Below are 57671 nucleotides of genomic sequence, written 5' to 3' on the forward strand. Positions count from 1 at the left end.
TGCGCCAAACAGCACAAGCGGGTTTGTTTGGAACTAGGGGGAAAAAATGCCCAAGTCGTGATGGAGGATGCGGATTTAGAATTAGCCCTAGAAGGCGCAGTCTGGGGCGCTTTTGGCACGAGTGGGCAACGGTGCACCGCCACCAGCCGTCTCCTGCTGCATCGGGATATTAAAGATAAATTTACCGCAATGCTGCTCGATCGCACTCGGAAACTCCGTTTGGGTCCCGGAACAGACCCGAATACTGACATTGGGCCAATTGTCAATGCCACGCAATTGAATACCATTGAGGAGTATATGGAAATCGCCCATCAAGAGGGGGCAAAGATTTTAATCGGCGGCAATCGCACAACGGAGGGCACCCTCACAGGAGGATTCTTTTTTGAACCCACTATCCTGGATGGGGTGATGCCGAATATGCGGGTGGCGCGGGAAGAGATTTTTGGTCCGGTGGTGGCATTGATAGAAATTTCTTCCTTTGAAGAAGCGATCGCCATTCTCAATGATACCCCCTACGGGTTATCTTCTTCCGTTTATACTCGTGATGTGAATCGGGCATTTCAAGCCATGCGCGATATTGAAGCCGGAATCACCTATATTAACGGTCCCACCATTGGCGCTGAGGTACATTTACCCTTTGGGGGTGTCAAACAAACCGGCAACGGACATCGCGAGGCGGGAACAGCGGCGCTGGATGTGTTTACGGAATGGAAAACAGTCTATGTAGACTTTTCGGGACGCTTACAACGGGCGCAAATCGACAATCGCGAGTAATTGGAGTCGGGAGTACCTCGGGGTGAATCTCAGAGGGCGATCGGCTCAGAATCATGCAATCCCCGCCCGATTTGGCCCACAAATGGGCTATGATGAGTTCTGGGATAAGTCCCTTTTGAATCATCTGTTTTGAACCCACAAACCATAGGAGTCACGATGTCTACCGCCCCCAAAATTCTCGCCTTTGCCGGAAGCGCTCGCGAAGCGTCCTTTAACAAAAAACTCGTTCAAATTGCGGCCAATGGCGCTAGAAAAGCCGGTGCAGAGGTCACTTATATTGACCTGAGAGATTTCCCAATCCCCCTGTTTGACCAAGACTTAGAAGCCGCAGAAGGAATGCCAAGGTATGCTCAGGAGTTGAAATCGCTCTTCTTTGCTCACCAAGGTGTGTTGATTGCCTCTCCGGAGTATAATAGTACCATCAGTCCCCTGCTCAAAAATGCGATCGACTGGGTATCTCGTCCCGCGCCAGGTGAACCGATGCTGGCCGCTTTTTCCGGTAAAGTTGTGGGAATTATGAGTACCTCTCCCGGTGGTTTAGGAGGATTACGGGGTTTAGCTCAACTCCGGGAAATGCTGGCGAATATTAGTATGATTGTGGTACCGAATCAAATAGCGATTCCCCAAGCCTTTGAAGCCTTTACAGAATCGGGAACGTTAAATGACCCCAAAAAGCAAGAAACGGTGGAAAATATCGGTGTCACAGTAGCACAAATGTTAACCAAGTTGAATGCTTAATTTAAGCAGAATGGTTAGCGTAATTCCGATTAATTTATCTTTCTGAATTATTTCAAAGGGTAAGAAACCGGGTTTCGGCGTTAACTTTGGCTGACTCTGCTAAGAGTTAGGTAAAGAAACCCGGTTTTTGAGTTATTTCAAAGGGCAAGAAACTGGATTTTTGAAAATCTATTCTTCAATTTTTGTGCGAATAAGCGTTAATAAATCGCGCGTTTTATAAGGTTTAGATAAATAGGTCGGGCCGCTCTTTTCCGTTGATGCGGATACGGGAAGATTGCTCATCAATCCACTAACGGCAATAATTTTAATGGCGGGATTAATTTTTTGAAGTGCTTTTAGGGTGAGTTTTCCATCCATTAATGGCATCATCATATCCAGAATCACCACGGCAATTTCTGAGGACCGTTGACTGTAGAGGGAAATAGCCTCCATGCCATCAGCAGCCGTTAATACATTATAGCCAAATTTTTGGAGGAGGGCTTGAGCAATTTCACAGATGGCAACTTCATCATCTACGACTAAAATTAACTCCCCGGATCCGAAAGGGAGTTCGGTTGGTTCTGCAGTTAGCACTTCCGTTCCCTGCATGGCAGGCAAGTAGACAGTAAAAGCACTTCCTTTGCCAATTTGACTAGAAACGGATAAAAATCCGCCATGATTTTTAACGATACCTCGAACCGTGGGTAACCCGAGTCCCGTGCCTTTTCCTAATCCTTTGGTCGTAAAAAAAGGTTCAAATAAGCGGTCTAAAATTTCCGGGGGAATCCCGGTTCCTGTATCGCAAATTGTGAGTTTAATATAAGAACCCAGTTGAGCCTCGGGGTCGAGGGTTAAATCGGATTTGGTGAGGGTGAAGTTTTCAGCCTGAATCGATAAAGTTCCCCCGTTTGGCATCGCATCCCGAGCGTTGACGCACAGATTCATCAAGATTTGATGGAGGTGAGTAGGGTCGCCGGAAATCAACCAAAGTTTGGGGTTAATTGTGGTAGAAATTTGAATAGATTTGGGAAAGGTTTCTCGGGCGATCGCGACGATTTCATCAATCAGGTGTTTGATTTGAACCAGGGTTCGATTCCCATCCAACCCTTTGGCAAAAGATAGCACTTGTTTGAGCAGGTCCGCGCCGCGCAAGGTGTTAATTTCTAACATGGAAATTAAGCGCATTTGCTGGGCATTTAAGGGGAACATTTCCAACAGTTGCACCGCCCCCAAAATGGGGGTGAGAATGTTGTTCAAATCATGGGCAATGCCACTGGCTAAAGTGCCAATACTTTCGAGGCGTTGGGCGCGCAAAAACTGGGCTTCAAGCTGTTTTTTCTCCGTAATATCTGTATTCACTGACAGGATGGAAAAGGGCCGATCGCGCTCGTCTCGGACTAGGGTCTGACGACTGGCAACGGTGATGGATTTACCCCCTTTGGTGACTTGTTCTAACTCTCCATGCCATTCGCCGGTTGTGAGGACCGTTTGCTCGATCTGGTTGAGTTCTTGGGCGCTTTTCACATCAAAAAGATGACTGCTGCTTTGGGCGATCGCTTCGCTGCGGGTCCATCCATATAATTTTTCCGCACCTTTATTCCAAAATACAATATTCTGCTGAAGGTCTTTGACCCAAATTGCATCGGTGGCAACATCTAAAAGCGCTGCCTGCTGGCGGACCTGTTCTTCAGCGCGTTTGCGCTCAGTGATATCGTATAATGCCCCAACAATTTCTTCACTTTGTTTCTCCCCTTTACAAATCAGCTTCATTTCATCCCGCACCCAGCGATAACTCCCGTCTGTATTCTGGAACCGATACTCACTGAGGGAATGACCGATTTGGTACAACTGCTTGATACTGGAAAATAGCGCCGGTGCATCATCGGGATGAATGCGATCGCGCCAAAATGAGGAGTCCCCTAAAATTTCTTCCGGTCGATATCCCAAATGTTCGAGAATATTCTCACTCACAAAGGTCGGGCAGTAAGGGTGGTCAGAAGGGCAGGTATAAATCACGGCTGGACTGGAGGACAACAAGTATTGAAGCTGACTTTGCGTGGCGATGAGTGCCGATTCCGTCCGTTTTAATTCCTTAATTTGATGTTGGAGTTCCGACTCCCGTAAAACCCGTTCCGTGACATCTTCAATGGTGGCGATCGTGCCAATCACTTGAGATGCTTCCATAAGGGGAGCAATCTTAGCACTTTGTAGCATATAAGGCACGCTTTTATAGACATCGGTTGGGAGCATGGGTAACAAAAACCCATGTAACCGCTGAGATAGGAGGGTAACTTGTCCGGCTAGGGCTTGGTAAAAAAATCGATCTAATCGCCGCTGCTTTAATTCGGGATAAATTTCTAGTAAATTTCTCCCCACCACCCGATTCACACTCAACCCACTATAGAGTTCCAGCCAACGATTCCAACTTTGGATATTCAAATCTACATCGGTCGTAAATATCCCTCGGTCAGCTAAGTCATTGACCCAATGAAGGAGATCTTGATTAGAGTTGAGCGGATCGGTAATATTGCTCATTTTACTAAGCCTTTGTTGATAGCTAACTATTATTCCATTATGAAGACATGGAAATGTTAGGGGGGTCTATCTCTCCCCGGGCCCAGTTATCAATCTCTTCGAGTAATTTTTCTAAAGAGACCACACTCAATACCATGACTAAATACCCCTGAATGGAATTTTCCTTCATCCGAAACCCAGTATAAACGACCATTGCATACCGCATTTCCGCTTTACCAATACTCAGAGAATGGAGTAACCCATCTAAGGCTTCTAAATGTAACCGAGGAACTGAAAAAGAAATTTGCATTTGTAACAAATTTCCAAAAACGCTTAGACAGGCGTTGAGTAAAATATTGCCTATTTCCGTGAGCACTTCGGCTGCCGAGGCATCCAGGCGATCGCGATGCATATCTTGTTCTGGCGTGACCAACTCAGTCAGTTGCAAGGCTCCGTCATAGTTCAACAATAACAGGGCATTTCCCGAAACCCGTCCTGTAAAAATTTGCTGAACCGTGGCAATTTCTCCCGTAACAAAGGTCCCGAGTTTGGCGCTGAGTTCTTCGATGGGGTGAATGGAAACCTGGGGAACCTCTAGTAACACTCGATGACCCGTGAGTTCCGAGAGCGCCGTCGCTGTGCGGGCGAAACCCATGTTCAGTAATTCGCTTAAGGCATCCTGTTGGATTTCTGTCAGCTTCATTCTACCCCTCCCGGGATTCCTTGGAGAACCTGATTTACGGTGTCCAGAACCGCATCGGGATTATAGGGCTTAGTCACATACCCCAGTGCTCCGGCTGCCATGACGGCAGCGCGGGTCATTTCTTGAAGATCAGCCGTCGCCATGACGATGCGGGCGTGATGGTCGAAGGCGCGTAATTTTTCCAGCACTTCGGTTCCCTGCATATCTGGCATGGCGATATCCAGTAAAACCAGATCTGGTTTTTCTATATAGTAACTCTCAATGCCCGTTAATCCATCCTTGGCCTCAATAATCAAGTGGCCTTCAGTCTGGAGGATGCGTCGCAGTATTCCCCGAGAAAGGGTAGAGTCATCAACAATCAAAATTTTTGCCATTGCCTTGCGTCTTTGTATCGGATTGGCAGTCAAGCTCTAACCCTGAGATTGAAGGATCCAACTTTCCAGCCGGTCCGCTTCATTTCCGCCCCCATTTGTTCATGCCCTTATCTTAACTCTGAACGGGAGTGCTGCATAGGGATATCTTCTCATTACTGCTTTTATAGCGTCCAGGTCAATTGAGCGAGGACTTGAGCTAATTGGGCCGGTTCTACGGGTTTAGTAAGGTGTTTTTCAAAGCCTGCGAGGAGGGATTGGGCGCGGTCCTCGTCCGAGGCAAACGCAGTCAGGGCGATCGCCGGAATATGACTGTGGTTTTCAGCTTCATGCTGGCGGATTTGGTGAATTAAATGATATCCGTCTTCTCCGGGCATTCCAATATCGCTGACTAAGATATCAAATTTGAATTGGCCCAACAAGGCGATCGCCTCGGCAACGGAAGTGACTACCCGAACCCGGACCCCATAATCGGTGAGCATCGCTTCCATTAAATCCCCGGTATCGGGGTCGTCATCCACGACTAACACCTGCAACCCATCTAATGCCCACAGTTGACTCGACAATCCTTCCTCTGGAGAACAGGAAGTCTGGACGGCTTGCTCTTGCTCTTGTGGCGGTTTGGGCAGAATCGGTAACTGGACCCGCAACGTGGCCCCTTGGTCTTCACCCTCGCTCAAGGCTTGGACCTGGCCCCCGTGGAGTTCGACTAAGTGCCGGACGATGGTCAACCCTAACCCTAATCCACCATAGGCGCGAGTCGTAGAACTATCCGCTTGACGGAATCCCTCAAAAATATAGGGGAGAAAGTCGGGATGGATGCCAATTCCCGTATCCTGAACCTGGAGGGTAATATAAGAATCCATTTGGGCGATCGCTACAGAAATTTGACCTCCGGCTGGGGTAAATTTCACCGCATTGGATAACAAATTCCAAGCCACTTGTTGCAAGCGATCGCTATCCCCCGAAACCAAGGGAATCGCCGGATCAAAGTTAAAATCAATCTGAATTCCCTTAGATTCAGCCGTGGGAGTTACCGTATCCAGGGCGGCTTCAACAATAGGAATTAAATTCACCGGACGCAGTTGTAAGCGAATTTTACCGCGAATAATCCGGGAAACATCTAAGATATCATCAATTAGAGTCACCTGTAATTTAGCATTACGCTCAATGGTTTCTAATGCTTTCGTCTTTGTCGCTTCATTCAGCTTGCGGGTGCGCAGCAACTGGGTCCAGCCCAGAATTGAATTGAGGGGGGTGCGCAGTTCATGGGAAACAATGGATAAAAACTCATCCTTGATTTGATTGGCCTTGATTAATTCTTCTGACTGTTGCTGTTGGAAAATGAGCGCTGTTTCCAGTTCTCGCTTATGTAAAGTTAGTTCCGAGGCGAGGGCTTCTACATCGGAGCTTTGAGAGGCCAACTCCTGCTGTAACACATCCCGCACCCGTTTAATGGCGATCGCATTGCCCACCCGCGCCCGCAATTCTTCCACGGAAAAGGGTTTCATCAGATAATCTTGCACCCCTTCCCGCAATAACTGGACCCGCAAATCATCATCATCTTTCGCCGTCAACATGATAATGGAAACATTGGCAAAATCGGGATTACTGCGTAATAAAGACACCAGGCGATCGCCCCCAATTTCGGGCATCATCACATCACTCAAGATTAAATCCGGATGCAGGGCGAGTGCCTGTTCCCACCCTTGCTCCCCATTAAACGCCGTCGCAATTTGATAGTCCCGTCCCAGGATATCGCTGATAAAGCGATTCATTTCCCGGTTGTCTTCCACAATTAAAATCAGGGGTCGAGAGTCATTGGGAACGAGCATCGGGGGAGGTGTTTCCCCTCCCACCTTCAGTTCAGCGATCGCTGATTCGGCCAGATCCTCCCAGATAGAAGCCTCTGAAGCCGTTTTAGTGAGGTCTGGAGAAACCGCCAAAGGCAGTTGAACCGTAAACATTGCCCCGCCTAGGGGTGCATCAGCGACGGTTATGCTTCCTTGATGAAGTTCTACAAATTCTTTAACAATTGCCAACCCCAACCCCGTCCCGCCAAAACGACGGGTGCTCCCGCCTTCAATTTGGCTAAAGCGCTCAAAGATGCTTTCACGCCGTTCCAAGGGAATCCCTGGACCACTATCTTGGATGGCGATCGTCACCGGGTTATTCTCCCCGGGCCCATCGTTCAGAGACAGGGAACAGTCAATTTTGCCTCCCGGGGGTGTGAACTTAAAGGCATTAGAGAGTAAGTTTAAAACCACCCGTTCGATTTTTGGGCGGTCCAATCGGGTTGACAAGGATTCCGGGGCCTTGAGGGTTAATTCAATCTCCCGTTCCAGGGCTAAGGCGTCAAAGTTCGCCGCCACTTGGCGAATCAGACTCGCTAGATCCAGGGGAACGGCGGCGAGTTCCATTTTGCCCGCTTCTAGCTTAGAGATATCCAGGAGATCATTAACCTGTTTGAGGAGCATTCGGGAATTACGCTCAATTACCAGTAAGTCCCGGTGTTGTTCCCCCGAGAGTTGGGTATCGGCGAGCAACTTCTGAGTTGGACCTAAAATCAAAGCCAGGGGGGTTCGCAATTCATGGCTAACGTTGGCAAAAAATTGGCTTTTGAGTTCATCCAGTTGCTTCAGTTGACCATAAAGGGCTTGCAGTTCTTGATTTGCCCGTTCCAGATTCAAGCGGCGCTCTTCAGAAACCTGAGCCGAGTCCAATAATTTCAAGGCTTTGGGGATTAAGGGGGGTAAAGAAAGTGCGGTAGTGACTGAGGCGATCGCCGTGAGTAATTTAACATTTCCCGATAACCAGTAAGTCGGATTCCACAAGGTCCAGACTGATAGAAAATGGGTCATGCCACAAGCGATGATAAACGCACCAAAGGCTAAAAATATCCAATCAAAGGGGATATTTTTCCGCGCTTTATAAACGAAATAAGCAAGGCTGCTCGAAATGGCAACATAGGCGACGCCAATCAGGGTGTCGGATGTCACATGAAGCCAAACTAATGAGGGCTTCCAGAGATAACAATGACCGTGGGGGATAAACCCGTCTTTGGCTAATAAATTTCCCAGGATGTCGGGCCAGAGCAGCAGGGTGAAGAGGCAGAGCAACCCCAATAATCCGCTAATCAAGAGGATATTGGGGGGCGGGTTACTATCGGTTTGAGTAGAGTTTTTTAACCCTTGTCCCTCAGCATCTGAACTGAGAGTGGCTAGATTAAAATTAAATGGTTTCATAACGGTTTAATTCATTAAAATCATGAATTTTTCAGGGTCAGTCGGGGAATTGAGCTGGGTTGAATTGATGGAGTCGGATAAAAAATAAAGCTCAAGAGTCTTCAGAACCCAAAGGGGTTAGATAGGTTTGAATTCTGAGAAAATCGCGAGAGTCTGACGGTGAAAAAATCGCCCGACGAGAAATTCTACTGCACTAATTTCAATTTTAGCGCTGAAACGGTCAGAACTTCAGGGAGCAAGAGAGGCCGGGAGCAGAAAGGGGAAATTTGGGATTAGATTAAGCCCGTTTGTTGAGCAATTTCCGCGAGGGCCGTTGCTAATTTCAAGGGTTCAACAGGTTTAGCAACATGAAGATGAAATCCGGCTAACAGGGCTTGTTGACGATCCTCTTCCCGAGCAAAAGCAGTCAAGGCGATCGCGGGAATGGGCTTGCCGTATCCTGCCTCACGCTGGCGAATTTTGCGGATCAAAACATAGCCGTCTTCTTCTGGCATTCCAATATCAGAAATTAAGATATCATGACGCGATCGCTCGGTGACGGCTAAGGCTTCAGCAGCGGATACAACCACCGTCGTCTGTACCCCATATTCCGCTAAGACTTGAGCAATTAACTCTCCCGTATCGCGATCGTCATCGACAACCAGTACCTGTAAACCTGCGATGTTTAAGGCATACTTTGCCATTGTTTTCTCGTCCAACATTACAGTATCGGGTTCGGGGAGAGGACTCTGGGAGACCCGGATGGGGAGGGCTACGGTAAAGGTGGTGCCCGTTCCTTCTCCCTGACTGAAGGCTTGGACGGTCCCCCCATGCAGTTCTACGAGGTAGCGCACAATGGTTAAGCCTAGACCGAGACCCCCGTGGGTGCGGGTGGAGGAACTGTTGGCTTGGCGGAAGCCTTCAAAGACGTGAGGGAGGAAGTCGGGGCTGATGCCAATCCCCGTATCCTGGACCCGAAACTCGATGCGATCGCCTACCCGGTCGATTCCTACGGTCACCTGTCCCCCATGAGGGGTAAACTTGACCGCATTGGAGAGTAGATTCCAAACAATTTGATGGAGGCGGCTACTATCCCCTAAAATGATCTGTCCGCTTGCATTGAACTGGGTCAGCAGTTGAATCGACTTCGCTTCCGCTGCGGGAGTCAGGGTGGAAATCGCCTGTTCCACCAAAGTTTCCAGATACAAAGGAACTCGATTTAGGCGAATTTTCCCGCGAACAATTCGCGAGACATCGAGGATATCGTCAATCAGGGTCACCTGGTGCTTGGCATTGCGTTCGATAGTTTCTAGGGCTTTTTGTCGCGTCTCTTCTTTGAGGGTGCGAGCACGGAGTAATTGCGCCCAGCCGAGAATCGAGTTGAGGGGAGTCCGCAATTCATGAGAGACGATCGCCAAAAATTCATCCTTGAGTCGGTTGGCTTTTTCGGCGCGATCGCGGGCTTGTTGCTGGGCCTCATAAAGGTTGGCCCGGTCAATGGCAAGGGCTACGCGATCGGCCACCAGTTGCAGCAAATAGACATCTTCGGCCATAAATTCTCGCGGCGACTCCGTACTCACATGGAGCACCCCAAGCACTTGGTCGTCTAAGATCATCGGTGCGCCCATCATGGACTCAATTTTTTTATGTCGGAACAGAGGACTAATCACTTGGGTATGAGCATCGCGCTCAATCCGCATCGGTTGCCGAGTCTGGGCAATTTTTCCCGCAAACCCCAGCCCCAGGGGAATCGGGATAGAGGCGGAAATCGGTTGCTCTAAATCTAAGCCTTTAGTCGCCGTCACAATCAAGGCAGTTTGCTCAGGATTCATCAGTAAAATCACCACCGCATCCACTTCTAACACCACGGTGACGCGATCGAGCAACTCTTGGAGTAAATCATGGAGAGACAACGGGGCGATCGCCACATCCACAATCGCTTGTAACCGATGTACCATTGTCGTTGCCCGTTCAGACAAAATTCGCGCCGCTTTCTCCCGTTCCAACAACTCCATGCGCTCTTCTTGCGCTTCCTTACGTTCGTGAATGTCTGTATTCGTCCCAAACCACTTGACAATCTCTCCCTGATGATCGCGCATGGGTACCGCTAATCCCAGATGCCAGCGGTAAGCGCCATCAGAACCCCGACGCATTCTGGCTTCAATTTCATAAGGGTGTCCGTGTTCCACACAAGCCATCCACTTATCGCGACATTCGCACAAGTCGTCAGGATGCACGATGGGCTCCCATCCCCAGCCTAGCAGTTCGGCCTCACTCAAGCCGGTGTACTCACTCCAGCGGTGACTCAGGTAATCCAGGGTCCCATCGGGTAGGGCGGTCCAGACCATTTGGGGAATGGCCTCGCTCAGGAATCGATAATACTGCTCACTGGCTTCAGCTTGAGTTCGGGCTGATTGTTCCAGTTGTAACAGTTCAATCCGTTCTGCCTCCGCTTCTTTGAGGGGAGTAATATCGATCGCCGATCCAATGAACCCGACTAAATTGCCCTCGGGATTCCACCGGGGCACCCCAGTTTCTAGCATCCACCGATAGGCTCCATCCGATCGTTTTAGGCGGTATTCCTGAGTAAAAGGTTGGCCGACTTTTACCGCTTGTTGGTAACTCAAAACGCACTGGAGTTGATCCTCGTAATGGATCCGGTCCCGAGGGTTGAGCTCCGGGTCTGCTTCCAATAAGACGCCGATGAAGTTTAAGCCCCATTTATTTAAAAAAGTCCACTGTCCCTGACAATTGGCTACCCACAACAGCACCGGGGCGGTATCTGCCATATCCCGAAACCGTTTTTCACTGTCGCGCAGGGCTTCTTCCGTCTGTTTGCGTTGGGTAATATCGTAGCGGATGGCTAAATATTGAAAGGGTTTTCCCTGACTATCTAAAAAAGGAACAATGACTGTATCGACCCAATAATAAGTACCATCTTTGGCCCGATTCTTAATTTCCCCGCGCCATACTTCTCCCCGGGCAATAGTCGCCCATAGATTGATAAAAAATTCTTTAGGATGATAACCGGAATTAATTAAGCGATGGTCTTGTCCAATTAATTCAGACTGGGAATATTTAGAAATTTGAATAAATTTTTCGTTGACATATTGAATCGTTCCTTTCGCATCAGTCGTAGCAACGATCGCTGATTTATCTAAAGCGAATTGGAAATCCGATAATTCTTTTAAGGTTTGTTGAAGTTCCGCCTCTGCCCGTTTGCGATCGCTGATGTCCCGTACCGATGCCATCCAAACTGAGCGACCCAAATAGACCGTCGGTTGAATAACTGCTTCTAGGACTACCGTTGTCCCATCTTTTTTAATCCCGACTGCTTCTGATGCTCCCTCCTGTGTCCATTGCCAGTCGGCCAACATTAACCCAACGGTCTCTTCCGTTAAAATATAGCCTAAAGGCCGTCCAATCAGTTCATCGGCATCATATCCAAAGATTTTTTCCAAGGATTGATTCACCGCAATCAGGCGATCGCTCTCATAAAAGAAAATCCCTTCCACTGTCGATTCAGCGAGGGTTTTAAACCGTTGTTCATTAGCTCGGAGTGTTCCCTCTGCCTGCTTGCTTTCGGTGATATCTCGGCTAATTTTAGAGAATCCGTAAAGATTCCCCTCAGTATCATATAAAGGGGTAATCACTTCATGCACCCAAAAGCGGGTTCCGTCCTTTCGCAATCGTTCTGCTTCTTGTTCCAATCGTCCCTGTTCTACCGCCTGTTTCAAATCTCGTTCCGGTTGACTTTCGGCTACCGCTTCAGGGGGATAAAAGCAGGAAAAATGTTGGCCGATAATCTCCTCGGCTGCATACCCTTTGAGGCGTTTTGCTCCCGGATTCCAACTATTGACCCGTCCATCCGGTGCCAGCATATACAGTCCATAATCTTGAATGCCATCTACCAATAACTGAAAGTTTTGTTCACTTTGCAGAAACGAGTCAAGATGTAATTGAGCCGTTTTGGAACTTTGGGCATACCGTTCTTTCGTTTGTTGCAATGAGCCGATCGCGATCGCAATTGCCGATCCTTCAATTAAAAATAAAATTAACCGAAATATTTGGCCCCGACTGTTGTCTACAACCCCATAAAGGGGAGATGAAAAGAAGTAACCGCTGGCTAATCCGGCCCCTAGGGTCGCCATCAGTCCCCCTATCTTCCCCCCAAACCAAGCACTGACCATAATCGCCGCAAAATATACCAAAAATGGGCTTTCGGGTAAAATTAAGGGTGCGATGGTATTTTTAATCCCCGTGGCAAGGCTGACACTCAGGAGGGCAATTGCCACAGGATGCAGGAGTTGTCGCCATCGGGTTAAAGGCTGATTTCTGGGATCGCACAACTGAGGCAGTTTGCTAAATAGACGCAGGAGGAGCGAGGGGCTGATTTTCATCATGATTCAAAGGGGTCGGGAGCTTGGGGATGGCACTTTCAAAATGTGAACAGGAGAACGTTAAGAAACCGTTTCATCATAGAGAGAGGTGCTTTTTTTCCTTTTTTGTGCTAACCCCAGGTTCCAGTTTAACCTCAGCCTCTTTTTCGTTCTATTCCTCCCATTTTAGAATTTGGACATGATTTCTGGTGAAAAAATGGACAAAACTCAGTTAACCCGAATTTATCAAGTAAATATACCTAGCTTAACTGATTTTATTTTCTCCTCAAATCGCGCTAAGGACAACTCCAATTACTCCCAGGGTCAGTTTAATTACATTAGAATCGCATGGAGTAGGCATTAGTATATCGGAACATGAGGAATGGCGATGGATGAAATGTTAACGGCCCAATCCTTACCTCGCAGGCCCCATCTGGTCACCCCCTTACCGGGACCCCGCGCCCAAGAACTGGTCCAGCGCGATCGCTCAGTGACCTCTCCCTCTTATACCCGAGGATACCCCTTAGTCGTAGCCCGGGGAGAAGGTTGCTCGATCCAGGATGTGGATGGCAATGTCTTCCTCGACTTTACCGCAGGCATTGCCGTCACCGCCACGGGACACGCTCATCCCCAGGTAGTGCAAGCGATTCAAGCTCAGGCGGCCCAGTTGATCCATATGTCCGGGACCGATTTTTACTATGAACCAATGGTGCAACTGGCGGAACAGTTGGCAAAACTCGCCCCGTTTCCCCAAGGTGCGAAGGTCTTTTTCAGCAATTCCGGGGCGGAATCCAACGAAGGGGCGCTCAAATTAGCCCGCTATGCGACGGGAAGGACTCAGATTGTGGCCTTTCTGGGGGCATTCCACGGGCGCACCTTTGGGGCCATGTCCCTCACAGGTTCCAAAGCAGTCCAACGGCAAGGATTTGGACCCTTGTTACCGGGAATTACTCATATTCCCTACGGTACTCATGCCAGTTTAGATTATCTGGAGTTTCAACTGTTTAAAACCGTGTTACCCCCGGAGGAATTGGCGGCGATCGTTGTCGAACCGATTCAAGGGGAAGGAGGATATCTGGTGCCAGAAGATGGATTCCTCGCCCGAATTCGCGAGATTTGCAGTCGTCATCACAGTTTGATGGTGGTGGATGAAGTACAATCGGGCATGGGTCGCACGGGCAAGTTGTTCGCGGTGGAACATTGGAATGTGATGCCCGATATCATTACTCTGGCGAAAGGGATTGCCAGTGGATTACCCCTCGGGGCCATTCTCGCGCGTCCAGAATTGATGACATGGCCGCCCGGTTCTCACGCTACCACCTTTGGCGGCAATCCGGTTGCTTGTGCCGCCGCCAATGCAACGTTACAGATTCTCACTCAAGGAGCGATCGCCAATGCTGCCCAAATGGGGGAGTTGTTACAGGAAGGGTTAAGGAAATTAGCCCATCGCTATCCCCAACTCTCACAACCGAGAGGAAAAGGGTTAATGGTGGCGGTGGATTTACTGGATGAATCCGGTGGTTTTGACCCATCCTTACGCGATCGCGCGATCGATGAGGCATTCTACCACGGACTATTACTGATTGGCTGTGGTAAATCCGCTATCCGCTTTTGTCCCCCATTGGTGGTTGACGCTGAACAAATTCAGGTGGCGTTAGAGATTCTGGACGCCTGTTTTGCCAAACTATTGACCACAGGGTAACGCTTTAGGGTTTCTGCATTCGGTCAATGGGACAAGAAATGGGGTTTTTTGTCCTACATTCTCGACTCCTGTACCAATTCCCTTGGCCGATCGCCTCTTGATGTTTCTCTCACAATTCCCGGAGATATTCCGATGAAACAAGCATTAGTCGCCCAAGCGCTATGGCATCAACTCTGGCTAGACTACAGTCACCGGGTTCCCTATGCCCGAATTTACGAGGGGGTCATTGCTGAAGCGGGGGGAACCGTTGCCAATGATCATATCGCCTTTCGTTCCCTGGCCCTCTCCATTGAAACGGCGATCGGAAGGGTGAATCTAGGTATCCCTCATCTGGAACAGGTTCTGGATGGGTTGGGGTATGTGCCAATGGGCGAGTTATCTTTCCCCTCCCAAAACCTTTATGCGCGGCACTATTGCCATCCCCAACAGGACGAGTTTGATTTGCCGAAACTGTTTATCAGTGAGTTAAGGGTGGATCATCTGCCCCCCGAGGTGCGATCGCATTTGGAAAAAACGGTACAGTCAGGTTTAGATTTAGAGGGGTTATTAGAGTGTCAGTCTGCTATTCAAGACTTAAAGGCGATGGACACTTCCTCCCCAGACCCTCACATCCTAGCCCAGCGACTCAAATGCCTGTTTGTTCGTCCCTGGATGCCTCCGGTGCGATCGCACCTGGAAACAGTGAATGCGGTCAGTCAGTATGGGGCCTGGGTCTTGCTACATGGCTATGCCGTCAACCATTTTACCGGCTATATCAACCGCCAAAATACTCCCGCCTACCCGGATATCGAAACCACCGCCCAAGCACTTCGGAAGAGAGGTGTCCCGATGAAAGCTGAAATTGAAGGGACTGCCGAAGTTGGATTACGTCAAACCGCAACCCAGGCGGTACAGGAATCCGTCATCGTCCGCAGTCAGCCCGAGGGTCCTTTTCAGGAAATTCCCTGGACCTACGCCTATTATGAAATCGCCCAACGATTTGCGATCGAACCCACCCCAGGACATCCTGAACTCTTTCAAGGGTTCCTAGGCCCCAACGCGGCCCAACTCTTTGAAATGACCCGTTCCCCAGGAAGCATCGCCCCTCCCGGGTAATTTTGTAAAATTTGTCGGTAAATTTAGTTAATGGTAGCTTTCACTACAGTTTTGCCCTCCAGCTTTTGCTAAAAGTTATTAAATAGAAAGCATTGCAGAACTAAAAACTGTTGCTAACGGTAAAGCAGAGAACTTAATCCTTAATAGAATTCTGATTTGAATTGACGAATTTAAACTGGATTCAAAAGAATTGAGTCAACCTCGGAGTGGTTCTGTTTCTAAGTTTTACGTTCAACGCTTAGAAACAGTTGTTGGTTACACGGCGGGATAAAAGCCCGAAAGATAATAGCAGGTTTCCTGTTACTATCTTTCGGGCTATTTGTTTCTCTATTCTACGGGTTTAAAGTAACTATTTTCTACGGAATTCGGTTGTTAAAACTCGAATTCCGTATTATAACTATTGCAAAATTCAGGAGAGATCCCCCCAACCCCCCTTACTAAGGGGGGCTTAAGAGATTTATGCCACAGGTTTAGTGTGAAACCCCACGCTAAATAATCTGCATAAATCCTACCCTGAGTTTAAAATAGAAAATACCGCTGGGCTAAGGGCAAGACTTGCGCGGGTTCACAGGTGAGTAATTGACCATCGGCCCAAACTTGATAGGTTTCTGGATCAACTTCGATATAAGGCAGGGTTTCATTTAATTTCATATCCCGTTTACCCACTTTTCGCGTGTCGGAAACGGCGATCGCCTGTTTTCGCAATCCTAACCGAGTTGGTACTTCTAATTCCAATGCCGCTTGGGAGACAAAGGTAAAAGATGTGGCAGTCCGAGACCCTCCAAAACTGGCAAACATCGGCTGAGAATGGACGGGTTGGGGCGTGGGAATACTGGCATTCGCATCACCCATTTGGGCGTAGGCGATCGCCCCGCCTTTGATGACTAATTCCGGTTTCACCCCAAAAAATGCCGGACGCCACAAACATAAATCTGCCAGTTTGCCTTCTTCAATCGACCCCACATAGTTAGAAATACCGTGGGTAATTGCGGGATTAATGGTATATTTGGCAATATAACGTCGCGCCCGGAAATTATCATGTTCTGTGGTACTGGGAATTGCATCTTTGCGGTCATCTGGGGACAAAAACCCCCGTTGTACCTTCATTTTATGCGCCGTTTGCCAAGTGCGAATGATGGTTTCTCCCACCCGTCCCATTGCCTGAGAATCGGAGGAAATCATACTAAACGCCCCGAGGTCATGTAAAATATCCTCGGCAGCAATGGTTTCGCGACGGATGCGGGATTCAGCAAAGGCGACATCTTCGGGGATACTGCGATCGAGGTGATGGCACACCATCAGCATATCCAGATGTTCTTCTAAGGTATTAACTGTATAAGGCCGCGTCGGATTAGTGGAAGAGGGGAGGACATTTTTTTGTCCGCAAACCTTGATAATATCCGGGGCGTGTCCTCCGCCAGCCCCTTCTGTATGGTAAGTATGAATAGTGCGGTCTTTAAAGGCGGCGATGGTTTCTTCCACAAATCCCGCTTCATTCAGGGTATCGGTATGGATGGCAACTTGTACATCATACTCATCGGCAACGGTGAGACAAGTATCGATCGCCGCTGGAGTCGTTCCCCAGTCTTCGTGTAACTTTAATCCCATTGCACCAGCGAGGACCTGTTCCACTAAAGCGCGGGGTCTGCTGCTGTTGCCTTTTCCCATAAACCCGAGATTCACCGGGAAGGCATCGGCAGCTTGTAACATCCGGTGAATGTTCCAAGGTCCTGGAGTACAGGTGGTAGCATTTGTGCCTGTAGCGGGTCCAGTCCCCCCGCCTAACATAGTGGTAATTCCCGAGGCGATCGCCACCTCAATCTGTTGGGGACAAATAAAGTGTATATGGGCATCGATTCCCCCGGCGGTGAGAATCATCCCCTCCCCGGCGATCGCCTCGGTTCCTGGACCAATAATAATATCAACCTGGTCTTGAATATAAGGATTTCCTGCTTTACCAATTTTAAATATTTTGCCATCCCTGATGCCCACATCGGCTTTCACCACTCCCCACCAATCCAGAATCAGCGCATTGGTAATCACCAGATCCACCGCCCCGCTATCATTGGCAATGGGGGACTGTCCCATCCCATCGCGGATGACTTTCCCCCCGCCAAATTTCACTTCATCGCCGTAGGTGGTTAAGTCTTGTTCAACTTCAATAAATAATTCTGTATCAGCTAACCGAATGCGATCGCCCACCGTTGGGCCATAGGTTTCCGCATAAGCGCGGCGATCCATTTTATAACTCATTGATGTTCCCTCACTCCATTCTCGCCCCTCATTTTAGGGTTCCAATTAGTTTATCCCATTTTAGGGAGAATTAAACCTTTGGGAAACCGTGGCAATTAAACAAAATAAAGAATCTACATGAATGCATCGAAATAGATGACGTCATACCAAATCTGATTACAAAAAGTCGGTTTTCTTTCTTAGCCCGCGCCCGCTGGCTTCGTCTGTATAGCCCCAGGCTTGACGCTGCGGGGTTTTATAGCCCGACTACAACCGGATTCCGTATCAATAAGGCGATCGCAACGCAAGTTTCAAAGTAAACACCCCACACCCTTGCGAGTGGGGGTGTTTCTCAACCTCCAAAAATCGGATTTGGTTTCAATCCTAATCGGGTTAATTCCAATTCCCAATCATGGTAAACGCCGACCAAAAATAAGGATGAGATAGGTTCATCGTTTTTTCTATCCCCAATTCCGGGGGTAAAGGGACAGTTGTACCATTCGAGAGAACTAACATTCCATTTTCTATGCGCACCTCTCCCCTTAACAGTGCCAGTTGAGTTTGCCGTAAAGCTTCGGCTTTAAGGGGCTTTTCTCCCAGTTGGGAATAAAATTCACTCATTAATCCTAAAGTTCCCGCATCGCTGACATACCAGAAACTCGCTAACGATGCTTTCGCCCCAGAAAGTACCGCTAACCCGGCAAATCCCAACTCAGCTTGGGTATCTCCTACTGCCGTCCGACAAGCACTTAAGGTTAATAGTTCAATGGGAGGATTCTGCGAGGTATTCCACCCCAGTTCCGTGGCTAAGTCTCGAATTTGGTTCAGCCCGACCCGACTATCGTAAAACGTGATAAAAGAGTTATCCAAATTTCCCCCTTGAAATTCGGCGTGGGTTGCCAAATGGATAATTCCATATTGTTTTTCCAGGTTAATTTTTCGGAAATTAGCGGCAGTAAACTCTTCATTCAGGAAGACATTTCCCTTCCACGGATCGCTGACAATATTTTGTAACTCAGTCGGCACTCCAGGCAAAGGATTAAGATCTTCAAAAATAGCCGAACCCATCCCTAAAACTTCTCGGTTGCGGATATCGGAATAGGTGACATCGGTTAAGCCAAAACTGGGGACTAAAGCAACGGCATATTTTTCCACTAAAAACTGTTCCCCATCATGTAATGCCCCCAGGGGAAGGGTTCTCAACCCAGAATCCATCGAAAAAACTAAGGTTTCAATCCCATTGGCTTCTAGTTGTGCTTCCATTGGAGCAATCAGGGACTGATAGAGTTGTTGGGAACTGGGCAAGTAACTCCGAGTGTTGATCTTTCGGGAATTAGTCAGTTCCGATCGCAAGTTCTGCACCTGTTCAAAAAGCTGTGTCTGAGAGACATTGGGCACGGTTTCGCGAACGGCTATATCTGTTGTCCTCTCAATCAATCCTTGGGCTAAATCCGTGGAAGCCACTAAGTCAGAACTGCCCCCCGACACTCGAAAATTGTGCGGGAAAATCATCACCAGTTCTAATTGTTCCGCTAACGCAGAGACATAAATAAATGCACTCTTGTTACCCGTCGCTTGCCACAAATCATACAAAGTTTGGGCAATATCATCGGGAGTCGCGGTTTCCCCAAATAACTGCACTTCTAAATAATTGCCAAACTCCATTGCCTGATATTCTTCCAACATTTGAACCGCCACCCCAACATCAGCAACAGCTAACTGACTTTCATAACCCGGGCGATCGACTTCTTGATCAGAAAGTGGACTCATGGGCTGTGCCTCTCCCGTTGTGCTGGGGGCATCTTCAAGAATCTGACCCTGTATAGGATTGGTACTTTCGGTTGTAGGGTCCGGTTCGGGATTATTCTCACTCACCGGAGGCGGAATTTCCTCCCCACTGGGTATCTCTGGATTCTCGGGGATGACAATCGGGGCACTAGGTTCAGGCGAATCAGTATTAATTGGTTCAAGGGTTTGAATGGGAATCGGTGTCAGCACTTCCCCTGGGCTGTCAACAGGGATGACAGGGGTATCCCCAGGTGGGATGTCTGCGGGAGTTTCCGTAGGAGTTTCCGTAGGAGTCTCTGTGGGAGTGTTTGTAGGAGTCTCTGTGGGAGTGTCTGTAGGAGTCTCTGTGGGAGTTTCCGTAGGAGTCTCTGTGGGAGTGTCTGTAGGAGTAGGTAAAGGAGTGATAACTCCTGTGGGTATGATCGGTGGTGGTTCATCGGGTACCGGATCTACGGGTACTGGATCTACGGGTACTGGATCTACGGGTACTGGATCTACGGGTACTGGATCTACGGGTACTGGATCTATGGGTACGGTGGGTCCCGTGACATCCGACTGATTTTGCGTCTGGGTGATGGCAGGAGCAGGAGCGATCGCCACCAATACCACAGGCAGAACCCATTTCATGCCTAACTTCAATAGTTTCATTGTGAGATTCCTTTTATAAAAAAGCCTGTCTTAGAACCGATCAAAGGTAAACCCATAACCAATCCCCAAAATAAACCTTGTACCATCTCCAGCATTTCCAGTTATGTCTGTAATCGCCGGAGAAATCACCAAGGGAATATTTCGGAACGGCACAACAGAGACTCCCAAAGTGAGGTCTTGACCCGTCCATTCGGCGATCGCACTCACAGGAGGAGCAACCCGTACTGCTACCGATCCAAACAGTCCAAGAGTCCCCTCTTCCGCCTCGATATCCGACTCCGATCGGTACTGTCCCCCTCCAACCCCCAGGGTCAAATACAATTGACTCCAAAGCTTCTCTGGCTCATCTAAAACAAACCGTTTCGTTACCACGCCATACCCAGAGGTTCCTCCATCGGTTTCTCCCCAAGTGAGCGCTCCTTGTACCCCAGCGGCAATGCCAAAATCGTTCGGCAATTGCCGATGTAATTTTAAGCTCATACTGCCATCCTCAAAGGTATCGCCCCATAAATCGGTTACCGTCACACCAACGGTTAAACCAATATTTTCCCGAGGATTTCCAAAGCCAATACCGAATCCGGCAACCCCATCGCTGCTATCTGTAAACCGAGTTCGTTCCTGTAAACCCACCCCAAATCCTGCACTTCCCCAACCGGCACCATAACCGGAAGGAATCATCACTGTAATCCCTGGAGAAGCGAGATAGGGTTTGCTTTGAGTGGTAACATCCGTGCGCGGGCGAAACGGGATTCTTTCAGGAATGAACGGTTGTTCCCCGGGAATCCCTCGATGTAAGGGAACCCCTTGGCGGGGGGCTGTTCCTTCCGGTGGGGTGGCGGGTTCCCCTTGGGCAATCTCACTTTGGGGGTGAACGGCATCCGGTTCAGGAAAAAGCACTTCGGTGCGATCGCCCTGAATGGGTTGGAACAATAAAGGCTCCAGATTGGCAGCATCCGCAGAGAATTCCAGCTTATCCCCGAACCCCTCTGCTTGCCAGGGTTCTACCTCACCCGCTTGGGCGACATCAACGGGAAACAAAATCCCAAGGAGAAGTAACTCAACGATCATACATTTCATTAGTGGCGAGGCTAAACAATAAATACCCCTTTGAGGATTGTACCCATTCTGATCCACAAAATCACATTTTCCTTTACCGAACTTAAGACAGAGATGTTTCCCCTTCATCCCAGGGGGAAGAATCTAGTCAAAAATACTTACCTTTGTTCTCTCACCTGGGTGCAAAGTGTGACAGCGATTGTAGCAATTCTGACTCAAGCGATCGCTGTCACGCATCGGGTGTATTTTATCCGGGATAGCGAGTTGCTGATCCAGATCACCCCATCCCTAAAATCCTTGTTTATAGTAAAGCTATCCTATAAACTATTCTCTGCCTGGAGGATATTTAAAACATGACTAAAGCCGATAAACTCTTCGAGAATCCTACCCTAGACTCAGATTTAGCGAGTGGTGTCATTCGTCTCAAACCCCAGGAATTTATTCATGTTTTAGATAATAATACGGGAATTACTCGCCTAGAAGTTGGACCCCAAACTATCACCTTGCGAGATGGGGAACGACTCATTTTAAAACCGCAGCCTTCCATTGTTGTCCCCCCGCGCCATTATTGTATCGTTGCCAATCCCGTCATGCGGGATGAAAATGGCGCACCTCTCACCGACCCTCGGGGACAAATCAAACTACGCTATGGCGATCGGGAAATTCGTTTATCTCAGGAACCCTTTCCCTTGTATCCGGGGGAAGAACTTGCTGAAAGCGTCACTCAATTGCAAGTCGTCGAAACCAATCAAGCCTTGCGATTGCGTGCTTTAAGGGATTTTAGCGATACTGTGACTATCCCCGGCGAGACCCCGCCAACCCAAATCATTGAGCGGGTTGCGGGGGATGAATGGCTATTTGAAGGACCCGGAACCTACATCCCTCGGGTGGAAGTGGCGATCGTTAAAACGGTGCAAGCCACTATTATTAAAACCAATCAAGCCCTCCGATTATTCGCCCGTCAAAACTGCATCGATCGCCAAGGAATTAACCGCCGCGCTGGAGAAGAATGGTTAGTCCGAGAAGAAGGTGCTTATTTACCCGGGATAGATGAAGAAATCCTCGGTTTAATTGATGCTTATGTATTAACTGAACGTAAAGCTTTACATCTCAAAGCAAAACGGAGTTTTACTGATATTTTTGGACGACAACGAAAAGCTGGAGATGAATGGTTAGTCACCTTAGATGATGCAGAAATTCATATTCCCGACGTCTATGAACAAGTCGTCGGAGAAGTCCAAATCACCACCCTGAATGACCGAGAATGGTGTATCGTCGTAGACCCCATCGATCGCCAAGGTAAACCCCAATTGGGCATGAAGGAAGTCCGTCAAGGGCGACTTACCTTCTTTTTACATCCCGGAGAATCCCTCCACAACGGCATCCAAAACCTCTATGTGTTGGGGGAACAAGAAGCCTTGTTACTCTGGGCTTATGAAGCCTTTACCGAAGGGACCCCAGAAAACCCGATTCATCATCAACCCGGGGATTTGTGGATGATTCATGGGCCCCGCGATTATATTCCGCCGGTACAAGTCCATGTCATCGAAAGGCGCAAAGCGATTCCCTTAGATAAAAATGAAGGAATCTATGTGCGGGATATTCAAACCGGGGAACTGAAGTTGGTGAGTGGACCCCAAGCTTATCTGTTAGCCCCCCATGAAGAATCTTGGGAAAAAGAGTTACCCCCGGTGGTGGAAGAGTTACTGCAACGCAAAAGTGACCCATTAGGCGATCGCGGGGAATATAGCGGAAGTCGGGAGGAAACCCCAGGAAAAACCCCGAATCAGCGTAAACAACGAGATAAAACTCGGGCAGTTGTCTTTCATATTCCTCAAAATGCCGTGGTGCAAATTCACGACTATAAAGAACGAACTGCACGGAATGTATTCGGTCCCGATTTAGTGATGTTAGGTCCTGATGAAGCCTTTACGGTGTTAAGTTTATCCGGAGATAAACCCAAACGACCCAATGCAATTAAATCTTTGGCTTTATTATTAGGGCCGGATTTCATGACCGATATTTTCACCGTAGAAACCTCGGATCATGCGCGACTGCAATTACAATTATCCTATAATTGGTATTTTGAAGTCGATAAAAATAACGAAGAACAAACTCAAAAATTATTTCAAGTTCCTGATTTTGTGGGGGCTGCTTGTAAGGCGATCGCCTCCCGAGTGCGTGGTGCCGTTGCCGGAGTCCAATTTGATGAATTCCACCGCAACTCCGCCCGCATCATTCGCCAAGCCGTCTTTGGCATGGATGATGAGGGACATATTCGGGAAGACTTCCGATTTCGGTCTAATAATCTTGTCATCACTAACATTGATATTCAATCCGTCGAACCTGTGGATGAAGAGACCTTAAAAAGTCTGCAAAAATCCGTACAAATTGCAATTCAAATCACCACCGACGCCCAAGAAGCCGCCGCCCGTCATGATGCTGAACGCATTGCCCAACAAGCCAAAGCGAGACTAGAACGGCAGGCGATCGTAGACAAAAGCGCTGCCGAAGCAGAACGCCGAAACCTGCTAGAATTAGAAGCAGAAAATGCCGCCATTTCCTCCACGGGACAAGCCACCGCCGAAGCCCGTGCCAAAGCCGAAGCCGCGCAGATTCAAGGGCAGTTACAAGTGAATTTAGCGACCCAAGAAGCCGAAGCGACTCGCATCCGCGCCGAAGTCGAACTCGCCCAACTGCGATCGCGCCAAGAAGCCGAATTCGCCCATCAACAGGCTCTCACAAACCTAGAAATAGAAAAAGCTCAACGGATGGCGGAAATTACCAGTACCGAATTCGCCGAAAAAGTCGCCGCCCTAGGACCGGAAACCATCCGGGCGATCGCCCAAGCCGGACCGGAAATGCAAGCCCGACTCTTAGCGGGATTAGGCTTACAAAGTGTATTAATTACTGACGGCAAAAGCCCGATTAATTTGTTCAATACCGCCAATGGCTTAATCGGAGGCGTACCCTCTAATCTAGGAGGAAATGGGAGAGAATAGACCTAATCCCCCCAACCCCCTTCCCACCTCTTTGAATGCCCTCTCCTCTCAGGAGAGGGAGATATAAGGAATAAATATCTTTCCTGGTAAGGGGGAGCAAAATATGAGCAAAATTCCTCTTCCGCCCTGTCACGAACATCAGAGGCTCTTCCGCCTGTAATATCAACTCCGGTGGATTAACCTAAAAAATCTTTTCTTCCTCTTCTCCCCCTTCCCTACAAGGGAAAGGGGTTGGGGGGTTAGGTCAGTGTCTGTGATCGAGCAAACATGATATAAGACGTCACCAACAATGGGGAAATAGGAGGCAGAGACCTCCAAAGAGAGAGCCTAAGTCGGCACAGCCCAGTTACAAAAAACAAGGGATTAGTGAAAATCGAGGTATGTATAGAGTATTAGCGTGAGCGCGGAGCTGAATTCATTTTTTAAATACCACAAAACCTCGAAATTGTCAATACTTTCAGCAATTTGGCAACTCTTAGAATGGAGTGAATATCATAGTAAGGGATGAACAAGCTCTATTGAAAGAATCCCAGAAAGAAAAAGCCTATGACTGCTCAATTGATTGACTGGATGAGTGTTGCATGGGGAATCCTGGAAGGCAATCATCGGTTTATGGTGTGGAATACGTTTTTAGCTGTGGTTCCCTTAGCGTTAAGTTTTTGGCTGTTTCATAAACCCCGATCGCAATGGTTGCGGTGGGGAGTGTTTCTCATTTTAGGGGCCACTTTTCTGCCGACTGCTCACCGGGTTCTCCGTACGGGAATTTTCCTGCTGCAACGACTCAGTGCCAATTACTTAATCTGGATTCTGATCCTGACTCTGATTTTGATGTCGTCAGAAATTTGGCAGTTGCGGCGCAGGGAAAATAGCTCGACGGGTTCACGTTCTCTGTTATGGTGGGGGGGATTTGTGGCGTTTATCGCCTTTTTGCCGAATGCGCCTTATGTGTTAACCGATGTAATTCATTTAATCAGTGATATTCGCGCGGGATACTCGGTCTGGATTATTACTTTAGCTTTGATTCCCCAGTATCTAATATTTATGATTGTGGGGTTTCAATCTTATGTTCTGTCGCTGATTTATTTAAGTTGGTATCTGGAACGGTGCGGGTTACGTCGGTTGACTGGGTTGGCGGAACTGGTGATACATGGGTTGACGGCAATCGGGATTTACCTGGGTCGGTTTCAACGGTTTAATAGTTGGGATATTGTGACAGACCCGGATATTTTAGTCAGAAGTATGATGAATGATTTGATTGGTCGTCGTCCGGTTTTGGTGATGATTGTCACGTTTGTGGTGATTACGGTTTTATACTGGTTATTTAAACAATTGACTTTGGCTTTGATGCACCGCAATAGTCAGCCGAAAAGTGGTTGGAGTTCAGTCGCCCCCGTGGAGTCTCCCGCAACGGATTCGGAGGCTTAATAATATTATGTTTGCTTGAGCATTCATAGGGACCTAACCCCCCAGCCCCCTTCCCTGCGAGGGAAGGGGGAGCAAGAGGAAGAAATGGTTTTTTAGGTTAATGAATCGGACTTGATATAAAGGTTAAAACGGACAGTCGCCTGAGTCGGGACGGGCAGTTTCTAACAAGATGCGTTGTTCGGACCGGGCGATCGCCTGATGGGTGCGGGCGATCGCCTCGGGTTCGACGGAAATTCCATCAATTCCCCAGCGCACCAGGGTATCAATGGTTTCCGGATACCGGGTCGGTGCGCCTCCACAAATCGCACAAGGAATTCCCGCTGCTTTTGCCATCTGGATCAGTTGATGAATCGCCCTCATGACTGCGGGATGACGGGGGTCAAATACTCGGGACATTTGCTGATTTTCGCGGTCTGCGGCGAGGAGTAACTGGGTTAAATCGTTGGTGCCGATGGAAATTCCCTGGACTCCGGCTTGCACATAATCTGAGATTAAAAATAAGGCAGAAGGTACTTCAGCCATAATCCAAAGTTGGAAATCCCGAACGCTGTCCAGTTTGAATTGTTGGACTCGATTGCGGCAAAATATAAATTCTTCGACGGTTCGCACAAAGGGAATCATTAATCGCAGGTTGGTCAACCCTTCTTGTTGCAGTTTGGCTAAGGTTTCGAGTTCTAAATCAAATAATGCGGGGTCGAGGAGGTAGCTAAATGCGCCATGTACGCCCAAGGTTTGGGCACTACGATTGGGGTTGATGCTAGTTTGTCCCGGCGATCGCATTGCCGGTAAATCGTACCCGCGCAAATCTAAGGACCGATAAAATACCGGACGGGGAAAGAAAAATTCGGCGACGCGCTTTAAGGGGTCGGAAATGCGGTGGATAAATTCCTGGTTTTTGTGCCGATCGCGCCATTGGTAGGGGTCTTCCGATTGGAAAATTTCCAGGGCCATCATTTCCGATCGCAATAAACCCACCCCATCTAAGTAGGTGTCAGCAATTCGGTCCAAGGAACTCGGATGCGACAGGTTTACAAACAACTGTGTAGCGGTGGGAAAGGGTTGAGAAAAGGAAGCAGTCAGGGGGTCAGACTCGGGTAAAGGCATTGGATGAGGTTCTATGACAATAGGGTTCGGCGATCGCGCCGGACTGGGTTGGATGGTTCCCGCAGGCAGTACAAAGATTTCGCCGGTATCCCCATTCACACAAATTTCTGTAGCGGTGGCGATCGCTTGGGTGACTTTGGCAGCCCCCACCACCGCAGGAATGCCAAATTCTCGGGCGAGAATGGCAGCATGACTGGTCATTCCTCCCGATTCGGTGACGACTGCCGCAGCTTGTCGGAGGATATGCAGCCAATGGGGGGCGATTTCTTGGGCAATCAAGATCCGTCCCGGGGGAATATTTTCTAAGACTTCGTTTGTAGAGGTGATGCAATAGGCTAATCCAGCAGCCACTCCTTTAGCAGCCCCTGTTCCGACGATAATCTGTGGCATTCCTTCTCCCTCGGGTGCTGTTAATGGGGCCGATTTGGGGGCCGGTGGTGGGTCTAACGGGGAGGGAATTTCTAAGCAGGGGAAGAGATTTCCCACTTCCACTCCCGTGATATAAATCTGTTCTGGAGACAGTTCTGTAGCTTTGGCGAGGGTCCATTCTAGGATGAAGTGGCGATCTAAGTGAGTGCCGAGGTTTCGGGCGATCGCCCCTAATTTTTCCAGTTGCTGGGGTTTGAGGGAAAATTCCTGTTGTTGTTCATCACTCACCAAATAGGGTTGAAGGCAACTGTAGGGATTGAGCAAGCTAGTTTCTGCGGTTAACTCATCCGGTGGGGTGGAGTTCAATCGGAGATCGTACCCCAGATGTTTATTTCCCAGAATTTGGGCGATCGCATTCCCCCGATCAAACTCGATTTGATAAAAATCGGGAATGGCTTGTCCCAGTTTAATCGACAGGGCCAATCCCCAAGTGGATTGAATTTCACAGTGCGCTTGGGTATAGGTGAGGGTTCCGGAGGTAATGGCGCGGTGTAGGGGTTGCACCAAAACCGCCAGATTCAGGGAACGCAGTTCAATCCGCGATCGCTGCCAATATAATAAACTTCTAGCTCTAAATAACTCCGCCCAAGTTTGTAGTACCCCCAAGGCGATTTCCTCGGGATCGCAGAGGCAAACATAGCTTTCCACTAACCCCGAAAATTTGACTGGCGTGGGGGTATTTTTGGGGAGGGTGACGCTAGGGGACAGGATTAACCCCGGGGAACTGAGTTGTTCCGCTGCGATCGCCAAGTCATTGATCCACTGCTTGGATAACTCCGCCGCCATCATTTCTTCGCGGATATGTTGGGCGATCGCCTTAAGTTGTCGGGTATCGTCCACATTCAAATGTACCGACGAACTCAGGAGTTCGGCAAACAGCGGTTCTTCCCAAGGATAGGTTTCTAAAAATTCTCGCAATGCGGGGGCCGCCAACACAAATCCGGGCAACACCGGATAGCCCTGTTGCGCCATCTGACTTAAATAAAATGGATTGTCCCCCACTAAATACCGTTGTGAGGGTTGAATTTGGTCAAGCCAGTAAAGGTGATCCACAATCAAGCAACCATTCGGACATCCTCTATCATAGTCTGGGTGGCTCCCTTTTGCATGGATTCACAAAACTGGGTCAAGTTGCAGGCGGGGGGCGAAGAACCGTTAAGATGAAAATTGATGACAGGCAAGGGAAGTGCGCAGATGAGGGAAAATTGGTCGGCATGGGTGAAAGGGTGGGTGAATTTGTTTTTAAAGCCCAATTGTCCTTTGTGCGATCGCCCCGGAAAACCCCTCCTTTGTCCCGCTTGCGATCGCCTCTTGCAGCGCCAAAAATTCTCTTTGCAGCAACCGTTATTAAAGGAAACTCCGCCGGTGTTGATTTGGGGTCGCTATGGAGGGGTGATGAAACGGGCGATCGCGGTGATGAAGTATCAAAACTGCCCGGAACTTGCCCAACCCCTGGGGTACTTGCTGGCGGAAACTTGGTTACAGTCTCCCCTGGCAAAAGCGCAGGGACTCACGGTGGTTCCCATTCCCCTCCACCCCGCCAAGCAGCAAAAACGGGGATTTAATCAGGCAGAATTACTGGCAAAAAGCTTTTGTGAACTGACGGGATACCGTTTAGAACCTCGGGGTTTAGAACGCGTGCGAGATACGGAGGCGTTAAATCCCTTATCCCCAGCACAACGGCGGGAAACCCTCGCGAATTCAATGACGGTGGGGGCGAGGTTGCGCCGCACTCAGGCGAAACCGGGGGTGATTTTGCTGGATGATATTTATACTACGGGGGCAACTTGTCAAGAAGCAATCACAACCCTATCTAAAGAGGGGATTTCAGTCTATGGGATTGCGGCGATCGCCTCGACTCAGCCCTTGGATCAAGTCATCAAGTCTTGATTTTCCCCTCCCGGAGAAAGTCCTCGAAGGTGAGGCGACTGGGTAAGGCGGATTGAGCACCAGGTTTTGTGACGGTTAAGGCACCAGCGGCAGCGCCCCAAACTATAGCCTCCCGTAAGGGCAATCCCTGGGCGATCGCCACTGCCAATGCCCCATTAAACGCATCCCCTGCCGCTACGGTATCCACCGCTGCTACTGCAAAGGCGGGGACAAACAACTCCTCCTCTCCTCTGGCACAAAGCACCCCTTTTGCCCCCAACTTGGCGATCGCTGTTCTGACGCCGCGTCTTTGCAATTCCGTAATTGCTTCTCGGGCTGTTTCTATATCTCTCACGGCAATTCCCGTGAGGATACTCAGTTCGGTTTCATTGGGGGTAATGATATCAATTAAGGCATATAACTCCGGGGGCAGTTCTCGGGCGGGGGCGGGATCTAAAATAACGGGAACCCCGGCATTCTGAGCTTTTTTAGCCGCTGCGAGGACTGCTGGTAGAGGAATTTCCAATTGTAATAATAATGCGGCGGCATGGGGTAATAAATCTGTGAGGCGATCGCAGTCTGACTCATTGACGCGATCGTTTGCCCCGGGGACAATGACAATGGTATTTTCTCCCGTATCTTCAACGGTGATCGTGGCAATTCCAGATGGGGTGGTGTCATCGATTAAGATGCGATCGCACTTCACCCCGGACTGTTGCAAACTCTCCAACAGTTCCTGTCCAAAACTATCCCCTCCCACTCGTCCAATCATCCAGGTTATCATTCCCAATTTCGCCGCAGCAACCGCTTGATTTGCACCCTTGCCACCGGATGCGGTAAAAAAGCTAATTCCCGCCAAAGTTTCCCCGGGTTTTGGCAGGCGGTGAGTACGGGTGACTAAATCGAGATTGATACTACCGAACACAATAATAGTCATAGCTAGAAAATTTTGAAGTAAATTGATATCCTGCACTTAGGCATCACCTTGATCAACCCTAAAAAATGGGTAAATTTGATTAATCTGGGACTATCTCTCCGTTGACTTAATCTCTACTGTGCCTAAGTTCTGAGCCTTAGAGGTTATCAGCCTTTCAGAAAATTGATTAAGAATTTTTTAGAATGGTGAGCCATGCTAATGAAAGTAATCATCGGGATGGCTAAACCCGCTAAGAAAATCGCAATCGGGCTTAAAAATACTGCAAAAGATGGGTTTTGAAGCGTCGTCAAAGAGATCCAACTTGCTCTTCCCGCAGTTATTATCCATATTCCCAAAAAAATCAGAACCCCGGGATGAATTTTAATTTGGATATCGATTTTACTCCCGCTGTCATGTTCCGTGATTTGACCGTCAATTACCGGGAACAAGGACTCGTTATAACGCTTAGAATGCCTCGGGTAGATAATTGGGGAAATTTGAAAAGAGTCTTTGTTTATTTTTCCGCGATAGCGTGGAGTGATAGTTTTCTCACCAATGCGATATTCAGGGTCCACAATTCCCATTAATTTTTCTCGGACTAAATATGGCTTTAACGGGCTTTTGATGGTAAACTTTTGATAGGTAAACATTCACTAATATTTTATCCAAAATGGGACAAGTGTTGGTTGACTTAGGGCCAGTTTGACAAAATCATCCATTTTAAAAAGCTTAATTACAAAACAAACTAAAAGTCTTCTGTTTATTCTGGTGATAATATTTAGTTTGCTTAGGTAATATTTTACTATTCGCCAAACTTAAAACAATCTAAAAAGCTAGTATTCAAAAGCTTTTTTTAACCTGAATTTTCTTCAAGGGCTTGAAACAACTCCCTTAAAAACTGTTTAGACCCCTTCGCTTCCGGTAGGAATCCTATCAAAGGTAACACTAAACCAAAAATGAACATTCCCACCGGGATTAAAAAAGCGGGTTCAAACTCTTCTTTGAACAGGACGACTAAAAACATCAAGGCGAATTGTCCCACCAGACTCAGCCAAACACACATAAAAATTATAACGATGGGGTGTAGTTTCATTTCTATTTCGATTTGACTGCCTTTCCCGTGAGGTTGAATTCGACCTTCAATCTGGGGTAAGAAAGAATTGCGATAGGAAATGATTCGGGAAATTTTGAAAGAATGTTCGCCAAGTTGTCCCCGGTATGGTTTTTCGGACCTTTTCCACTGGAACTGTATCCCTTGAGGGGGAGGGTCCACAACTGCTATTAATTTTTTCTCGACATCATCGGGACTGAGATAAGTCGTAATCGTAAACCTTTGAGAGGGAAACATACGCTCACCTAGAGAAGGTTAGTGGTACAATTATGGCATAAATGAAAACCCTTGGGTGGGGATTAACCCTCGGATAACATTCAACCTAGAAAATGTGCGGGAATGGGGGGATAGCTAATAGATGAAAGGCTTCCCCCAGGCAAGAGGGGATGATGCTTAGTCCAAGCGCCTATCTTCTAGCATACCCCGGAATTTGTGTTTGCGGGCGTGGGTTTGTAGTAAGTCTTGCCGATAGGTTTTCCAAATATCCCACTGGTCTTTTTGAATGTAAGCCGCCCGGACTTTTTTCAACCAGGCGATCGCCTGATTATAGTATTCGGATTTTTTGCGATCTAAAATTGCTTCTGCAAAGGGTTTCGCTGTTTCAATTACCCAGTCTGGACGTTCAGACATCGCCGCATCCATCACTTGATGGACTAAATCCATGTGATATGAACCCAACCCATTGACGGAGGCGATCGCCTCATCAATTAAGCCTTCATTTAGGAAAATCTCTACCTTAACTTCAGTTTTTCCCCAAGTTTTATTCTGTCTCAGAGTATTTAATAAATCCGGCTGAAGTTTAGACCAATTTTCTGCACTTAAGGCTTTAATCCTGAAATAATCTTTAGAATGAGGGTTATCGTAAAAAGCGGATTGTCTGGCCTCTAATTCTACTTCAGGATTTCCCAATTCTTCAGCTAATTCAGCAGTCCAACTGGCGAGTTGATATTGGCAATCTCCCGGTAATTTTAACCCCATTTTTCCAATTTCTAGGGCTTTACTCACTTCCCCATTACTGCGTAAGGTTTCACCCAGGGAGAACGCTTCCTCCATTGTTTTCATCTGGGTCCGGGCGGCTTCCATTGCTTCGGCAGTTCGTCCTAAACTGCCCAACATGGTCAGATATTGTTTCATGCGCCCTTTCGATTTTGCCAAGTTCAAATATTCCTGATATCGCTCTTGCCTATCGAGAATTTTTAAGCGAATTAGGACCAAATCCCGGGAAGAATAGGGGTGAGAGTCTTCTGCAATTTCGGGTTCGGTTAGGGTTCCTTTGAGGGCTTGTACCAAATGTGGATCATTCCATCCTTGGGTGAGGGATTCTAAGCTGAGGGTAAATTCGGTACTCCACTCCTCTTGGAGTATTTCTAATCGCGATCGCCACTCTTTCACTTCACTGGAACTCAGGGAGTCGCTGAGAATCGCTTCGGCGATCGCTTCATCCAGGGCGAGGATAATATCATCGGAATCAATTCCATACTGTTCCACCCGGTCCCAATCTGCTGCACAGGCTGAAGCAATGGCTTCTAGCACGATTAACGCATTATAAGTTTCCCCAATTTCTATTAACCCTTGAACATTATCAATTAAATCTAATAACTCCTCAGTTACCGGGTCCTCTTCCCCATCTAAATTTTCAAAATAACGCATCCCTTCATATAAAATATCCCGCGCCTGCTGCCGAAATGGAGCCGGATTAATGGGGGAGGGTCGCTGAGTATTGGCTGGTTGGGTTGGGCTTTTTATTGCAGTTTTTAAAGTGAGGTAGCAGTCAATTTCATCAATAAGTTCTGGATTTTGTTGAACTAATTCTTGCACTAGCTCTTGGATTTGTTTCAGGTTGAGATGATCAAGCAATTGCTCTAAAGTCGGACGCTCTTGAATAGTTTCGGGTTGCCGCATTACCACAAATAAGGTGGCTACAATATGTTCACACCATTCAGCCTTTTGATAGCCACAAGAACAGGTCGCTGAAGTCAAACTGCCCTCATCAAATCCGACCCGAACCCGATAGGGTTGAACGGCATGACCTATCACTTCAGCATTGAGTAAATTGCCGCGCCGAGTCACTGCGGTTACATTGCCCGATTCATAATCAGACTGGCCTTTGCTCAAGAATTCAGGGGCGGATTTTGTGTGAATGAGGCTGTCGGTCAGGTAGGGAGTTTTAAACATAGAGCAATCCAATCTGATGGGTCCAGAGCACTGGACGGGTTGTTAAAGAATCGGGCAAGCTTATCCTCATCCGCTCAGAGAACAGTAATCGCCAGTTTCTCTAGTTCCTATCATATCCAGAGACGGTCTGACTCGCAAGACTCATTCACAGATATTAACACCTGCAATTATTCAATTCGTTGACAGTTAGGCGATCGCAAGGCGAGAAACGAAATACTTCCCTCGGGGATTGCTGTAATTAACTGGATTCTTCCCTCAATATCCCGTCGCCAAGCTGTCGCTTCTTTCAGTTGGGAAGGCGGATTTTCATAAGAGGGGGTCCGACGGCGAGTAGGGGCGAGGGTCACCGTTTCTCCCTCTAACTCTTGGAAAAAGTTGCGTAAATCATGCCATATTGGTTGGGTTTGCAGGGGTTGAGTCGGGTCTGTGGGTAACCCTCCTCGTCCAGAAATGGTAAACGAATTCTCATCGGATAAAGCACACCCAACAAAGTAATTATTTCCCGCTTGATCCAGCATTTCGGGTAATTGTACTAATCCAGTGGAGGGATTGACATCAGGGGTATTAATGGTAACACTGCCGCTAAACTCGGCCCCCAGTTCGGAGGTGGCGGTAATATCACTTTGTGGCGTGAGTTCCAGGCGAAACTGAGTCCCCAAGATACCTTGGGCGGCGATCGCCACGCGACCCCCAAAACTGGCGCTAGAATTGGCGGTGATATCGCTATTTTCTACGGCAACTAAGGTATCGGTAGCGATCGCAATATTCCCACCCGTCCCACTCCCACTGGCATTCGTCGTAATTCCCCCTTGATTCCGCAACCGGATATCCTGAGATTCAATAAAAATATTCGCCTGATCTCCTTGGACGGTTTCTGCGGCGATCGCGGCATTGTTGACCAGAATCTGTCGCGCCACAATTTCCATATTCCCGGCAACCCCCGTATTCTCACTATTGGCCGAAATGATAGCGCGATCGCCTAAAATTAACTGTCCTGTCTCTAACCGCATCGTCCCTGCATTCCCCGTTTCTGTAGAAGCTGCAAAAATTCCCGTGGGAAACAATGTTCCAGACTCATCCGTGAAGAAAAATCCCCCCTCGGTTGCCGGAACTGACCCAGTTAACACAATCGCCTCAGTTGCCAGAATCTCCAAATTTCCCCCATCCCCTGCACCAAATGTCCCCACGCTAATCTGTGCGCCATCCCGCAAAATTAACCTCGGGGTTTCAATCCGTAAATTATCCCCATTCCCTTCTCCCAAAGTATCACTAAACACAATCACCGGATTGCCCACGCGATCGACTCCTCCAAATTCCATCACCTCCGTTGCCTGTAATCGCACAGGACCCCCATTCCCCGCCTCAAACGTGGTACTGCCCACATTCGCCCCATTCAGAATGCGTAATGCTGCCGTCTCAATCTCTAAACTTCCCGCATTTCCTCTGCCTTCTGGGTCTACGGTACTTTCCGCCCCTGTGGGCCTTAGCACATCGTTACTGGAATTCAATCCATCAAAAACCACCGACTCCACGGCGCGAATGACGAGGGGTGCACCATTCCCCTGACCCCGGGTTCCCGTGATGATGCCCGCCCCATCTTTGACCAACACCGAACCCGCCTGAATCTCGATGCCTCCTGCATTTCCGACCCCTTCGGGGGCCACGTCTGCCGAGGCGATGGTGATGAAATCCTCTCTCCCCTGTCCATCCAATACCACCGACTCTCGGGCGGTAATTTGCAGTTTGCCGCCATTCCCTTCTCCCGATGTGCTAGTGGAAATCCTGGAACTGGTGGCAGAAAAGGTTGTGGTATTCAAAGTGATGTTCCCACCATCTCCCATCCCCGTGAGTTGGACTTCATTGGCGATCGCACTCTCTCCAGTTAGCACAATATCCCCCCGGGTGTCAATGTTGATATCCCCAGCTTGTACACCCGGTGTTCCTAACCCTTCGGCAATCCCTGCGCGAATCTCAGATTGACCCGAAATCAGCAGATTTTCTACCTGAATCCCGATACTTCCACCGCCTGCCCCTGCCACATCCACTCGCGCCCCATTGGAGAGATTTAGGGGCGATCGCCCGACGGGTTCCGGCAGTTTTAGCACACTTCCCCCTTGTAATTCGACAACTCCCGCCTCGGATATCCCGCCCAGGGTCACGGTCCCACCGGGGGCCAATAATTGTCCCCCCTCCAGGGTAATCTCACCCCCAACCAGGGTTAAGGTTTGGTTCGGCAGTACAGTCAGGACCGCACCTCTCACAAAAATGCTCTCGGCATTGGGTCCATATTGCAATCCAATGGGGACATTCACGCTCAAAATTGGCGAGGAATCAGGGTCCGTGGCACTAAAGATGCGATCGCCCGGAAACAAGACACCATTCGCGGTACTCCCGACAAAAGAACCGCCTAGATTCAAAGTTGCATTGGGTCCGAAGGCGATACCACTGGGATTAATCAGAAATAAATTCGCATTGCCCTTGGCGGCGATCGCTCCATCAATTTGGGACAATTTACCTCCAGTAATCCGAGTAATAATATTAGAAATTGCGGTTGAATTGTTAAAAATTGCCGCGCTTCCCGTCGGGATAGAAAATTCCTGGAAACTATGAAATAAGTTACTCCCCGCAGCAGTTCCCCCTTCAAGGGTGTAGGTATTGCCGTTGATTTGCACCTGGGAGGGAGTGGGTAGGGTATTATCCGGGATGACTTGCGCCTGGAGGGAGTTCGGCCCTAGACCTCCCTCCACGAAAAGCAAGGCACTCACAACACTGAAAATAGATCGATAATAATGACCCCAATTCATCACGGTTTGCCAACTCCTGACTCTACTATTTTTCTTTATGATTACAGAAACTCCCGATTAATCCCGGATCGGCAGTCCTTCTGTGAAAGGAGAGGGGGCATTTTTAGGATTTATGCAAGAGTTATAGAGGAGTTTCTCCCGGCGATCGCTCTTATTAATCAAAGGGTATAAGGGCGATCGGCTAGAGTAAAGGTTGATTATCATTATCCCTGCATCACCGATGTCTCATCACCTATTTCAGTGGGGCATCCGGGGCGACTCTTCCCCAAGACAGATGTCAGTTGTCACCCTTTTATTATAGCGTGGAATTTGTATGCTAAAAACAGCCCTACCCGTTATCACCGAATGCGGGCAGTTCTTAAGGTTTATTCTGTTATATTAAGGGGTCGATCTACCCACTTAAATCGGTAGAATTCAATCACTGAGGTTTTAGAGTTGATGATGAAATTAACCCATATTCTCACTGTCATACCCATCGTGAGTCTGATCGGGGTTGCCAGTTGTACCGCCCCCTCGGGCGCATTGCTGGAAAATAGTACCACCGGACCAGGAAACCGGCCCCAGGAACAGGCGCAAGGGGTTCCCACCCCCAGCAACGAGGCCGCTTGCATCCTGGTAGAAAATGGGTTTGGTCCCGCAGGTCAAGTCAATGTTCGGGTAGAAGAGGTCGTAAGTGGACTAGATGTTCCCTGGGGCATTGGGTTTTTGCCCAATGGGGATATGCTGGTAACCGAACGAACGGGACAGGTGAGATTGGTCCAAAACGGGCAACTGCGGCCCGAGGCAGTTGCTACGATTAATGTGACGGCCAGGGGTGAGGGGGGACTACTGGGAATTGCCACCCATCCGGATTTTGCCAGTAATCGCTTCTTTTATGTTTACTATACTGCCGATACAAATGACTCATCGGTTAACCGGGTGGAACGATGGCAACTTGCCCCAGATGGATTAAGTGCCACTCGCGATCGCCTGATTTTGGATAATATTCCCGTCGCACAATTCCACAATGGCGGACGGATTCGCTTTGGACCTGATGGAATGTTGTATATTGGCACCGGAGATGCCCGCGAACCGGACTTATCCCAAGATGTCAGCAGTCTCGCCGGTAAAATTCTCCGGGTCACTCCCGAGGGCGATGTCCCCCCAGATAATCCGTTTCCGGGTAATCCTGTCTATATTTTGGGCATTCGTAATACTCAAGGATTTGACTGGGTGAATGACACCACCTTACAAGTCACGGATCATGGACCCAGTGGGGAATTAGGCAGACGAGGCCATGATAAATTGAGTGTCGCACAAGCAGGGGATAATCTGGGGTGGCCGACCCTGGAACGCTGTGAATCCCAAGCGGGATTAGTCACCCCTTCTCTGGTGTGGCGGGAGGCATTACCCCCGGGAGGTGCAGCTATTTATACAGGGACGGCGATTCCGGAATGGCAAGGGAATTTAATCATTGCTTCCCTGCGATCGGAACATTTGCAGCGCATAGTTTTTGACCCGCAATCTCCCCAACAAGTGCAACAACATGAAGTATATTTACAAGGGGAATACGGACGACTCCGAGAGGCGATCGTCGGACCGGATGGGGAGTTATACATCACCACCAGCAATTGTGATGGTCGCGGCGGTTGTCCCCCGGATGGTGATAAAATTCTTCGCATCACTCGCTAAAGTTTAATGAGATAAATCAATTGGAGATTTTACGATCATGAAAAATCAGAAGAAAGGGCGTTTGGGTTCAGTTTTCCTTGGATTTATGGCGGTATTGCTGCTAATTGCTTGTCAGGGAATGGGGCAAACTAACCTGTCTCAAACTCTACCAACCATGAATACCACTCCACCAAATGAACTAAGTGCTTCTCCCGCTGAATTACCCCCATTGCCTTACCCCTATAATGCCCTCGAACCCCATATTGATGCTCAAACAATGGAGTTACATCATGATAAGCATCATGCCAGCTACGTCACTAATTTGAATAAGGCTTTAGAAAATAACGCAAACCTTAAAAACCAAAGCGTTGAGTCTTTAATTCGCAATTTAAATCAAATCCCCGAAGAGATTCGCACTGCGGTTAGAAATAACGGCGGAGGTCACGTCAATCATTCCATGTTTTGGGAAATTATGAGTCCTAATGGTGGGGGAGAACCTACTGGGGCGATCGCCGAAGCGATTAACGAAACTTTTGGCAGTTTTGAAACCTTCAAAGAGCAATTTAATCAAGCAGGAAGCAGTCGATTTGGCAGTGGTTGGGTTTGGTTAGTTCGTAATGCTCAAGGACAACTAGAAATTACCAGTACCCCGAATCAAGATAGTCCCCTCATGGATGGACAATATCCCATCATGGGCAATGATGTCTGGGAACACGCCTATTATTTGAACTACCAAAATCAGCGGGGAGAATATTTAAAAAATTGGTGGAATGTCGTCAATTGGGAAGCAGTAAACCGCCGCTTTGAACGCGCTTCTCAAGCGAGTTAACGTTTTCACCCCCGGGTTTCTGACCCCAGTCCCAAGGGTCATCCTCGGTATTTAAAAACCGAGGATAACCGGAACTAGAAGCACTTCAGACTTTTGCAAGACCCAGTTTCAACCCTTTGCAGATTACCCCGCGCACGCCTCGGCTGTATTTAGGACGTTCCTCCCTTCTGAGTCAGGGTTTTAGGGGAAATTTCCCTTTACAATTATCATAAACCTACAGGACTATCAGATAAATGTTTCAAGCAACACGCCGACGGTTAGCGATTTGGTATGCTGCACTCACCGCAGTGTTGCTGCTGGTGTTTGCTACGGGATTTTATGTGTATGTTCGGAGTACCTTAATCGATCGCATTGATGACACTCTCAAGCACGTTGTTGAAGTGGTAGAACGATCGCTGGCGATCGATGAAAACCCCAACACCGGCCAATATACCGTAAATGTTGTTGCTAGTTTTCGCAACAATGCCAAAACCGTGGAAGATGACCATATTGATTTAGAATGGTTTAGTTCTACGGGAGAATTATTGTGGTCTACCCTTTGGGAACCCTTAAAGATTCCCCTGCACCCGAAAAAGAATGGGGAAACGGTACAACTGTCGGGAGGACAACTCCTGCGCCAATTTACCGATCGCGTGGAAATTGGACGGCAAGTGGTGGGATATTTGCGAGTCAGTCATCCTTGGTTTGAAGTTACCAAACCGATTCGCCAGTTAATTATTGATTTAAGTTTGGGAACTTCTCTGATGGCGATCGCTATTAGTGCGATCGCTTGGTTACTGTCAGGATTAGCCATGAAACCTGTGCGAGACTCCTACCAGCGTCTCAAACAGTTTACCTCCGATGCGTCCCACGAACTCAGAAATCCGATCGCTACCATTCAAACCAATGTGCAAGTGGCCCTTGCGGACCCGGAATTAGATTCACCTATCCATCGCCAGCAATTGCAATTAGTGGAACGCTTGACGCGCCGGATGGGACGATTGGTGGATGATTTGCTCTTCCTCGCGCGACAAGATAGCGGCATGGTGAAGGTGAGAAAACAACCTGTGCCAATGGATGCGTTATTGATGGAAGTGATGGAGGAACAGGAGGCGATCGCCGCCGAAAAAGGGATTAAATTAGTATTAGAAATTATTGATCCACCCGATCGCAGCAATCAGACCCTTTCCCCCCTTATGGATCCAGAAACCGAACCGGGACTGGATTTTACAATTCCCGGCGATTGGGACCAACTGGCGCGACTGTTTACAAACTTAGTCAGTAATGGATTACAATACACGGCGAAAGGGGGCCAAATTACCATCACCTTAGAATGTAGCGCGGTGAGCAATCGCCCGAGTGTCAATGGTGGGGTGCAAATTACGGTGAAAGATAGCGGAATTGGGATTTCGGCAGAGTCCCTGCCTCATATTTTCGATCGCTTTTATCGTGTGGATCCGGCGCGGAGTCATGAACCGGAACAATCGCCGGAATGGGGTTCTACGGGTTCCGGATTAGGACTAGCCATCGCCCAAGCGATCGTTGAAAATCATCACGGCGGGATTCGGGTAGACAGTCAGCTTAATCGGGGTACTACCGTCAGCGTTATCCTTCCCCTCTCCAAACCCGATTTAGAAAAATCGCACCCCGAGGCATAATATCCGCAAAGGACAGAGCGAATTTGAAGGATATAATCGCTCTGATTCCCCTGCTATGTTTCCGTGCTAAACTTCGATTTGTGACTGGCCGGTGCAGATGGCACAGGAGCATCCAAGGGCATCCCGGATCGGGTCACTTCCAGACCCCTGAGCGATTAAAGCCCCTTGATGGGGGATTTCCGGACTCATCCAGACTGAGGCTAAGTTACCGGAAACTTGAGAAAGCAGACTTGGATGGAGGGGAGTGGCGATCGCTTTAGTTGGAGCAATTTGCGTCACTTGAGCCACGGGTTGGCTCAGATTAGCCATTACCAAGAACGGTTGCGCCGCAGCGAGGATAGAAGTAATCGCTAACGTTAACGCTAAACTGAGGGCCGGAGCAAGTTTAAATCGAATCATAAGTTCTGCTTGTGCGAGTGGAGTGTCTTGAGTTGGGATGATGTTTAAGCTAACCATTTGTTCCTTTCACGATAGCATCAAACCCTCCGGACTGACTACCCTGTACCCGCCTTTGGATGTTGCCCGGATCCGGCTTACCGCATTGAATCTTGAGCCGTTGCCACCGGGGTTATCGGGGACGATAAGTTCCCGGAATTTTTTTAGACAATCCTTCCGCAAATTCTTTCTCGAACTCAAAGGCTTCTACTTCTAATTTATTATTTCGGTAGGTTTCTCCAGCCTTCTTGTATTCTTTGAAATAGTGATAGCCAAAATTTCCCAAGCTGCCCAGTCGTTCATGCTGTTGGCAGTGGATGAGTTCATGGGAGAGTAGGACCAGTTGATCGAAGTCCTTTTCTTTCATTTCCTTTTTAATGTAAATGGTGTTTCCATAAACTTGAGCGTTGGATTCACCGACATTAATTTTGAAACTTGCCGCTACCCAATCCTCCATTAAAGTAGCATTATAAACCACTTCTACCCGATCAACTAAATCGCCAAAAGAGGGACGTAAATACTTTTTTTGAGTCTCGGTTAAAGCTTGCGGTTCAGCGTTATTGGAGCGCATTACTTCTGCGGCTGCTTGATAAGCAATGGCCCCAAATTGACCCCAAGCTTCTTCCGGCATTTCTTTGGGAACTTTTCCCCGGCAAATCTGGCCTCCAAAGGTTTGGAGTTTTGGGCAAGTGTGGCTTTCTGGATTAATCATGGGATTACTGAAGGCTCCGAAACCCACGGTTACGAATCCCAGACAAGCACCAATTAAGTTTACTTTACGGGAGGTGAGCATAACCTCAATACTGAACTTTTCTAGGGTTATTCTTGGCGGATTTTGACGCTCCCGGAAATCTGGTTTGGCTCACGGTTAACCCCCTCTAAAAGTTGCCAGATTACAAGCGCCGGTCATGGAGATTTAAGCCGCGATCGCCGGGGTAAAAGTTCCCTGAATGGGGGAAATGCTTTGGAGTGGTTTGGGAGCGATCGCGCTTGGAAATAGTTTACCCGGTTTTCACCTAAAAATTGATCCGGTTTTTAGCGGTATGTCCCCCAAATTTCAGGAATGAAATTCCAGATATCTCCTTGAGGATCAAGTTTTGCCCTTGTCCCATTCGATGCAAGTGCCGGGAAATTTGCGCGGGTCTTCCCAAAAAATTGACTCGCTTTGGACGATTCAATTCCCCGGAGGGGTGCCGATCCCGGAACGGGTAGGGTTCATCTCAACCACCGGAAGGACTCCCTCTAGGCTGCTATTTTCTGGGCTTTAAGCTCGTGCTCGGTTCAATGATTCAAACATCCTAAGTGGGTTGATATTGTTTAGAGAATTATCCGGTAGACATACCCCATCCCACTGTTCCAAAACCGTTATTTTGGCTACAATTGACGGTTAATGTAGTCCGGCGATCGCTACAACTGTCCCCTTTTTGAACTAGATTTCTAGGTAAATTTGCTCTATTTAGAGTACCCGAGATATTCTGCATTCTAACGATCTCCAGGGGGAATCAACAGTCAATGGTCATCGGTTCTTGGAATCACTGCTAGGTTAGCCCTTACCTGCCCTGCTTTCCTCCCGAGAAAATCCAATCGAGGAAAGCTCCTTCACCCTGCCTGTCGGGGGCCGAATTTAAACAAATTTGGACCTCATTCCATCCGGGTGATCCCAATGGGCTAGAGGGCTACAATAGGAGTCATGATTAGGCGGGCTGCCATCACCGTTAAGTTCAGGCTCTGTCCCATAACGTTAACATTGGATTTCTAATTCCTAACGCTTAGTTGTGGTCGTTCAATTCAATTTCAAAATCTGCATAGCCTCTTATTTTAACAGTCGCCGGAGCCAATTCCTACCCCAAGGATTGCCCTGACTTAAAAAGGCCCGCATCAGGGCCTTAGTGCGTTGGCTATCTCGGGACTGGCGAGCAACGGACACCGCCTTTAGCTAACAGCGGAGCACGACTCAAGTCGTGCTCGTGAACAGAAACTTGAACAAACTCCGGGCCTGTTGCTACGAAATCTGCTCATTCTTTAGGGCTAAAATAAGTTCCACTGTCAGTTAACGGCATCGAGCGGTTTTGCCATTGGGTAAAATCGCGTCACAAATTATCCCTTGGGTAAAATCTACATTCTCAATCACAATCTGAGTGAGATCCGCCCCTCGCAGATTAGTATCAGTGAGTTGGACATTGCGGAAGGTGGCTCCGGTGAGGACTGCCCCCTCTAGGTCCGCACCCGAGAGAATGGTCCCCTCTAAGCTTGCTCCCTGAAGCTCGACATTTCTGAGCTGGGTATTAATCAAAATCGCCTCATTGAGAATCACCCCTTGCATATCGGCATCCAATAAATCCGCACCGGAGAGGTCCGCTTGGGTTAACAAGGCCCCTCGGAAGTTACTGGAGCTCAGGTTAGCATTTCTGAGACTGGTTCCTTGCATCTGTGTACCTTGGAAGAAGGCTTGGCGCGCACTGGCCCCACTGAGATTGGCACTATTGAGAATTGCACCACTGAGGTTGGCATTGTTGAGGGTCACCCCGAAGAGTTCCGCACCTGTCAGGTTGGTCCCCTGGAGTTGTGCCCCATTTAAGTTAGCTTGCTCGATGTAGATGCGGCTGAGATCCGTCCCGCTTAAATTGGCTTCGGTCAAATCTGCATTCGCTAGGTTAATTAAAAATAAAACGGCACCCACTAACTGGCTCCGAGACAAGTTGGCCCCTGTTAGGTTCACCCCCGTTAAATTAGCCCCTCGAAGATTGACATTTTGTAAGTTGGCCCCGGTGAGGTTGGCCCCGGTGAGGTTGGCCCCTCTTAAATCGGACCCTTGAAAATTGGCATTCGTTAGGTTAGAGCTACTCAGATCCGCACCTGTGAGGTCCGTATTACTCAGGTTGGCACCCGTCAGGATACAGGCTTGACACTGCTTTGTTTGCATTAAACGCATGACTCCTCCAGAATCTTGCGATCGCCCGGGAATAGCGAGACAAACCGCAGCTAAGACGATGAGGGAAAATCCCATCCCTTGATAAATCTGCCGTACTCGTAAACTCAATAGGTTGTTTTTGATGATTCGTTGATTTGCCATGCGTGGGGCCACCTCTGGAGTCCCGTAGAAAATCTTAATGTTCACCAGACGGTGATTCTAATCGATGTCTAACCCTACAGCACCCTATTTTTGCCGGGTCTATCCCCTTTCTTATACTCCATCCTATACTCATAGGTCTGGGAAAGGGACCACGATGCTAGTCCTAGGTGAAAGGGAAAGGGTGGGAGTTGGCCTAATTTGATTGATCGCCCGGTTTGAGGCGAAAAATATAAACGAATTTTCGGCGATCGGCAGGGAGAATTTTCTTTAAAATCCCTTCGACTTCGGCTTTAGTCCCACCGCTGGCGATCGGCATTTCTTCAAACAAGGCAATCCAGCCTTTTTTCATCCCAATTTCTCGCCAGCGCTCTAAATAAATTTCTGCATACAGCCGCCCCATTTCCTGGTAATAAATAACTTTTAAATCAACACTTTGTTTGACTAATTCTTGAATCTGCATTTCATAGGTTTTTCGATTTTCTTCACTCTGGAGATAAAATTTTAGCCGATCGCCCTCGTTCCCCGGGCCGAGGCCATCATCCGGCTGAGATTCTGGGGGGGGTTCCGCTGCTTCAAATTCGGTCAACGAGGCGATAATTCCAAATTTTTCAACGGCATGATGATAGGTTTCCTTCAGACTCCCTTTAATACTCAAGCCTAAATAAAAGGGATAGGGTTGTAAGGTTCCATCATAGATAATTTTGTTTTTAAAGGGTAAGAGCACGGTTTCTACCATGACCGGCAAAACACTCCCAACCAGTTCCGGAAAAGGACAATCTAAGGCTAACACGCCGTAAGCTTTACTCGGAGGGCGATCAGCAATTAATACCGCATAATTTTTTTGATAACTATAAATATAAAATCTCCCAGGAATAAAATTGTGCCAACTCGAAACAATTTGAAGTAAATCAGGAGAGGTTTTTAGGGGGTTTTCTTCTGCAAATAAATCAAATAGGTAAGGATGAGTGTAGAGTTGCTGACGGAGTTCGTTAACCTGTAACGGTGTCAGTTCTGACATTTCCTCCGAGGCACAGACTCCTGCAAAAAGACCCATTTTTTGATTAACGTAAATTAAAAGAGAATAGTATAGATGGTAAAATAAATCAATATCTGAATCGGCTAATTGCATAATAGAACCCCTCGATTTTATCCTGGGTGGCTTCGTTCTTTTACTATAGCCTGCCTGTCCTACTTCAGAACCCTTAGATTCAGAATAAGGACCTATAGAAGAAGGCACAACCTGTCAGGGGAGATTTCAGGTCAACAGGGGGGCTCTACCCCTCGTCGTACCCCTAGACCTGGATGATAGCGGGTCTAAATCATTCTGAGCCTAAAATGAATCCGTTGGCGTCTCTTGCGGTAGTAGAAGGCAAGATGCTCCCCCTCCGGTGGGGAATTATCCCGTTGATTTAGACGGGCGATCGACACCCATCCACAAAATTTTTTTCCCCTCTTGACAACCGTGTAACATGAATGTATTATGTCAGTATCAGAACCGTAACTTTTTAAAATGCCATAAATTTGAAATCAGAGCGATCGCCTTTCCTGTAGAGGTCTACGCCGACGGTGTTTGGTGCTGACCTCAGTCCCCATCGAAAGCCCTGGTGCTCATGAATGACTCGGACCCACGGAATCTGTCAAAATTACTAGGAAAAGACCCAGAGGAAATTGCCTCAGTCATTGACTCGGCGATCGCCCCCCATTTTTGTTAATATCTTATCCGTAGGAACTGTATGAAAAACATCATTTTCAGGTCAGTAACTTTGCTTAAATAACCGGATTTAATCAAGGCAAATAAACCGTTAAATCAACAAAACCTAACCGTTTCGATTTATTCAGGGGATAAATCCAATTTTTTCTCCGAAGCGCTTTCAATCAGGCGTTAACTGTTCCAATCCATTCAAGACTTAGGGCAAACCTTTAGTTTAGTTAGGCCATCACAACTCACTTAAATTATGGCATTTGGCAATTTTGACCACGGAAACGAACAACGCGATCGCCAATCCAATCAAGACCGGGGATTATTAGGCTCGGGTTGGCGACCCTTATCCCGAGAATTTGATTGGGGTTATTTCTTCCATCTCGCCTCTAAAGACCCCTGGGAATTAGCCCACAAAACCTTAGATGTTAGTAGTGATATTGCCGATGCGTTAGGTCGTCAAAATTTTACGTGGTGGGCCAATATTTTAAATGTATTTTCGGAATACACCCGAGGGGATTTCAATGAATTTTGGGATTATATTACCCCTGCACCAGCGGGACCCCATTGCCTCACCGCAGATATGCTCGCGGCAGAAACCCCCGTGGTTCAATTAGTGAGCCGGGACAGCATCCCGATTGATTACGTCCTCAAACGCCTCCAAGAGATTACTGTTTTAAAAGTTCTTGATCTTTTGGGTCGGCCCGATTTGATTACCCAATATTACCAAGACCGGCATTTTTATTATCCCATCGAGCGGTTTTCCACCTGGGAGCGTATCGAAACAATTGGGACGGTTTATGCCTATTGGAAAAAACAGGATATTTGGCTGCAAATCGACCATCTCGGGCGCATTCAAAATATAGGCCGCAATCAATTTCAATATACCCTGATTGCCGATGATTTGCGATCGCTGATTAACAAAGCCACCTACAATCTAGCAGTCATGCTCAGTGGCTATCAAAGCCGCGTCGGTCAAGTTCAAAGTGAATTTCCGATTCGGACCTTTCCTGCGGATATTCAATGCTTTACCGATCGCGTTCAAGATGCCATTTTTACCCAACCTCAACTCGCCGTCCTGGTTCATGGGGCACCGGGGACCGGAAAAACCGCTTGGACCCAAGCTGTGGCCAAAGAAATTCTAGTCCCCTTGGGATATGTGATTTTTATTCTTGACCATGATGCGGTAGAAAATTTCGTTCCCCCTAGTTATTTAGAAAAAATTTGCATCATTATTAATGAAGCAGATAACCTCGCCCAAGACCGGGGAAGTGAAGCCGCACAACACAGTAATAAAACTGAACATATCCTCAGCTTACTCGATGGTACTTTATATCAAAGTGTTTTAGATGTGGAGGGAATCAATGCTCAACAAAAGTTAGTGTTTTTAATGACTTGTAACACCACCGAACGATTGGATCCGGCAGTATTACGCAAAGGCAGGATTGATTTAATCTCTGAATTTGTAACTCAATTTGTGTAAAGAATTTTACGGGAATGATTAAATGAAAAAGTGGGGCGATCGCCCCACTTCCTCTACAGTCCTAGACTAAAAACCAGTCGCCGGTTCCTGCTTATTGAGTTACTTATTTCGGAGAAACTTCGATATCAGGATTCTCGCAAAAATTCATGGCAGCAGCGAAGCCTTCTGTTCCATCTTCACTGCGGGTAAAGACATCATATAAACAGGGGTCTCCATCTTCCCAGTCTTCATCAGCCCACTCAAATGGAGCCGTATCACCCGGTTCGATTGGTACATCGCCTAGGATACTGTCACCCCACTCGGTTTGCTCCGCATCATCGACATAAAGTTCAGTAATCGGGCTACCTGTATTATTGGTAACCGTAAATTTATATTGAGGGCTGGTCTTCTCAGCGTCATCAGATGGAGCGCTGCTTTCCTCAGCCTCCTCAACCTCCTCAGCGCGGGCGACTGTACTCACCAGAGGTAGGCATAATGCAAACCCCACGAGCAGAGCACGGAAGGACAGATTAACCAGAAGGTTTGGTTTCATTATAGACCCTCCTTGAGGGCAGTGTAAAAATGGATTAACTGATATCCTATCATTGCTTTTTTATTTGTCAATCCCCTTTTTTAAATAGCAGTCAGGCTGGAAAGAAAAGATTTGGATCCTGTCCTGCCTTCACTTAAAAGCTAAAATCAGAAACACCCTAAAGTGAGCTTCGGAATACTTTTATCCAGGAACATGATTCTGGGAACACCCAGGGTTTTATCTGGAAAAGGGAGTTTATTCAAAACTTCAATAAATTTTTTGATCCCCTTTTCACGTTTGTACTTATCCATTCTAGCTGGACAATTTTATGAACAAAAATTATCAACTCCTTAAAATTAGTAAATACCTCAGTTATCACTTACGACACCATCCCGAGGAAATTGGATTAGAACTGGAACCGGGGGGGTGGGTTGCGGTGGTAGCCTTATTAGCTGCCGCACAAGCGCACCAGTTCCCTATCACCCCTGCGGAACTAGAGTTAGTGGTAGAAACCAGCAATAAACAGCGCTTTTCTTTTGATTCCACTGGCACTCGTATTAGGGCAAATCAAGGGCATAGTATTCCTATCGATTTGCAACTTGATTCGAGTTGTCCTCCGGAGATTCTTTATCATGGCACGGGACATCATGCGGTTGAGTCAATTCTGGCCCACGGATTACAAAAAAGAGCGCGCCATCATGTTCATTTATCCTCGGATAGGGATACTGCCAAACAAGTGGGAACCCGTCAGGGTAAACCTGTGATTTTCACCATTAAAGCTGCCGAAATGCACCAAAATGGGCATTTATTTTACTGTTCTGATAATGGGGTTTGGCTGGTGGATGAAGTGCCACCAGAATATTTAGTTCTGGGATAAGCTGGCCCTCTTTCAAATCGATAAAGGAGTGGGAGTATCTCCCTCTTTATCAGCTTCTAAAAGTAGCCAGAAGAATTTCATAAAACTCAGAAAAATTAGTTAGGGAGAAACGCCCATGAAAAATATTCGTAACCTGCTTAAAGAATTGGCAATTCAAGAGTCTAATTTGCAGGGGAAACAGTTTCTCGCTCCAGCAGTGGAGGGGGGACGAGTCCGACTGCGGATGGCGGGTATCATTTATACCTTTGAGATTGAGCCAAAAGGGTTTGAAGGCTGGGGGATTTTTGAGGCGATCGCCCCTGGAAAAGCCCAGTTCATCGAACCTGCTGAGTTCCTCCAAATTGCCGAATATTTAGAACAATTTCCCCCAGCACGGTTATGGTTAGCTTATCCGTTGCGCGGTCAAACTTGGTTGGCTTATCCCATGAATGAATCAGACTGGCTTCAGCGCACGGGAACGGTCAAACCTGTGGTCGTTCATTTGGTGCTAGAAGGAGGAAAGTTTGAGCCCGTTGTGGTGCGTTGGGATGGTAAAAATGGCTGGTTTGAAGCCTGCGATCGCCGTGCGGACCCGATGCCTACGGAACAGCTTAGAACGGAGTTAAAGCGCTTAACTATGCCCCAAAATTTAAGCTTTAAAGGGCTGACTCCAGAAATGCGAACCGTTTATGAACAAGTCGTCCAAAAAATGGCAGAATTTAACCCCCAGTGGCAATATTACCAGGATGAAAAACGCTTGGAAGCGGCGTTAAAAATGGGCGGAGGTGAGTTACAAAGCTTTCAGGAAAGTGGGGATAAGTATTGGACTGTTCACTGGACCACCCGGACGGGGGAACAGCATACTTCGGCAATTTCTAAACAAGATTTGACCGTGTTCAGTTCCGGGATTTGTTTGAGCGGACGGGACCACGATTTTGATTTACAATCCCTGATAGGGGTAATTGAAAATCGGGATGAATGGTTCGACTGATTTTAGTTCACCACTTTTTTTATAATTACCCAGATACCCAGAAAAATGTCGATTTATTTTCACGAACAACTGTATAGAACACCGGAAGTCATGGGGAAACTTCAGGGATTTCCGGTGACCATTTGTGGGGCAGGTGCTTTAGGTGCTAACTTGACTGAAAGTTTAGCCCGCAGTGGTTTCCAAGGGTTGACGGTGATTGATCGCGATCGCATTGAAGAGCGCAATCTTTCCACCCAGCCTTACTATCGTTCCGATATTGGCGCATTTAAAGCCAAGATTTTAGCCAACAGTCTCTATCGGGCCGTCGGGATTAAACTGGATATCCAGACTAAAGAATTGACCGCCGAAAATGCCAGTAAACTCATCGGAAGTCAACCGGGCTTAGTTATTGATACCTTTGACAATAGTGGGTCTCGAAAAGCGGTAGCAGATTGCTGTGCCACTCAGGAAATCCCCTGTCTTCATGTAGGACTCGCGACGGATTATGCTGAAATTATTTGGAACGAAGTGTATCGCATTCCTTCCCCGGTTCAGGATGATATTTGCGATTATCCCTTGGCGAGAAATTTAGTCACGCTTACCGTAGCAGTCGCTTGTGAGGTAATCATTGAATTTGCGATCGCCCAAGTGCGTTCTAGCTATACGGTGACCCTGGGAGATTTTGCGATTAAACCGTTTATAGCTTGAGGTGCAGCCTTTTTAAAGAAACTGCACCTCAATCCCTCCAATAGCGGGATACCCACTCCCAGACAAACACAAAGAACCCCCCCTATTATTCCCACTCCGAGAAGGGCGGGAATAATAGGGGGGGGTGACAAGTTCCTCAAAGCGAAAGGATGAATGATCCCGATCAACTCAGGGATTTCCATAAAACAAAGTTCTGCATTAGAGGTTAGGCAAAATTAGTAAAGCCCCCCTTATTAAGATTAAGGGGGGTTGGGGGGATCTCTTATAGAAGATTTTATTTTTTGGACTTCCCTAACCGATTGAGGAGGGTTGCCCATACCCTAATCCAGATAACCCATTAACTCAGATTCCTTTGTCGGGTTATTATTTGCAGCGATCGGACGACCGTGAGGGCCTGGGGCTAATTTAGTGATTTGGCTCCCTGGATTTGTGCTATCCTGAACGGTCTGAGTTGGGCTATCCTTATCCTTCTCGTTAGGCACGTTTAGACTCCTCTATCACTGTATTGATTAACTATCTTAGGCGATTTTAGACAACCCTGAATAAAAATCGGGTAAACTAAAGGACAGAAGTAGAACCAGAATCCGGAGTTCTAGGGGATCACAGAACAATCACCCCACTCCGGGTTCATGTTGGGCCATCCGCTCATTCCAATGAACGGTTCAGGGGAAATTCAGGGGAACTGACTCGGTTGAATCGGGCCAGTTTCTAGTCAAGGCAGGGTCAAAGCACTTATCAATCCTATGATGATTTCTTAAGAACCTGCGACAAAAAAATGAATGAGTTTATCGAAGGCAAAACATGGGTTTTTCCCGGTTAGGCTTGAGTTCTTTACAGTTTGATAACTGGCTATGGGAGCTATCTTTTCAAGATTTCAACTCAAAATTCCCCTGCAACTCCTTTTAAATGTACCGCTTGTCCTACTCTTAGTTTTGACGGTAGGACTGACGAATTCTCTGTTGTTGCATCGCAGTCATGAAGCCACCCGGGTGATTGCCCATGAATTAATGAGGAAAGCGGGTGCTAGGGTGGATTTGTACCTGGATAACTATTTCTCTCTAGCTGAACAGATTACGAGAAGTAATGTGAATGCAGTTGCGTTTGAGCGCCTTGATCCCCATAATTTAGAGGAGATAGAACGCCAACTGATTTGGGAAATTTCTAGCTTCACTCAGATTCCCTATATTCTGTATGCCAATGAACAAGGGGATGTTAGAATTGCCCAGAATTTGGAGGGGAAAACGACCCTAGGGGTGATTAATCATTCCCATCCTCAGACTTTTGAGGAATACGAGATCACGGCTAACGGTCAAAGGAGCCTAGAACCTCTACAAAGGGAAGATCTCTCGTCAGATTGGGATATTCGAGAACGTCCCTGGTATCGCGCCGCCAAACAGCAGCAAGGACCCGTCTGGACTCCTCCGTTCCAACTTTGGAATACCCAAGAGTTTGCGATTAATGCGAGTTGGCCGATTAGGGACCCTGTTACCCACACCCTGATTGGAGTGTTTGGGATTACCTTACCTCTGAGCCAAGTCAATCAGTTTTTACAACCCATTAAATTAGCGGAATCTGGGGTTGTTTTTATCATAGAACCCAACGGGAAATTAATTGCGAGTTCTAGTGCAAAATCCCCTTTAAATCAAAGTTTACAGGCCATCCTCCAATTGAAAGAAACCCGGGAAAGTTCTGAGCATTTTCTACGCTCAACCCGGGACTATTTACTTTCAAAACTGCCGAATTGGAGTCAGACCCAGAGCCTTAAACAGTGGGATTTTATGGAGGGAGGTAAACATTATTTTGCCCATAGCCAGTCCTATCAAAAGGGAAAGAATAGCCTGGATTGGCGGATTATAATGGTGATCCCGGAAGCGGATTTAATGGAACCGTTGAATGAATCCTTTAAACAGAGTATGGGGTTGGGATTCTTCGCCGTTATGGTAGCAGTGGCCCTGGGGACCTGCTTGACTCATTGGATTGCTCGTCCGATTGTGATTCTCAGCCAAACTGCTGCTACTTTAGCGCACGGGGATTTACAGCGAAATTTGGATGAAAATTTGCCCATTCAGGAACTGGCGGGGATGGCGCGATCGTTCAATCAAATGTCTGTACAATTGCGGGATGCTTTTGCTCGTCTACAGACCAATTTGTACGAGTCTGAAGCGCGATATGCTACCATTTTTCGTCATAGTCCCGATCCGATTCTTATTACCCATGTCCAAAGTAGATGCTTGCTGGATATGAATAACGCTTTTTTAGAATTATCGGGCTATGAATATGATGAATTGAGCAATCGCTCTTCTAAAGATATTAATCTGATTATTGACCCGGAAGAAGCGGATATCATCCGGCAACAACTGCGAGAAACCGGGGTGGTTAAAAATCAAGAATTGCACTGGCGTACCAAATCAGGAGATATTAAATTTTCTTTGGTTTCTTGCGAAGTCATTCAACTGGAGGGGGAACCTGTTATTCTTTCGATTTTGAAAGACATTACGGAACGCCAAGCCATTGAAGGAGCGTTGCGTGAAAGTGAAGAACGATTTCGGGAGATTGTCCAGACGATTGCACAGATGTTTTTTGTGCGATCGGCCAGAACAGGAGAGTTTATTTATATTAGTCCAGCTTACGAAGCCATCTGGGGACGAAGCTGTGAAAGTTTGTATCGAGATTCTAACTCCTGGCAGGAATCAATTTATCCCGAAGACCGCCCTTTGGTGGAGAGCTCTCTCACTGAACAATTTACCGGAAAGCCGGTGCAAAGAGAATATCGAATCCGCCGACCCAATGGGGAAATTCGCTGGATTTTTGCTCAAGTTAACCTCTTGCAGGATGAAGCGGGTAACCCCGATCGCTTCATCGGGTTTGGGGAAGATATCACCTCTCGCAAAGCGCTGGAATTAGCACTCACGGCTTCTGAACAAAAGTTAAATGATATTCTCAATAGCTCGATCGCCGCGATCGTGCGAGTTAAAATCTTGAGCAATCAAGAGTGGGAAATAGATTATTTATCTGCCGGATGTGAAACCGTCTTTGGCTATACTCCCCAAGACTTTTTGCAGGATAAATCCATTTGGATGGCTCGCATCGTCCCGGAGGATTTAGAACAGGTAATTTTCCCTTTATTTGATAAAATTTTTCAAGAAACAACGAGCAGTTTTGAGTATCGATTCCAACATAAAGCGGGTAGCCTTCGCTACTTAGCAACCCGATACACCTCTCGATTTGAACCCCAGGAAAATTGCTGGTTTGTTACTCAGGTCACCGTTGATATTACCGATCGCAAACAGACGGAAGCCGCCCTCAAACAAAGTGAAGAACAATATCGGCGGATTGTGGAAACGGCTAATGAGGGAATTTGGAGCATTGATGCCCAAGACTGCACGAATTTTGTCAATCCAAAAATGGCTGAACTTCTCGGATATACCCCCGAAGAAATGCTGGGAAAATCCCTCTTGTATTTTATGGATGAAGTGGGAAAACAAGAAGCTCAAGAAAAATTAGAGCGGCGTAGACAAGGACTCATCGAGCAGCATGATTTTCTATTTTATTGCAAAAATGGCGCACCCCTTTGGACCCTGCTCTCAGCTACCCCAATTTTTAATGAATCCGGAGAGTATAGAGGGAGTTTGGCAATGGTAACGGACATTACCACCCGCAAACAAACTGAACAGGCCCTAGCTCGAAAAACCCAGCAGGAACACCTCTTAAATCAAGTTATTCAAGCGATTCATCAATCCCTCGATTTAAGTACCATTTTCTCCACCGCCACTACGGGGATTGCGAAACTGGTTGATTTTGAGCGCGCTTCTATCGTTCGTTATCTCCCGGAACAGGGAGTCTGGACTCATTTATATTCCTATAATAACGAGTCGGAATTACCAGAAGAAGTCGCTGAAGATATCCCCGATGCAGGCAATCCCTTTGCTGCACAACTCAAACAATTGCAAGTGGTGGTGGTGGATACCAATACCATTGACGACCCCATTAATGAAGAATTAGCCCGCGATCGCCAAGGCGCTTGGTTATTAGTTCCTCTCGCCGTAAACGGCACAATTTGGGGTTCTTTGAGTTTATGGAGTCCCAAATATCTCCCTTGGCAAGAGGACGAAATCGAACTCACTCGGCGAGTCGTAGAACCCTTGGCGATCGCCATTCATCAAGCGAATCTCTATCAAGAAAGCCAAGAAGCCCAGGCGGCTTTTCAAGATAGCGAATCCCGGTTACGGTTAGCCCTAGAAGTTTCCAATACCCTGGCTTGGGAACGAGACCTCATCACCAATCAAATCGTCTTCTCAGGCACAACTGTTGATTCAGTTCCTCAAGTGATTTCTTACCCAGAATATCTCGCCCTTGTTCACCCGGAAGATCGAGAAGAATTGCAGGAATTAAATGAAGAAATAATTTGCCACGGAGGAGGGTTTAAAACAGAATATAGAATTAATTTCCCCCCAACTTATCAGGAATGGCGGTGGATTCAGGTTCATGCTCAGGTAGTCCCTGATGGGACTGGAATCTCTCATCGCATGATCGGAATGTCCATTGATATGACCGAGCGCAAGCAGTCTGAAGACGTCTTAAAAATCACTTTAAATCGACTGCAAAACCTGGCCCGGGCAGTACCGGGCACTATTTATTCTCTAGTTAAACATCCCGATGGTTCCCTTGAATTTGAATATATTAATCAGGCCATCGAAGAAATTTTAGAAATCCCCTTGAATCAAATCTTTCAAAACGTGGAAGCCGCTCTTACCAATCCGATTCATCCTGAAGATAAAGCGGGATATTTGGAAGCCGTTAAAGCTTCTCGTGAAACCTTTAAAGTATTTAAACATGAATGGCGAATTTTTACCCCCTCGGGAAAAGTGAAATGGCTGCAAGAAAACTCGCAACCCGAGCAACGGGAAAATGGAGATATAGTTTGGCATGGCATTCTTTTAGATGTTAGCGATCGCAAATTAGTTGAAGAAAAACTTCGCCAGAGTCAAAATGCCTTACTCGAAGCGCAACGCATCGCTCATTTGGGAAACTGGTCTTTGAATATGGGCACTCAAAAGCTCGTCTGGTCTGAAGAAACCTTTCGTATTCTCGGATTTGACTCCCACCTCATTGAACCCACTTATCCCAAATTCTTAGAGCGAATTCACCCGGAAGATTTACACCAATTTCCCCGGAATTTTCACGACCTGGTTGCCCTAAAATGGCCCCATGACCATGAATTTCGGGTTCTTTTACCCGATGGCACTGTCCGCTATATTCTCGGTAAAGGACAGCCGATTTTCAATGAATCTGGAGAAAGAGTCGAACTTTTTGGCACATTCCAAGACATCACCGCCACCAAACTGGCCGAACAGGAGTTACGAGAAAGCGAAGAAAAATTCCGACAACTTGCTGAAAATATTCGAGAAGTTTTCTTTATCCTGACCCAATCCGGTGAGATGATTTATGTAAGTCCCGCCTATGAAGAAATTTGGGCCAGGAGTTGCCAGAGTTTATATCAAAATCCTCGGAATTGGTTAGAATCGATTCACCCAGAGGACCGCCCTTATATCCAAAGAAAGTTAATTCGGCAAATTAGCGAAGGAATGGATTTTGACGAAATTTACCGCATCGTGCAACCCCAGGGAGAAATTCGCTGGATTCGGGCGCGGTCTTTTCCCATTCAAAATCCATCGGGAGAATCCTACCGATTTGTGGGAATTGCCGAAGATATCACCGATCGCAAACAGGCGGAAGAAGCGGTACAAGAGAGCGAATCCACCCTCCGCAGCTTCTTTAATAGTGCCTCGATGTTGATGGGAATTGTGGAACTCTATCCCGATGATATTCTACATTTGACTGACAATCTTACCAGCGCCCAATTTTTTGGCACAACCCCCGAAGCGATGAAAAATCGCTTTGCTACAGAGATGGGTGTTCCCCAAGGGGCTTTGGAGATGTGGTTGCTTTACTACCGCGCCGCCCAAGACACAGGAATGCCGGTAAAATTTGAGTACCGGCATCGAATGCCGGGGGGTGAAAAATGGCTCTCGGCCAGCGTTTGCCCCATTTTTGGAATCACGAGCGATCACCCTCGATTTTCCTACATTGTGGAAGATATCACCGATCGCAAACAAGCTGAATTCGCCCTTCAAGAACGAGAAAGGATTCTCCGAAATCTCGGAGATAATCTCGATAAAGGGCTGATTTATCAGTTAGTCCGAGAACCCGATGGTCGCTATCATTTTGCTTATATTAGTGCCGGAATTAAGCGATTGATCGGCCTAGAACCCGAGGCTATTATCGCAGACGCCAGCTTATTACACGATCGAATTGTTCCTGAAGATCAACCCGTGAATGCCCAGCTTACGGAAGAATCTTTTCAAAATTTATCTCCCTTCCAAATGCAGATGCGGAAGTACACCCAGAATGGAAAAATTCAGTGGTCTCAACTGCGTTCAGTGCCGCGTCGGATGGAGGATGGACGCACCATTTGGGATGGCATTGAAATGGATATCACGGAACTCAAGCAGATCCAAGAGGAACTACAACAAGCGAAGGAAAAAGCGGAAGCGGCCAACCAAGCAAAAAGTGAATTTTTGGCTAATATGAGCCATGAAATTCGGACCCCGATGAATGCAATTTTAGGATTTTGTGAATTACTCACTGGGATGATGACTCACCCCCAACAAAAGTCCTATCTTCACACTATTGCTACGAGTGGACAAACTTTACTGGCCCTAATTAATGATATTCTGGACCTCTCTAAAATTGAATCCGGGAAGCTGGAGTTGAACTATGAACCTGTATTAATTCGCGCTTTAGTGTGGGATATTCAACAGATTTTTTCCCAGAAGGCAGAAGCCAAAGGTCTGGGCATATTTATTGAAATTAGCGAAGCGGTTCCCGATGGGATTGTATTTGATGAAGTCCGCTTACGGCAAATCCTATTTAATGTGGTGGGTAATGCCTTAAAATTTACAGAATGGGGTTCTATTACGATTCATGTCAATGCTGATTTATCCAGAAGTAGCGACCCGTATCACTTGAGTTTAGAGTTAGCCATCTCTGATACAGGAATTGGCATACCCTTGGAGCGCCAAGAGCATATTTTTGAGGCGTTTATTCAAAATGATGGGACCACAACTCGTAAGTATGGCGGTACCGGGTTGGGGTTAGCGATTACCAAACGACTCACGGAAATGCTGGGAGGAACAATTCACTTAAGCAGTCAACTCAATCACGGGAGTACCTTTACCTTTGTCTTTCCCGAGGTAGAAATTGCGAGAACCGAGAGGGGTAAGATAGAGTCTGTTCCTGTAGATGAAAATTTAGAGCAGTTCCAACCGGGAAGAATTTTAATTGTGGATGATGTCCCGTCGAATTTGGAGTTAATTGCGGGGTATTTTGGTGAAACGAAGCACGAACTACTGTTTGCTCGGGATGGACGGGAAGCCATTGAACAGGCGATCGCCTCCCAACCCCATCTGATTTTACTGGATTTGTGGATGCCTGAACTCAATGGCATTGAAGTCGCCGAATTTCTCAAAACCCACCCAGAAACCCAACAAATACCGATTGTAGTGGTCACCGCTTCGTCGCGATCCAGTGATGAAGCCCTCGTTAAATCCGTATGCCAGGGGTTTCTCCGCAAACCGCTGATGCGATCGCAACTGGTTACCCTTTTAAAGAGTATTTTACCCCAGGAAGAAGGGGAAAACGCCCTGACCCTTTGTTCACCCATTCTGCCTATTTTGGACAGTGAACAACCCGGCGATCGTGAAGTAGTCGGAAAATTACCTG

Annotated in this window: 36 protein-coding genes (2 of these 36 running past the window's edge); 16 read left to right on the forward strand and 20 right to left on the reverse strand. The window is 47.6% G+C overall.

Translation table 11 applies throughout. The annotated features are described in order from the left end of the window. Together NG796_RS04275 and NG796_RS04280 are read left to right on the forward strand one after the other, a co-directional pair. Positions 1–774, forward strand: the 3' portion of a protein-coding gene (locus NG796_RS04275; protein WP_261204676.1) for an aldehyde dehydrogenase family protein. It extends 714 nt beyond the left edge of the window; the window shows 774 of its 1488 coding nt (coding positions 715–1488); its start codon lies beyond the left edge, outside the window; it ends in the stop codon at positions 772–774. Positions 775–930: 156 nt separating this feature from the next. Beyond that, positions 931–1512, forward strand: coding sequence for an NADPH-dependent FMN reductase (locus tag NG796_RS04280; protein ID WP_261204677.1), 582 nt, complete (start codon positions 931–933; stop codon positions 1510–1512). Between the two features lie 168 nt (positions 1513–1680). On the opposite strand, the gene NG796_RS04285 is transcribed toward NG796_RS04280, so the two are convergent. The 5 genes from NG796_RS04285 to NG796_RS04305 all read right to left on the reverse strand — a co-directional run bounded on the left by NG796_RS04285 (position 1681) and on the right by NG796_RS04305 (position 12706). Beyond that, the gene (locus tag NG796_RS04285; protein WP_261204678.1) at positions 1681–4026 is read right to left on the reverse strand and encodes a PAS domain S-box protein; all 2346 of its coding nucleotides are present in this window, start codon (positions 4024–4026) and stop codon (positions 1681–1683) included. A 37-nt stretch (positions 4027–4063) separates the two neighbouring features. After that, positions 4064–4708, reverse strand: coding sequence for a chemotaxis protein CheC (locus NG796_RS04290; protein WP_261204679.1), 645 nt, complete (start codon positions 4706–4708; stop codon positions 4064–4066). After that, positions 4705–5115 (reverse strand): response regulator transcription factor, encoded by a 411-nt coding sequence (locus NG796_RS04295; RefSeq protein WP_317619270.1) that lies wholly within the window; start codon positions 5113–5115, stop codon positions 4705–4707. Before NG796_RS04295 ends, NG796_RS04290 begins: the two co-directional genes overlap by 4 nt. A 128-nt stretch (positions 5116–5243) precedes the next feature. Beyond that, a complete protein-coding gene (locus NG796_RS04300; protein WP_261204680.1) occupies positions 5244–8324 on the reverse strand; it encodes an ATP-binding protein in 3081 nt (1026 codons plus the stop codon). A 272-nt stretch (positions 8325–8596) separates the two neighbouring features. Beyond that, positions 8597–12706 carry a PAS domain S-box protein gene (locus NG796_RS04305; protein WP_261204681.1) on the reverse strand — a complete coding sequence of 1370 codons (4110 nt, stop codon included), beginning with the start codon at positions 12704–12706 and terminating at the stop codon, positions 8597–8599. Between the two features lie 364 nt (positions 12707–13070). On the opposite strand from NG796_RS04305, the gene NG796_RS04310 reads away from it, so the two are divergent. Together NG796_RS04310 and NG796_RS04315 are read left to right on the forward strand one after the other, a co-directional pair. Then, positions 13071–14384: an acetyl ornithine aminotransferase family protein gene (locus tag NG796_RS04310; RefSeq protein WP_261204682.1), complete on the forward strand. Its 1314-nt coding sequence runs from the start codon at positions 13071–13073 to the stop codon at positions 14382–14384. A 48-nt stretch (positions 14385–14432) separates the two neighbouring features. Continuing rightward, positions 14433–15479: a DUF1338 domain-containing protein gene (locus tag NG796_RS04315; protein WP_261204683.1), complete on the forward strand. Its 1047-nt coding sequence runs from the start codon at positions 14433–14435 to the stop codon at positions 15477–15479. A 519-nt stretch (positions 15480–15998) separates the two neighbouring features. On the opposite strand, the gene ureC is transcribed toward NG796_RS04315, so the two are convergent. From ureC to NG796_RS04330, 3 genes are all read right to left on the reverse strand, one after another. After that, positions 15999–17732: an urease subunit alpha gene (ureC, locus tag NG796_RS04320; RefSeq protein WP_261204684.1), complete on the reverse strand. Its 1734-nt coding sequence runs from the start codon at positions 17730–17732 to the stop codon at positions 15999–16001. Between the two features lie 372 nt (positions 17733–18104). Beyond that, positions 18105–20147, reverse strand: coding sequence for a CHAT domain-containing protein (locus NG796_RS04325; protein WP_261204685.1), 2043 nt, complete (start codon positions 20145–20147; stop codon positions 18105–18107). A 30-nt stretch (positions 20148–20177) separates the two neighbouring features. Further along, positions 20178–21215, reverse strand: coding sequence for a hypothetical protein (locus NG796_RS04330; protein ID WP_261204686.1), 1038 nt, complete (start codon positions 21213–21215; stop codon positions 20178–20180). 341 nt (positions 21216–21556) lie between these two features. On the opposite strand from NG796_RS04330, the gene NG796_RS04335 reads away from it, so the two are divergent. Further along, positions 21557–24205, forward strand: a complete 2649-nt coding sequence (locus NG796_RS04335) for a colicin uptake protein (RefSeq protein WP_261204687.1) — start codon at positions 21557–21559, stop codon at positions 24203–24205. Positions 24206–24751: 546 nt separating this feature from the next. Beyond that, positions 24752–25630, forward strand: a complete 879-nt coding sequence (locus NG796_RS04340; protein WP_261204688.1) for a DUF1361 domain-containing protein — start codon at positions 24752–24754, stop codon at positions 25628–25630. Positions 25631–25753: 123 nt separating this feature from the next. On the opposite strand, the gene NG796_RS04345 is transcribed toward NG796_RS04340, so the two are convergent. Next, positions 25754–28216 carry a putative PEP-binding protein gene (locus NG796_RS04345; protein WP_261204689.1) on the reverse strand — a complete coding sequence of 821 codons (2463 nt, stop codon included), beginning with the start codon at positions 28214–28216 and terminating at the stop codon, positions 25754–25756. 141 nt (positions 28217–28357) lie between these two features. Between NG796_RS04345 and NG796_RS04350 the strand changes: the two genes are divergently transcribed. Beyond that, positions 28358–29053, forward strand: a complete 696-nt coding sequence (locus tag NG796_RS04350) for a ComF family protein (RefSeq protein WP_261204690.1) — start codon at positions 28358–28360, stop codon at positions 29051–29053. Here the strand turns inward: NG796_RS04350 and rbsK are convergent. The 5 genes from rbsK to NG796_RS04375 all read right to left on the reverse strand — a co-directional run bounded on the left by rbsK (position 29043) and on the right by NG796_RS04375 (position 36038). Then, positions 29043–29969 (reverse strand): ribokinase, encoded by a 927-nt coding sequence (gene rbsK, locus NG796_RS04355; RefSeq protein WP_261204691.1) that lies wholly within the window; start codon positions 29967–29969, stop codon positions 29043–29045. The two genes, NG796_RS04350 and rbsK, sit on opposite strands and share 11 nt — an antisense overlap. Positions 29970–30115: 146 nt before the next feature. Continuing rightward, positions 30116–30532: a hypothetical protein gene (locus NG796_RS04360; RefSeq protein WP_261204692.1), complete on the reverse strand. Its 417-nt coding sequence runs from the start codon at positions 30530–30532 to the stop codon at positions 30116–30118. 269 nt (positions 30533–30801) lie between these two features. Beyond that, positions 30802–31296, reverse strand: coding sequence for a hypothetical protein (locus tag NG796_RS04365; RefSeq protein ID WP_261204693.1), 495 nt, complete (start codon positions 31294–31296; stop codon positions 30802–30804). Between the two features lie 156 nt (positions 31297–31452). Continuing rightward, positions 31453–33234, reverse strand: a complete 1782-nt coding sequence (locus NG796_RS04370; protein ID WP_261204694.1) for an SWIM zinc finger domain-containing protein — start codon at positions 33232–33234, stop codon at positions 31453–31455. 167 nt (positions 33235–33401) lie between these two features. Continuing rightward, positions 33402–36038, reverse strand: a complete 2637-nt coding sequence (locus NG796_RS04375) for a filamentous hemagglutinin N-terminal domain-containing protein (protein WP_261204753.1) — start codon at positions 36036–36038, stop codon at positions 33402–33404. 438 nt (positions 36039–36476) lie between these two features. Here NG796_RS04375 and NG796_RS04380 point away from each other — a divergent pair, with 438 nt between their 5' ends. From NG796_RS04380 to NG796_RS04390, 3 genes are all read left to right on the forward strand, one after another. Further along, on the forward strand, positions 36477–37709 hold the full coding sequence (locus tag NG796_RS04380) for a PQQ-dependent sugar dehydrogenase (RefSeq protein ID WP_261204695.1): 1233 nt from the start codon (positions 36477–36479) through the stop codon (positions 37707–37709). Positions 37710–37863: 154 nt separating this feature from the next. Next, positions 37864–38517: a superoxide dismutase gene (locus NG796_RS04385; protein WP_261204754.1), complete on the forward strand. Its 654-nt coding sequence runs from the start codon at positions 37864–37866 to the stop codon at positions 38515–38517. Positions 38518–38750: 233 nt separating this feature from the next. Next, positions 38751–40154: a sensor histidine kinase gene (locus NG796_RS04390; protein ID WP_261204696.1), complete on the forward strand. Its 1404-nt coding sequence runs from the start codon at positions 38751–38753 to the stop codon at positions 40152–40154. A 66-nt stretch (positions 40155–40220) separates the two neighbouring features. Here the strand turns inward: NG796_RS04390 and NG796_RS04395 are convergent, their stop codons facing one another. Next, complete coding sequence (locus tag NG796_RS04395) at positions 40221–40553, reverse strand: hypothetical protein (RefSeq protein WP_261204697.1); 333 nt, start codon at positions 40551–40553, stop codon at positions 40221–40223. A 169-nt stretch (positions 40554–40722) separates the two neighbouring features. Next, positions 40723–41382 carry a DUF4157 domain-containing protein gene (locus NG796_RS04400; protein ID WP_261204698.1) on the reverse strand — a complete coding sequence of 220 codons (660 nt, stop codon included), beginning with the start codon at positions 41380–41382 and terminating at the stop codon, positions 40723–40725. Between the two features lie 42 nt (positions 41383–41424). On the opposite strand from NG796_RS04400, the gene NG796_RS04405 reads away from it, so the two are divergent. Next, on the forward strand, positions 41425–41589 hold the full coding sequence (locus NG796_RS04405; protein ID WP_261204699.1) for a hypothetical protein: 165 nt from the start codon (positions 41425–41427) through the stop codon (positions 41587–41589). A 325-nt stretch (positions 41590–41914) separates the two neighbouring features. Here the strand turns inward: NG796_RS04405 and NG796_RS04410 are convergent, their stop codons facing one another. From NG796_RS04410 to NG796_RS04420, 3 genes are all read right to left on the reverse strand, one after another. Further along, on the reverse strand, positions 41915–42070 hold the full coding sequence (locus NG796_RS04410) for a hypothetical protein (RefSeq protein ID WP_261204700.1): 156 nt from the start codon (positions 42068–42070) through the stop codon (positions 41915–41917). A gap of 569 nt (positions 42071–42639) precedes the next feature. After that, positions 42640–43707 (reverse strand): pentapeptide repeat-containing protein, encoded by a 1068-nt coding sequence (locus tag NG796_RS04415; RefSeq protein WP_261204701.1) that lies wholly within the window; start codon positions 43705–43707, stop codon positions 42640–42642. A gap of 148 nt (positions 43708–43855) precedes the next feature. Next, complete coding sequence (locus NG796_RS04420) at positions 43856–44791, reverse strand: hypothetical protein (protein WP_261204702.1); 936 nt, start codon at positions 44789–44791, stop codon at positions 43856–43858. An 826-nt stretch (positions 44792–45617) separates the two neighbouring features. On the opposite strand from NG796_RS04420, the gene NG796_RS04425 reads away from it, so the two are divergent. Beyond that, entirely contained in the window at positions 45618–46844 is a 1227-nt protein-coding gene (locus NG796_RS04425) for an ATP-binding protein (RefSeq protein ID WP_261204703.1), read from the forward strand. Positions 46845–46947: 103 nt separating this feature from the next. On the opposite strand, the gene NG796_RS04430 is transcribed toward NG796_RS04425, so the two are convergent. Further along, entirely contained in the window at positions 46948–47376 is a 429-nt protein-coding gene (locus NG796_RS04430) for a hypothetical protein (protein ID WP_261204704.1), read from the reverse strand. A gap of 307 nt (positions 47377–47683) precedes the next feature. On the opposite strand from NG796_RS04430, the gene NG796_RS04435 reads away from it, so the two are divergent. From NG796_RS04435 to NG796_RS04450, 4 genes are all read left to right on the forward strand, one after another. Then, the gene (locus NG796_RS04435; RefSeq protein WP_261204705.1) at positions 47684–48232 is read left to right on the forward strand and encodes an RNA 2'-phosphotransferase; all 549 of its coding nucleotides are present in this window, start codon (positions 47684–47686) and stop codon (positions 48230–48232) included. 115 nt (positions 48233–48347) lie between these two features. Then, positions 48348–49202 carry a hypothetical protein gene (locus NG796_RS04440; RefSeq protein ID WP_261204706.1) on the forward strand — a complete coding sequence of 285 codons (855 nt, stop codon included), beginning with the start codon at positions 48348–48350 and terminating at the stop codon, positions 49200–49202. A 45-nt stretch (positions 49203–49247) separates the two neighbouring features. Beyond that, positions 49248–49889, forward strand: a complete 642-nt coding sequence (locus NG796_RS04445) for a ThiF family adenylyltransferase (RefSeq protein WP_261204707.1) — start codon at positions 49248–49250, stop codon at positions 49887–49889. 851 nt (positions 49890–50740) lie between these two features. Further along, on the forward strand, positions 50741–57671 hold the 5' portion of the coding sequence (locus NG796_RS04450; RefSeq protein WP_261204708.1) for a PAS domain S-box protein. It continues 239 nt past the right edge of the window; the window shows 6931 of its 7170 coding nt (coding positions 1–6931); its start codon is at positions 50741–50743; the stop codon falls past the right edge of the window.

The organism is Laspinema sp. D2d (genome assembly GCF_025370755.1).
Classification (GTDB): domain Bacteria; phylum Cyanobacteriota; class Cyanobacteriia; order Cyanobacteriales; family Laspinemataceae; genus Laspinema.

Excerpts from the sequence above, each read along its gene's own strand:
- NG796_RS04280 (WP_261204677.1), top strand. The coding sequence starts at position 931 with ATGTCTACCGCCCCCAAAATTCTCGCCTTTGCCGGAAGCGCTCGCGAA.
- NG796_RS04285 (WP_261204678.1), bottom strand. The coding sequence starts at position 4,026 with ATGAGCAATATTACCGATCCGCTCAACTCTAATCAAGATCTCCTTCAT.
- NG796_RS04290 (WP_261204679.1), bottom strand. The coding sequence starts at position 4,708 with ATGAAGCTGACAGAAATCCAACAGGATGCCTTAAGCGAATTACTGAAC.
- NG796_RS04300 (WP_261204680.1), bottom strand. The coding sequence starts at position 8,324 with ATGAAACCATTTAATTTTAATCTAGCCACTCTCAGTTCAGATGCTGAG.
- NG796_RS04305 (WP_261204681.1), bottom strand. The coding sequence starts at position 12,706 with ATGATGAAAATCAGCCCCTCGCTCCTCCTGCGTCTATTTAGCAAACTG.
- NG796_RS04310 (WP_261204682.1), top strand. The coding sequence starts at position 13,071 with ATGGATGAAATGTTAACGGCCCAATCCTTACCTCGCAGGCCCCATCTG.
- ureC (WP_261204684.1), bottom strand. The coding sequence starts at position 17,732 with ATGAGTTATAAAATGGATCGCCGCGCTTATGCGGAAACCTATGGCCCA.
- NG796_RS04325 (WP_261204685.1), bottom strand. The coding sequence starts at position 20,147 with ATGAAACTATTGAAGTTAGGCATGAAATGGGTTCTGCCTGTGGTATTG.
- NG796_RS04330 (WP_261204686.1), bottom strand. The coding sequence starts at position 21,215 with ATGATCGTTGAGTTACTTCTCCTTGGGATTTTGTTTCCCGTTGATGTC.
- NG796_RS04335 (WP_261204687.1), top strand. The coding sequence starts at position 21,557 with ATGACTAAAGCCGATAAACTCTTCGAGAATCCTACCCTAGACTCAGAT.
- NG796_RS04340 (WP_261204688.1), top strand. The coding sequence starts at position 24,752 with ATGACTGCTCAATTGATTGACTGGATGAGTGTTGCATGGGGAATCCTG.
- NG796_RS04350 (WP_261204690.1), top strand. The coding sequence starts at position 28,358 with ATGAGGGAAAATTGGTCGGCATGGGTGAAAGGGTGGGTGAATTTGTTT.
- rbsK (WP_261204691.1), bottom strand. The coding sequence starts at position 29,969 with ATGACTATTATTGTGTTCGGTAGTATCAATCTCGATTTAGTCACCCGT.
- NG796_RS04360 (WP_261204692.1), bottom strand. The coding sequence starts at position 30,532 with ATGGGAATTGTGGACCCTGAATATCGCATTGGTGAGAAAACTATCACT.
- NG796_RS04365 (WP_261204693.1), bottom strand. The coding sequence starts at position 31,296 with ATGTTTCCCTCTCAAAGGTTTACGATTACGACTTATCTCAGTCCCGAT.
- NG796_RS04370 (WP_261204694.1), bottom strand. The coding sequence starts at position 33,234 with ATGTTTAAAACTCCCTACCTGACCGACAGCCTCATTCACACAAAATCC.
- NG796_RS04375 (WP_261204753.1), bottom strand. The coding sequence starts at position 36,038 with ATGAATTGGGGTCATTATTATCGATCTATTTTCAGTGTTGTGAGTGCC.
- NG796_RS04380 (WP_261204695.1), top strand. The coding sequence starts at position 36,477 with ATGATGAAATTAACCCATATTCTCACTGTCATACCCATCGTGAGTCTG.
- NG796_RS04385 (WP_261204754.1), top strand. The coding sequence starts at position 37,864 with ATGAATACCACTCCACCAAATGAACTAAGTGCTTCTCCCGCTGAATTA.
- NG796_RS04390 (WP_261204696.1), top strand. The coding sequence starts at position 38,751 with ATGTTTCAAGCAACACGCCGACGGTTAGCGATTTGGTATGCTGCACTC.
- NG796_RS04395 (WP_261204697.1), bottom strand. The coding sequence starts at position 40,553 with ATGATTCGATTTAAACTTGCTCCGGCCCTCAGTTTAGCGTTAACGTTA.
- NG796_RS04400 (WP_261204698.1), bottom strand. The coding sequence starts at position 41,382 with ATGCTCACCTCCCGTAAAGTAAACTTAATTGGTGCTTGTCTGGGATTC.
- NG796_RS04410 (WP_261204700.1), bottom strand. The coding sequence starts at position 42,070 with ATGCAGAATATCTCGGGTACTCTAAATAGAGCAAATTTACCTAGAAAT.
- NG796_RS04420 (WP_261204702.1), bottom strand. The coding sequence starts at position 44,791 with ATGCAATTAGCCGATTCAGATATTGATTTATTTTACCATCTATACTAT.
- NG796_RS04425 (WP_261204703.1), top strand. The coding sequence starts at position 45,618 with ATGGCATTTGGCAATTTTGACCACGGAAACGAACAACGCGATCGCCAA.
- NG796_RS04430 (WP_261204704.1), bottom strand. The coding sequence starts at position 47,376 with ATGAAACCAAACCTTCTGGTTAATCTGTCCTTCCGTGCTCTGCTCGTG.
- NG796_RS04435 (WP_261204705.1), top strand. The coding sequence starts at position 47,684 with ATGAACAAAAATTATCAACTCCTTAAAATTAGTAAATACCTCAGTTAT.
- NG796_RS04440 (WP_261204706.1), top strand. The coding sequence starts at position 48,348 with ATGAAAAATATTCGTAACCTGCTTAAAGAATTGGCAATTCAAGAGTCT.
- NG796_RS04445 (WP_261204707.1), top strand. The coding sequence starts at position 49,248 with ATGTCGATTTATTTTCACGAACAACTGTATAGAACACCGGAAGTCATG.